At 38.5% G+C, this 57,671-nt stretch carries 49 protein-coding genes and 1 tRNA gene (1 of these 50 only partly in view); 22 read left to right on the forward strand and 28 right to left on the reverse strand.

Going from position 1 to position 57,671, the window contains the following annotated elements:
- Positions 1-2 precede the first annotated feature (2 nt).
- Entirely contained in the window at positions 3-3,047 is a 3,045-nt protein-coding gene (locus ESV24_RS04400; RefSeq protein WP_160110594.1) for a M4 family metallopeptidase, read from the reverse strand.
- Between the two features lie 143 nt (positions 3,048-3,190).
- Between ESV24_RS04400 and ESV24_RS04405 the strand changes: the two genes are divergently transcribed.
- Positions 3,191-4,879, forward strand: coding sequence for an ABC transporter ATP-binding protein (locus ESV24_RS04405; protein WP_111815445.1), 1,689 nt, complete (start codon positions 3,191-3,193; stop codon positions 4,877-4,879).
- A 382-nt stretch (positions 4,880-5,261) separates the two neighbouring features.
- Here ESV24_RS04405 and ESV24_RS04410 read toward each other — a convergent pair whose 3' ends face one another.
- The 6 genes from ESV24_RS04410 to trhO form a co-directional block, all read right to left on the reverse strand.
- A complete protein-coding gene (locus tag ESV24_RS04410; protein ID WP_111815446.1) occupies positions 5,262-5,918 on the reverse strand; it encodes a CoA transferase subunit B in 657 nt (218 codons plus the stop codon).
- Complete coding sequence (locus ESV24_RS04415; protein WP_111815447.1) at positions 5,918-6,619, reverse strand: CoA transferase subunit A; 702 nt, start codon at positions 6,617-6,619, stop codon at positions 5,918-5,920. The genes ESV24_RS04410 and ESV24_RS04415 overlap by 1 nt, the downstream gene beginning before the upstream one ends.
- Positions 6,620-6,718: 99 nt before the next feature.
- Positions 6,719-9,031: a penicillin-binding protein 1A gene (locus ESV24_RS04420; protein ID WP_111815448.1), complete on the reverse strand. Its 2,313-nt coding sequence runs from the start codon at positions 9,029-9,031 to the stop codon at positions 6,719-6,721.
- An 8-nt stretch (positions 9,032-9,039) separates the two neighbouring features.
- Positions 9,040-9,525 (reverse strand): gliding motility lipoprotein GldH, encoded by a 486-nt coding sequence (locus tag ESV24_RS04425; RefSeq protein WP_111815517.1) that lies wholly within the window; start codon positions 9,523-9,525, stop codon positions 9,040-9,042.
- Entirely contained in the window at positions 9,518-10,780 is a 1,263-nt protein-coding gene (locus ESV24_RS04430; RefSeq protein ID WP_111815449.1) for a PSP1 domain-containing protein, read from the reverse strand. The genes ESV24_RS04425 and ESV24_RS04430 overlap by 8 nt, the downstream gene beginning before the upstream one ends.
- A 202-nt stretch (positions 10,781-10,982) precedes the next feature.
- A complete protein-coding gene (gene trhO, locus ESV24_RS04435) occupies positions 10,983-12,014 on the reverse strand; it encodes an oxygen-dependent tRNA uridine(34) hydroxylase TrhO (RefSeq protein ID WP_111815450.1) in 1,032 nt (343 codons plus the stop codon).
- 130 nt (positions 12,015-12,144) lie between these two features.
- Here trhO and ESV24_RS15255 point away from each other — a divergent pair, with 130 nt between their 5' ends.
- The 6 genes from ESV24_RS15255 (at position 12,145) to ESV24_RS04460 (ending at position 19,587) form a co-directional block, all read left to right on the forward strand.
- On the forward strand, positions 12,145-12,291 hold the full coding sequence (locus ESV24_RS15255; RefSeq protein ID WP_170227862.1) for a hypothetical protein: 147 nt from the start codon (positions 12,145-12,147) through the stop codon (positions 12,289-12,291).
- Between the two features lie 8 nt (positions 12,292-12,299).
- Positions 12,300-15,116 (forward strand): S8 family serine peptidase, encoded by a 2,817-nt coding sequence (locus ESV24_RS04440; protein ID WP_146951069.1) that lies wholly within the window; start codon positions 12,300-12,302, stop codon positions 15,114-15,116.
- Between the two features lie 18 nt (positions 15,117-15,134).
- The gene (locus tag ESV24_RS04445) at positions 15,135-15,854 is read left to right on the forward strand and encodes a T9SS type A sorting domain-containing protein (RefSeq protein WP_111815452.1); all 720 of its coding nucleotides are present in this window, start codon (positions 15,135-15,137) and stop codon (positions 15,852-15,854) included.
- A 411-nt stretch (positions 15,855-16,265) separates the two neighbouring features.
- Positions 16,266-17,273 (forward strand): recombinase RecA, encoded by a 1,008-nt coding sequence (gene recA / locus ESV24_RS04450; protein WP_111815454.1) that lies wholly within the window; start codon positions 16,266-16,268, stop codon positions 17,271-17,273.
- Positions 17,274-17,400: 127 nt separating this feature from the next.
- A complete protein-coding gene (locus tag ESV24_RS04455; RefSeq protein WP_111815455.1) occupies positions 17,401-17,940 on the forward strand; it encodes an RNA polymerase sigma factor in 540 nt (179 codons plus the stop codon).
- A gap of 90 nt (positions 17,941-18,030) precedes the next feature.
- On the forward strand, positions 18,031-19,587 hold the full coding sequence (locus tag ESV24_RS04460) for an outer membrane beta-barrel protein (protein ID WP_111815456.1): 1,557 nt from the start codon (positions 18,031-18,033) through the stop codon (positions 19,585-19,587).
- A gap of 89 nt (positions 19,588-19,676) precedes the next feature.
- Here the strand turns inward: ESV24_RS04460 and ESV24_RS04465 are convergent, their stop codons facing one another.
- Positions 19,677-20,417, reverse strand: coding sequence for a lysophospholipid acyltransferase family protein (locus ESV24_RS04465; RefSeq protein ID WP_111815457.1), 741 nt, complete (start codon positions 20,415-20,417; stop codon positions 19,677-19,679).
- Between the two features lie 74 nt (positions 20,418-20,491).
- Here ESV24_RS04465 and trpS point away from each other — a divergent pair, with 74 nt between their 5' ends.
- Positions 20,492-21,469, forward strand: coding sequence for a tryptophan--tRNA ligase (gene trpS, locus ESV24_RS04470; protein WP_111815458.1), 978 nt, complete (start codon positions 20,492-20,494; stop codon positions 21,467-21,469).
- On the opposite strand, the gene dprA is transcribed toward trpS, so the two are convergent.
- Positions 21,457-22,560, reverse strand: coding sequence for a DNA-processing protein DprA (gene dprA, locus ESV24_RS04475; RefSeq protein WP_111815459.1), 1,104 nt, complete (start codon positions 22,558-22,560; stop codon positions 21,457-21,459). The two genes, trpS and dprA, sit on opposite strands and share 13 nt — an antisense overlap.
- 111 nt (positions 22,561-22,671) lie before the next feature.
- On the opposite strand from dprA, the gene ESV24_RS04480 reads away from it, so the two are divergent.
- From ESV24_RS04480 to ESV24_RS04490, 3 genes are all read left to right on the forward strand, one after another.
- The gene (locus tag ESV24_RS04480) at positions 22,672-23,610 is read left to right on the forward strand and encodes an HU domain-containing protein (RefSeq protein ID WP_111815518.1); all 939 of its coding nucleotides are present in this window, start codon (positions 22,672-22,674) and stop codon (positions 23,608-23,610) included.
- A 106-nt stretch (positions 23,611-23,716) separates the two neighbouring features.
- Positions 23,717-24,226, forward strand: a complete 510-nt coding sequence (locus ESV24_RS04485) for an acyl-CoA thioesterase (RefSeq protein ID WP_111815460.1) — start codon at positions 23,717-23,719, stop codon at positions 24,224-24,226.
- Between the two features lie 195 nt (positions 24,227-24,421).
- Positions 24,422-28,018, forward strand: coding sequence for a S8 family serine peptidase (locus tag ESV24_RS04490; protein ID WP_111815461.1), 3,597 nt, complete (start codon positions 24,422-24,424; stop codon positions 28,016-28,018).
- A 49-nt stretch (positions 28,019-28,067) separates the two neighbouring features.
- On the opposite strand, the gene ESV24_RS04495 is transcribed toward ESV24_RS04490, so the two are convergent.
- From ESV24_RS04495 to ESV24_RS04560, 14 genes are all read right to left on the reverse strand, one after another.
- The gene (locus ESV24_RS04495) at positions 28,068-29,369 is read right to left on the reverse strand and encodes a murein hydrolase activator EnvC family protein (protein WP_111815462.1); all 1,302 of its coding nucleotides are present in this window, start codon (positions 29,367-29,369) and stop codon (positions 28,068-28,070) included.
- Complete coding sequence (gene lolB1, locus ESV24_RS04500; RefSeq protein WP_111815463.1) at positions 29,370-30,134, reverse strand: lipoprotein insertase outer membrane protein LolB1; 765 nt, start codon at positions 30,132-30,134, stop codon at positions 29,370-29,372. It abuts the gene before it with no gap.
- Positions 30,135-30,138: 4 nt separating this feature from the next.
- The gene (locus ESV24_RS04505; RefSeq protein ID WP_146743145.1) at positions 30,139-31,515 is read right to left on the reverse strand and encodes a tetratricopeptide repeat protein; all 1,377 of its coding nucleotides are present in this window, start codon (positions 31,513-31,515) and stop codon (positions 30,139-30,141) included.
- A 31-nt stretch (positions 31,516-31,546) separates the two neighbouring features.
- On the reverse strand, positions 31,547-32,563 hold the full coding sequence (locus ESV24_RS04510) for a sugar phosphate nucleotidyltransferase (RefSeq protein WP_111815465.1): 1,017 nt from the start codon (positions 32,561-32,563) through the stop codon (positions 31,547-31,549).
- Between the two features lie 64 nt (positions 32,564-32,627).
- Entirely contained in the window at positions 32,628-33,074 is a 447-nt protein-coding gene (gene dut / locus ESV24_RS04515; RefSeq protein WP_111815519.1) for a dUTP diphosphatase, read from the reverse strand.
- Between the two features lie 63 nt (positions 33,075-33,137).
- Entirely contained in the window at positions 33,138-34,592 is a 1,455-nt protein-coding gene (locus ESV24_RS04520; RefSeq protein WP_111815466.1) for a lipopolysaccharide biosynthesis protein, read from the reverse strand.
- Between the two features lie 115 nt (positions 34,593-34,707).
- On the reverse strand, positions 34,708-35,103 hold the full coding sequence (locus ESV24_RS04525) for an acyl-CoA thioesterase (RefSeq protein WP_111815467.1): 396 nt from the start codon (positions 35,101-35,103) through the stop codon (positions 34,708-34,710).
- Positions 35,100-36,452, reverse strand: a complete 1,353-nt coding sequence (gene mgtE, locus ESV24_RS04530; protein ID WP_111815468.1) for a magnesium transporter — start codon at positions 36,450-36,452, stop codon at positions 35,100-35,102. The genes ESV24_RS04525 and mgtE overlap by 4 nt, the downstream gene beginning before the upstream one ends.
- Positions 36,442-37,224, reverse strand: a complete 783-nt coding sequence (gene rsmA, locus ESV24_RS04535; RefSeq protein ID WP_111815520.1) for a 16S rRNA (adenine(1518)-N(6)/adenine(1519)-N(6))-dimethyltransferase RsmA — start codon at positions 37,222-37,224, stop codon at positions 36,442-36,444. Before rsmA ends, mgtE begins: the two co-directional genes overlap by 11 nt.
- Positions 37,224-37,532, reverse strand: a complete 309-nt coding sequence (locus ESV24_RS04540) for a DUF4286 family protein (protein ID WP_111815521.1) — start codon at positions 37,530-37,532, stop codon at positions 37,224-37,226. Before ESV24_RS04540 ends, rsmA begins: the two co-directional genes overlap by 1 nt.
- 118 nt (positions 37,533-37,650) lie before the next feature.
- Positions 37,651-39,465, reverse strand: coding sequence for a tetratricopeptide repeat protein (locus ESV24_RS04545; RefSeq protein ID WP_235003998.1), 1,815 nt, complete (start codon positions 39,463-39,465; stop codon positions 37,651-37,653).
- 137 nt (positions 39,466-39,602) lie between these two features.
- Positions 39,603-41,321 carry a T9SS type A sorting domain-containing protein gene (locus ESV24_RS04550; RefSeq protein WP_111815470.1) on the reverse strand — a complete coding sequence of 573 codons (1,719 nt, stop codon included), beginning with the start codon at positions 41,319-41,321 and terminating at the stop codon, positions 39,603-39,605.
- A gap of 211 nt (positions 41,322-41,532) precedes the next feature.
- Positions 41,533-42,135 (reverse strand): hypothetical protein, encoded by a 603-nt coding sequence (locus ESV24_RS04555; RefSeq protein ID WP_111815471.1) that lies wholly within the window; start codon positions 42,133-42,135, stop codon positions 41,533-41,535.
- 103 nt (positions 42,136-42,238) lie between these two features.
- On the reverse strand, positions 42,239-42,802 hold the full coding sequence (locus ESV24_RS04560; protein WP_111815472.1) for a DUF3109 family protein: 564 nt from the start codon (positions 42,800-42,802) through the stop codon (positions 42,239-42,241).
- Positions 42,803-42,919: 117 nt separating this feature from the next.
- Here ESV24_RS04560 and ESV24_RS04565 point away from each other — a divergent pair, with 117 nt between their 5' ends.
- The gene (locus ESV24_RS04565; RefSeq protein ID WP_111815473.1) at positions 42,920-43,501 is read left to right on the forward strand and encodes a MarC family protein; all 582 of its coding nucleotides are present in this window, start codon (positions 42,920-42,922) and stop codon (positions 43,499-43,501) included.
- A 6-nt stretch (positions 43,502-43,507) separates the two neighbouring features.
- Positions 43,508-43,705, forward strand: a complete 198-nt coding sequence (locus ESV24_RS04570; RefSeq protein ID WP_111815474.1) for a hypothetical protein — start codon at positions 43,508-43,510, stop codon at positions 43,703-43,705.
- Between the two features lie 5 nt (positions 43,706-43,710).
- On the opposite strand, the gene ESV24_RS04575 is transcribed toward ESV24_RS04570, so the two are convergent.
- The 4 genes from ESV24_RS04575 to ESV24_RS04590 form a co-directional block, all read right to left on the reverse strand.
- A complete protein-coding gene (locus ESV24_RS04575) occupies positions 43,711-45,312 on the reverse strand; it encodes a S41 family peptidase (protein WP_111815475.1) in 1,602 nt (533 codons plus the stop codon).
- The gene (locus tag ESV24_RS04580; RefSeq protein ID WP_111815476.1) at positions 45,312-45,746 is read right to left on the reverse strand and encodes a deoxycytidylate deaminase; all 435 of its coding nucleotides are present in this window, start codon (positions 45,744-45,746) and stop codon (positions 45,312-45,314) included. The genes ESV24_RS04575 and ESV24_RS04580 overlap by 1 nt, the downstream gene beginning before the upstream one ends.
- A 242-nt stretch (positions 45,747-45,988) precedes the next feature.
- Positions 45,989-46,567, reverse strand: coding sequence for a HupE/UreJ family protein (locus tag ESV24_RS04585; RefSeq protein WP_111815477.1), 579 nt, complete (start codon positions 46,565-46,567; stop codon positions 45,989-45,991).
- 134 nt (positions 46,568-46,701) lie between these two features.
- Positions 46,702-46,783 (reverse strand) — tRNA-Leu (locus ESV24_RS04590).
- Positions 46,784-46,968: 185 nt separating this feature from the next.
- Here ESV24_RS04590 and ESV24_RS04595 point away from each other — a divergent pair.
- The 5 genes from ESV24_RS04595 to ESV24_RS04615 all read left to right on the forward strand — a co-directional run bounded on the left by ESV24_RS04595 (position 46,969) and on the right by ESV24_RS04615 (position 51,717).
- On the forward strand, positions 46,969-47,907 hold the full coding sequence (locus ESV24_RS04595) for a ribose-phosphate pyrophosphokinase (RefSeq protein WP_111815478.1): 939 nt from the start codon (positions 46,969-46,971) through the stop codon (positions 47,905-47,907).
- 189 nt (positions 47,908-48,096) lie between these two features.
- Positions 48,097-48,747 (forward strand): 50S ribosomal protein L25/general stress protein Ctc, encoded by a 651-nt coding sequence (locus tag ESV24_RS04600; protein WP_111815479.1) that lies wholly within the window; start codon positions 48,097-48,099, stop codon positions 48,745-48,747.
- 81 nt (positions 48,748-48,828) lie between these two features.
- The gene (gene pth, locus ESV24_RS04605; RefSeq protein WP_111815480.1) at positions 48,829-49,464 is read left to right on the forward strand and encodes an aminoacyl-tRNA hydrolase; all 636 of its coding nucleotides are present in this window, start codon (positions 48,829-48,831) and stop codon (positions 49,462-49,464) included.
- Between the two features lie 2 nt (positions 49,465-49,466).
- Positions 49,467-50,399 carry a bifunctional riboflavin kinase/FAD synthetase gene (locus ESV24_RS04610; RefSeq protein WP_111815481.1) on the forward strand — a complete coding sequence of 311 codons (933 nt, stop codon included), beginning with the start codon at positions 49,467-49,469 and terminating at the stop codon, positions 50,397-50,399.
- Positions 50,392-51,717, forward strand: a complete 1,326-nt coding sequence (locus ESV24_RS04615; RefSeq protein ID WP_111815482.1) for an HTTM domain-containing protein — start codon at positions 50,392-50,394, stop codon at positions 51,715-51,717. The genes ESV24_RS04610 and ESV24_RS04615 overlap by 8 nt, the downstream gene beginning before the upstream one ends.
- Positions 51,718-51,809: 92 nt before the next feature.
- On the opposite strand, the gene ESV24_RS04620 is transcribed toward ESV24_RS04615, so the two are convergent.
- Entirely contained in the window at positions 51,810-52,151 is a 342-nt protein-coding gene (locus ESV24_RS04620) for a 3D domain-containing protein (RefSeq protein ID WP_235003999.1), read from the reverse strand.
- Positions 52,152-52,459: 308 nt separating this feature from the next.
- On the opposite strand from ESV24_RS04620, the gene serS reads away from it, so the two are divergent.
- The 4 genes from serS to ESV24_RS04640 all read left to right on the forward strand — a co-directional run.
- Entirely contained in the window at positions 52,460-53,731 is a 1,272-nt protein-coding gene (gene serS / locus ESV24_RS04625) for a serine--tRNA ligase (protein ID WP_111815484.1), read from the forward strand.
- A 358-nt stretch (positions 53,732-54,089) separates the two neighbouring features.
- Positions 54,090-55,067, forward strand: coding sequence for a ribonucleotide-diphosphate reductase subunit beta (locus ESV24_RS04630; protein ID WP_111815485.1), 978 nt, complete (start codon positions 54,090-54,092; stop codon positions 55,065-55,067).
- A gap of 118 nt (positions 55,068-55,185) precedes the next feature.
- Positions 55,186-55,569, forward strand: coding sequence for a four helix bundle protein (locus ESV24_RS04635; RefSeq protein WP_111815486.1), 384 nt, complete (start codon positions 55,186-55,188; stop codon positions 55,567-55,569).
- Positions 55,570-55,734: 165 nt separating this feature from the next.
- Positions 55,735-57,671, forward strand: the 5' portion of a protein-coding gene (locus ESV24_RS04640) for a ribonucleoside-diphosphate reductase subunit alpha (RefSeq protein WP_111815487.1). 484 nt of this gene lie beyond the right edge of the window; the window shows 1,937 of its 2,421 coding nt (coding positions 1-1,937); the start codon lies at positions 55,735-55,737; the stop codon falls past the right edge of the window.

The raw sequence follows: 57,671 nt of genomic DNA on the forward strand, positions 1-57,671 counted from the left end.
AACTACTCTTTAACAAATCTTTTTATTAATCTTTCGGTTTCGGTATTTACCTCAATCATGTAAACACCACTTTGCAATGATGAAACATCCAGGGTTTCTGTAAACAAACCTTTACCAACAACCTGTCCCATCAAATTATAGATTGCGAAATCCTTTCCTGTTGCATCTACCAAAGAAATATTCAAGGTGTGCTTAGCCGGGTTAGGATAAAGGGTCATTTCAGAAGTAGTAAGGCTATTGCCTTCTGTAAATCCTTGGGCGATACCAGTACTTCCAACGATTACCGTATAATCTTCTACTTCTCCATAACTGAAAGTTTCGCAAGCGTTTTGCGCTGCATTGTATTTCATAGAAACACGCATTCTGGTAGGGCCGGCAAGGGCGGAAGTGGGTACGTTAAAAGTTGCACTCAACGTTGCACTGCTTGAAGAAGATCCGCTTACCATCAACTCGTCGGAGTCAAACGTGCCATTTTGATTATAATCAATCCAAATTTTCCAGTACTCCCTATAACTGCTGCTTGCAAAACCTGCACTAATTTGAATGGTATTTGAACCGTAAGGCAAGTTTGCGGACAAATTGGTATTGTCTTTATAACCACCGTCGTTTCCTGAGGGCTTATTTAGATTATTCAGTTTTACAAGATCAATCCATTCATAACTTGAATTATTTCCTTTAGAAGCACAATACGAAATAGAATTTGACTGTGTAGTAACATTTACCGTATTGCTGTATGGCGAATTGTTGCCGGCGGCATCTTTTGCACGAACTGTAAAACTGTAGGCTGTTGCAGGCGACAGTCCGGTAATGTTTGCAGAAGTTCCGGTAACGGTTCCAATATTAGTACTTCCTTGGAAAATGTCATAACCTGTAACTCCTACGTTGTCTGTGGACGCATTCCACGAAAGGGTAAGCGTAGTTTTCGTTACGTTTGAAGCTACCAAACTAGCTGGTGCCGTTGGAGCCTGTGTGTCTGGTCCTGCACCACCTAAATTGATGGTATAGTCTTCCACTTCACCATAACTAAATGTTTCACAAGAAGTAGGTATTCCGTTGTATTTCATAGAAACTCGCATTCTAGTTTCACCGCCCACTGTTCCTGAAGGTACTGTGAACGTTCCACTATTTGGTGTGTTTGTAGAAGCTGCTTTGGACCAAACTAATTCGCCTGCATCACCAAAATCCTTATCACCATTATAATCAATCCATACGGCGTATCCTTCGTTATATGTAGTACCTGTCCAAGTTGGAGTAACGGTAACTGTATACGTTGAACCTTCATTTAAGGAAGTAGAGATGCTTGTAAAATTTGAATAAAGCTGTGCGCCAGAGGCATTGTTGATTGTATTTAACTGTACACGGCTTATGTATTCGTCATTCACGTTACTTCCCTGTGAAGCGCAATAATCGCTTCCGCCACCGCCACCATTGTATGCGGCTCCTACGCCTACGGCATACCAAGCATTTGTGGTTGCAATTTCCTCAGGACTTCCAGCGCCGTAAAGATCTTTTGCAGCTTGAATGGCACCATTTCTGGCATCGCTATATTGTGAATTTGAGTTTAAATAGACGGTTAGGTTTCTGTAGGCAATTGCAGCTGCTTTATCCATTCCTAATCCCGTAACATTATAACTGTCTCCTTTGTCATTCGTGCCGCTTTTTCCAACACTTAAAACATAGAACCAAAAATTTTGCACTCCAGAATTTGTATGAACACCACCTGAATCGCCAGAGCCTGAATACCAATTTGTACCTAAGTAGGTGTCAGGATCTCCGTAAGCGTTTGGGTTGCTCATGGAACGAAGCGCACCGCCGCTTCCGCCAGCACCAATTTCGTCGCCCATCAACCAATCGTTGGTGCCAGAAGCAAATTTTTCAATGGATTCACCAAAAATATCTGAAAAAGATTCGTTCAAAGCACCAGATTGGTAGCTGTAAACAAGGTTTGCAGAGTATTCAGTTACCCCGTGGGTAATCTCGTGACCGCAAATGTCTAAAGAAACTAAAGGGCCATAATTGGTGCCATCTCCGTCGCCATAAGTCATTCGGGTTCCGTCCCAAAATGCATTTACATAATTGGTAGAATAACTAACATACGATTTTATGATGGCTCCCGCATTGTTATAAGAATTTCTACCGTGTTTTTGGCTGAAATATTTATGTGTACGTTCTGCACCAAAGTGTGCTTGTACACCTGTTGGGTTTGAAGTAAAATTTGTTGAACCGCTTGTAACATCTACTGCGTTGTTATAGTTGGTGCTATTATTCAAATCAAAGGTTTGGATCCCACTGCCATCAGCAGTCTGTCGCAAACGGTATGGTCCAGATGCATTGTCTGCTGTAAAGGAAACGTTGCCATTGTAAAGACTTGTTCCGGTACCGGGTACATTTGCGTGATGGATTTTTTTGTTTTCCATAATGAACTGCCCAGTTTTTGCATCAATATATACATCGGCTCGGTAAAGTGGGGCCGTGGCATAGATGTCAAACTTGTATGCAAGTCTATTATTTTCAGAGATATTTTCGATTGCTGGAAAAATCACTAACTCTCCAGTTGGTTTTTGGTAATTAGCCAAAGTTGCTTCGGCAGTATTTTGCCACATGTATTTTGAAGCGCCTACGTGTGCAATTGCACTATTTAAAGCTTGTGAACCGCTTATAGAAGGCGTTGTGCTAAAATCTTCCGCGATGGGGAAATAAGCAGAATTTAATGACTGTACTGTACCTTTTTGGCTGCTCAGCGTTACCGTTGCAAACTCTACTTTTACACCATTAAAATACTGCTGGGTTTTTTGATGTGTAAATCCTAATGGATCCTGTTCTTGTTTTAGCGTAGTGAAAGAAGTTTGTGGAGATGGATTTAAAACTTCCTTGAAAATTTGAGTAGTGTTTTGAAGCGAATACGATTGTGAGGCATCAAAAACAACTAGACTCGGGGGTTGCTTTACGTTTCTCTTTTCATCTTTCTTACTTTGGGCGGTAGCCACCGCCGAAAAGGCAAAAATTATGAGTGTGAATAGAAAAACAAACTTGTTAATTTTTTTCATAATAATTAAGATTAAGTGAATAAATAGATTTGTTGTTTTGTTAAAAAACATTTAAAAGAACGATAAAAATTGATTAAATGAAATTTTATTCGATGAACTACAGTTAAAGTTATTTTTCGCAAGAATATTCTATCTTTGGAATCATGCAAAATCCTCCATTAATAGCCGTTGAATCGCTTACTGTTTACTTCGGAAATAAGAAAAACAGTATCGAGGTTTTACACGCTATTTCCTTTGATGTGTTTGAAAATGAAATTTTAGGGATTGTGGGTGAATCTGGTTCTGGGAAATCGGTCACCTCTCTTTCCATTATGGGCTTATTGCCGAAAAAGCAGGCGAATTTTACTGGGGAAATTTTATTTGAAGCGAAAGATCTGCTGAAAACTACTGAAAAAGAATTCCGAAAAATACGCGGTAGCGAGATAGCAATGATTTTTCAAGAGCCAATGAGCGCACTGAATCCTTCTTTGAAGTGTGGCTTTCAGGTTGCCGAAATACTTCGACTTCATTTAAAGATGAATACTTCAGAAGCAAAAAAGGAAACCATTTCACTTTTTGAAAAGGTAAAACTTCCACGACCCAATGAAATTTATAATAGCTATCCGCACCAAATAAGCGGTGGCCAGATGCAGCGGGTTATGATCGCGATGGCGATTGCCTGCAAACCGAAATTACTTATTGCTGATGAACCTACCACAGCGCTTGACGTAACTGTTCAAAAGGAGATTATTTCACTTCTGAAAACCATCCAACAAGAAACAAAGATGGCATTACTATTTATTTCGCACGATTTGAGTTTAGTTTCTGAAATTGCTGACCGGGTTTTAGTTATGTATAAAGGAGACATTGTTGAAAATGCCGCTACTTCTGAAATTTTCAAAAACCCAACTGCTGAATATACCAAAGCACTTTTGGCATCGCGGCCTTCACTGGACGTTCGTTTGGCGAAACTCCCCACAATTGCTTCCATAGCCGATAAAAGTTTTAAGCCAAGGGAAGTTAAACCTGTGGAGCGCGCTAAAAAGCACAAACAAATCTATACTCGAAAGCCAATTTTAGAAATTGCTAATTTGGAAAAATATTATTTCAGTAATGTTGGAATATTTGCAAAAGCGGAAGTGGTAAAAGCAGTGGATAATGTGAGTTTTTCAGTTTTTGAAGGCGAAACTCTGGGACTTGTAGGCGAATCTGGTTGTGGTAAATCTACTTTGGGAAGAACGATTCTTCAATTGGAGAAAGCAACTTCCGGAAGTATAAAATACCGCGGAAAAGAACTTACAACACTTTCCAGGAGTGAAATCAGAAATCTTCGAAAGGAGATACAGATTATTTTTCAGGATCCATATTCATCATTGAATCCCCGTTTAATGATAGGTCAGGCATTAATAGAGCCTATGGAAGTTCACGGTTTGGGGAAATCAAAAAAAGAAAGAAAAGAGCGGGTGCTGTCGCTGCTTGAAAGAGTGGGGCTGGACGAAAGTTATTTTTACCGTTATCCACACGAGCTTTCTGGTGGGCAACGGCAGCGAGTTGGGATCGCGAGAACAATTGTTGTAGAACCTAAGTTGGTTATTTGTGACGAGTCGGTTTCTGCATTGGATATTTCAGTACAGGCGCAGGTTTTGAATTTGTTGAATGAATTGAAGAATGATTATGGCTTCACCTACATATTCATATCGCACGACTTGGCTGTGGTAAAATATATGTCTGACCAGCTTTTAGTGATGAATAGGGGAAAAATTGAAGAATTGGGCGATGCTGATGAAATTTATGAAAACCCGCAGACCGAATATTCAAAGAGACTTATTGAGGCAATTCCAAAGGGTATTTAAAAATTGAAAAGAGGCAATAAAAAAAACCCGTTCCAACCTCACGAAGAACGGGTTAATAAATTATCTGTGTTTATGACAGATTTGGGGCATAAACAACCACAAAAAAAGATTAGATCAATAAAAACACTTTCTTAAAAATGAAAAGCACGTTTAGCAACAATTCTTTAGTGCTTTTAAAAGATCTAATTACTTTTTCCATATGAGGTTAAGTTGGTAAGATTTGGGACTGCTAATATCAACACATTTTTCATATAAAACGATAAAAGACACATAAATTCGATGAAATACACTAAATTTTAACATTTAAGCTCTTTTTCGTCATTTTTTAACATAAAAAAACCATGAAAATCATGGTTTTTAAAATATAAAATTGGTTTTTTTCTTAAAACTTCATCTCTATAATCTCACCGTTTACAATTAAATCTCCCTCTGTAGCTTTTATAATTTCTTCAACAGAAACTCCCGGTGCTCGTTCAAGGAGGTGAAATTTTCCATCAGTTATTTCGAGAACGGCAAGGTTGGTAACTATTTTTTTTACGCATTTTACACCCGTAAGTGGCAAGCTACATTCCTTTAATAGCTTAGACTCACCCTCACGGTTGGTATGCATCATTGCCACAATAATGTTTTCTGCGGAAGCAACCAAGTCCATAGCGCCGCCCATTCCTTTGACCATTTTTCCGGGGATTTTCCAATTGGCGATGTCTCCGTTTTGAGAAACTTCCATCGCGCCGAGGATTGTGAGATCAACGTGCTGGCCACGTATCATCCCAAAACTCATCGCCGAGTCAAAAAAAGATGCGCCGGGCAGTGCAGTGATTGTTTGCTTTCCAGCATTGATCAAATCTGGATCTTCTTCGCCTTCAAAAGGAAAAGGACCCATGCCGAGAATTCCGTTTTCACTCTGAAATTCAACGCTTATATCATCTCGCACAAAGTTGGCTACCAAAGTTGGTATCCCAATTCCCAAGTTAACGTAGTAGCCATCTTTTACTTCTTTTGCAATCCGTTTTGCTATTTGTTCTTTAGTTAAAGCCATTAGTTTCTTTTTCTAACTGTTAATTGCTCAATACGTTTTTCATATTTTTCACCCTGAAATATTCGTTGAACAAAAATTCCAGGAATATGAATTTGGTTCGGGTCTAGCTCTCCAGCGGGAACTAATTCTTCTACTTCAGCAACCGTGATTTTTCCGGCTCCACACATTACTGGGTTGAAGTTTCTGGCGGTTCCTTTAAAGATGAGGTTTCCAGCTTCGTCGCCTTTCCACGCTTTTATAAAAGAGAAATCTGCTTCAAAAGCTTTTTCCATTACATGCATTTTACCTTTGAAATCGCGGGTTTCCTTTCCTTCTGCCACCTCAGTTCCATACCCGGCTGGTGTGAAAAATGCTGGAATTCCGCTTCTGGCTGCTTCGCAACGTTGCGCCAATGTTCCCTGCGGAATCAGTTCAACCTCCATTTCGCCACTTAACATTTGACGTTCAAATTCTGCATTTTCTCCTACATAGGATGAAATCATTTTTTTTATTTGATGCTTTTTCAGAAGGAGACCAAGACCAAAATCATCAACACCAGCATTATTTGAAATACAAGTGATATCTTGAATATTTCTGCGAACCAATTCTGAAATAATATTTTCCGGGATGCCGCAGAGACCGAAGCCACCGAGCATAAAAGTCATTCCGTCTGCAATACCCTCACAGGCCTCGCGAACGTTTGCAACTGTCTTTTTTATCATTTTTTAAATTTTCTGAAAATTACGAAATTTCAACCTATAAAAAAACCTCACAGGTGTTGAAAAACTTGTGAGGTTTGTATTTACTAATGGAAGTTTTCATCAAAAATCAAACTCATCCGAGATTTCCTCAATATCAGGGTCTCCTTCGCGCCATTTGGAACAATCGGTTTCAATGGACAGATTTTCGGGACGTTTGAAGTTTCCAGTGGAAACACCCAAATCTTCATCTTCATAACAACTTTTCATATACATTCCCCATATAGGCAGTGCCATTGTAGCGCCCTGTCCGTAAGCGGTGGAGCGGAAGTGTGTTGCGCGATCATCACCGCCTACCCAAACGCCTGTAACCAAATTAGGAACCATACCCATAAACCAGCCGTCACTGTTGTTTTGTGTAGTTCCCGTTTTACCGGCTATGGGATTTGTGAAATTATACGGATATCCCGTTACAGCATTTTTATAAACTGCGGAGCCTTCACGACCCGTTCCGCGCAAACGGCTACCCGAACCCGATTGGGTAACGCCCTCCATTAAGCTAACCGTTACGTAGGCAGTTTCATTGCTAATAACGTCTTTTGTTTTGGGCACGTTTTGATAAAGCACCGTTCCATTTTTATCTTCTATTCGTTGAATTAAAATAGGTTCTACATAAACGCCTTCATTTGCAAAGGTGCTATATGCACCCACCATTTCATAAACGGAAACATCTGGTGTTCCTAATGCTATGGAGGGTACGGCGGGCATATTTTCTGTATCAACACCCATTTTCGCAACTAAATCGATAACAGGTTCTGGACCCACCCGGTCAATAAGTCTTGCGGTAATTGTGTTAATAGAATTTGCCAGTGCATATTTAAGCGTGACCATTCCACCATAACTTCCGCCTGCATTTTTTGGAGCCCAAGGTTTTAATAAATGGTGTTTGCCAGCTGGTATAGTGTACATGGTGTTGGGCAAGGTATCGCACGGAGACATGTGCATTTGATCTATTGCCGTGGCATAAACAAAAGGCTTAAAGGTGGAGCCTATTTGGCGTCTTCCTTTTTTCACCATGTCATATTTATAATGTTTGTAGTCAATGCCTCCCACCCAAGCTTTTACTTCACCGGTTTGTGGGGTCATGGACATCATTGCAGCTTGTAAAAATGATTTGTGATAACGGATGGAATCTAAAGGTGTCATCACGGTATCAATATCTCCTTTCCAAGAAAATACCCGCATTGGCACTTTCTTTTTAAAGCTTTTTATTATTTCTTCTTCTTCTTTTCCTTGCTTTTTCATTTCACGCCAACGGTCACTTTTCCGCATTGCGGAATTTAAAATGCCTTCAGTTTCCTCTTCTGTAATATCACGGAAAGGTGCGGTCTTGTTATTCTTGTTTTGTTCGTCAAATGCTACTTGCAATTGTGCCATATGCTTTTTAACAGCCTGTTCAGCGTACTCTTGCATTTTACTATCTATAGTTACAAAAACCTTTAACCCATCCTGATAAATATTGTAATTGCTGCCATCTGGTTTGGGATGTTCCTTTATCCAATCTTCCATAAATTGACGAGCATATTCCCGAAAGTAAGTTGCGCTACCTTCATCGTGACCCTGTGGTGTAAATTTTAAGTTTAACGGAAGTGCTTGCAGCGAATCCATAACTTTTTCTGAAATGTAATCGTACTTTTCCATTTGCGCCAAAACCACGTTCCTGCGCTCGCGGACCATTTCCGGCCTCCGGTTTGGGTTAAAAAGTGAGGAATTTTTAAACATTCCCACCAGCATTGCAGCTTCAGCAGTTGTTAATTGCGAAGGTGGTTTGTCAAAATAAATGTTTGCAGCACTCTCGATGCCTACGGCTTGGTTTAGAAAATCGTACTCGTTAAAGTACATTGTAATAATCTCCTCTTTTGTATAGCGACGTTCCAAACGTGTGGCAATAATCCATTCCTTTACTTTTTGAAGAACTCTTTCCACTTTATTCGCAGCTCTTTGGTCTGTAAAAAATAGTTTTGCCAATTGTTGGCTGATGGTACTTGCGCCCCCTCTTGTGCCCAAGAATGCAATGGCGCGCACTGTTCCTTTGCCGTCAATGCCAGAATGGTCGTAAAAACGCACATCTTCAGTAGCTATTAAAGCATTTACTAAATGATCGGGTAAAGTGTCAAATGGAACGGGCGTTCTGTTTTCTTTATAAAATTTTCCAATAGTTTTTCCATCGGAAGAAACAATTTCGGTAGCTAGATTCTTTTCTGGATTCTCCAAGCTGGTTTCATCTGGGAGACTTCCAAAAACACCCCAAGATGCAAGTAAGAAAAACAAAATAACCACAAGTATGAAACCTGCGAAAATCTTCCAAAACGTTTTGATGTGATTACCCGCATCATTTTGTTTCTTCTTTTTAGGAGCTGCTTTTTTTGTTGCCATATTAAATTTTACTGTTTGAAGGCTTCTTCAATACTGAAACCAACATCTGTAATGCCTTCGAGTTTTGTAACGCCTTCCACATCGCCATTATTGCGCATTGCTTGGGCTATGTCTATGGTATAATTTCCTTCCTCAAAAAACTGTACTTGTTCTTTGTACCACAATTTGTTTTCTTTTACATCGCCAATTCCCTGGCCCATCCAAGAGCCATCAGGATTTGCCATTCTGTATTCAAGCGTGTCGGTAACGGTTTTTCCGTGTGGAAAATTCATGGAGACTACTAAAAATATATTGTTGAATTTGTATTCGTTGGTGTTTCTAATATTTAAAAAAAGATTGTAATTTTTAAGTGAATCCAATTGCGGAAGTTTAAATTCCACCACTTCATCAGCGCCCCAAAATCCATCCATTGCGCGTGTTTCACTAAAAGGCGTGTTGGACTCGCAAGAGACCAGAGAAATAGCAGTCAAAAAAAGCACCAATAACCTATTCATTTCTTTTTGGCTTGGGATTTCTATTTTTACTATTCGGCACATTTCCCGAATTTTTTGACGCATTATTTCTTGGGTTATTTTTGGGAACATTTCCAGCAGTGGCTTCTGCTTTTCCACGATTTTTGTTACGGCTTTTATTTCGGCGTTTTTTTCCTTTTTGTTTCGGTTGGTCAAAGCGCGTTAAACTATCCTGCCCCACCACATTGCTGAAAGGTTCTTTCTCAGGCTTCGGGGTTTCAATTGTAAATTCTTCCAGCGCCATCGGTTTTTTCCCATTTTTGTTGAGTTCTATTATTTCATTGGCTTTTTCGGCTGTAAGTTCGTGCCAATTCATAAACTCTTTTTCGTAAGCGTACCAAAGCAAACCTTTAAAAATATCAATCTTTTGGCAGCTTGCATTTCCTTTTTCAGTTTGAAGCCTTGTTTCGGTATTTGGGAAAGAATCCAACGCTTCCAAATAAGTATCCAATTCATAATTCAAGCAGCATTTCAACTTTCCACATTGCCCAGCAAGTTTTTGCGGATTTAAGGAAAGTTGCTGATAGCGCGCTGCGGAAGTATTCACCGAACGGAAATCCGTCAACCAAGTAGAGCAACAAAGCTCTCGGCCGCAGCTTCCAATTCCGCCCAAACGTGCTGCCTCCTGACGGAAACCAACTTGTTTCATTTCAATTCGGGTGTTGAAAGTACGTGCAAATTCCTTGATTAATTCTCGGAAATCTACGCGCTCTTCGGCGGTGTAATAAAATATAACTTTTGAAGCATCGCCCTGAAATTCTACATCGCTAATCTTCATTTGAAGTCCTAGGCGAATTGCAATTTGTCTCGAACGTTTTTGAACATCGGCTTCTTTATCGCGAACGCCTTGCCAAATATCAATATCTTTTTGAGTGGCTTTTCGGTAAATTTTAGGAAGCGCTTCAACTTTAAGCGGAATTTTCTTCTTCTTCATTTGCACGCGAACAAGTTCGCCAGTTAAAGTTATGATTCCAATATCGTGACCCGGCGAAGCTTCTGTGGCAATAACATCGCCCATGCTTAAAGTAAGATTTTCAGGGTTTTGGAAGAATTCTTTTCTTCCGTTTTTAAAACGCACTTCGGCCGCATTGAAAGGTTCCATGTTAGCGGGAAGTTGCATATTTGAAAGCCAGTCGAACACCGTCAGTTTATTACAGCCATCGGTTCCGCAAGTACCATTGTTCTTGCATCCCTTTGGCTGTCCGTTGGCGCCCGTGGCACAGCTGGTACAGCCCATATTTTTTATATATAAAGCCCTTTTTCCTATTGAAAAGGGACGAAAATTAAACAAATAATTTAATCAGTAAAGATACCAATAAAATTTTCGATTTTAGATTGACGATTTTAGATTTTTGAAACAGGACGATTGGAACCAAGACTAAAAGGAAACAGGACGTTTTGAAGCATGGCATAATCGCATCCGTCATCTGTCTTCCGTCTCACTTTTTGAACTTCAACTTCTCCGATCTTCCTTTCTTAAAAATTTTGTTGCTATTCGGGATGCCCTGGCGGAGTCTTTTTTGTTCCTCTTCGGGTAATTGAATTATTGCCACACATTCTTCAGAACAACAACTTTCCATTGCTATCGCACACTTTTTACACTGAATAAAAAGCAAGTGGCAAGCTTCGTTTGCGCAGTTTGTATGCTCGTCGCAAGCTTCGCCGCATTGGTGGCAATGGCTAATAACGTCTTCGGTAATTCGCTCACCTCGACGATGATCGAAAACGAAATTTTTTCCGATAAATTTATTTTCCAAACCTTGGTTTTCAACTTGGCGTGCGTATTCAATAATCCCGCCTTCCAGTTGAAATACATTTTTAAAACCTTTGTGTTTGTAATAAGCGCTGGCTTTTTCGCAACGAATTCCGCCCGTACAATACATTACCAGTTTTTTGTCTTCTTTATGATCTTTTAAATCGGCTTCAATAATATCCAGTGAATCGCGAAACGTATCAACATCTGGCGTAACAGCGTTTTTAAAATGTCCTATTTCGCTTTCGTAATGGTTTCTCATATCTACCAAAACCACATTCGGGTCTTCAATAAGTTCGTTGAATTTTAAAGCATCCACGTGAATTCCTTTGTTTGTAACATCGAAGGTTTCGTCATTCAAACCATCGGCAACAATTTTATCGCGCACTTTCACTTTTAGTTTTAGAAAGGATTTTAAATCCTGCTCAATGGCAATGTTTAAACGCACATCTTTCAGAAAATAAATTCCGTCCAAAAATTCCTTGAACTCCTTAAAACGTTTTGCCGGAACGGAAAGCTGGGCATTAATACCTTCGTGGGCAACGTATATACGGCCCAGAACATCCTGCTCGTGCCAGGTAACAAAAAGGTGGTTTCTGAAAAGATACGGATTGCCAATTTTGGCATATTGATAAAAAGAAAGGGTAAGCCGTTCCTCGCCGGCCTGTTCCAAAAGTGTTTCCCTTTCCTTTGCACTTAATTTATTGTACAGTTGCATGCTATACTTTTTTTAGGTAAAAAGAATTGATTTTTTGATAGAACAAATATAATAAGTATAGAAAGAATAAATTGGCTGATTATAAAAAGATGTTTTTATCTTGGATTTATTGATGTTTTAACGTAATTTTATGAAATCAACTCACTTTAATCGTTTAAATTATGAAAATTCACGCCCACACGCCCACACGCCCACACGCCCACACGCCCACACGCCCACACGCCCACACGCCCACACGCCCACACGCCCACACGCCCACACGCCCACAGAATCTTAATCTGTTTAATGGTCGCTTTTTCTTCACTTTTTCTTACTGCGCAGAATAGACAGGACTACTATGTCTTAGCAAAGCCAAATTATTCTCTAGAGCCTTTACAAATAACAATTAATCCAGATCAAACATTAACTGTAGATTTAAGCGATAATAATTTGGAAGGTTTTTTAAATAGCATTCCCGTTTATAGTATTCAAAAAGCTTTTCCTACTGCTTATTCTCCATTATTAAAACGAACTTATAGAATAACATTAGAAGATGCTAGCTATTTAAATGATTTTTTTCAACGAAATGAGATAGAACTTGTTGAACTTGTAGAGGAAGAGAATATTGAACTTTTTATCCCAAATGATTTTAATTATATAGACCGAGGAACACCTAACACAGCTTTGGATATAATAAAGGCTCCCTTTGCGTGGAATTTAACACATGGAAGTACGGGTATTTTTGCTGGTGTTTTGGATAATGGTTTTTATCTTAATCATGAAGATTTAATTAATGAAATTGTTATGGTTCTTGGCAATAATCCAGCAGCTCATGGTACAGGGGTATCTAGCGTAATTGGTGGGCAGACAGATAATAATGTCGGGCTTTCAAGTATTGGTTTTAAAACCAAATTAGCTGTTAAAAGTGGTGGAGGACATAATGGAGCATTGCTGCTATCACAACAACCAGGTGTTAGGGTTATAAATATTAGCTTAAAATTCGGATGTACTTTTAGTGTTTTTGCAGCAGAGGTTTTTGAAGAAATATGGAATGGCACTCCATTACACCCCCCAGTTGTAGTTGTAGCTGCCGCAGGAAATGGAGAGGTCGCAAAAGCGGCTAATAATGGGGGATATTGTCCTGACACTAATGGTGGAGCAAATGGTTATGTTTATCCAGCCGCATATGGAAATGTTATCGCAGTATCAGGTGTAAATCATTTGGTTCCACGAGGCACCGAAGATTTTCAATATGGATTTGGTGTGAGTTGGGAGGATTTGGCACAACGAGATATTAGCATTCCTTATTCCACATTGACCTATAATGATAAAGTAGATTTATGTGCGCCAGCGCATCATGTAATGGCTGCAAATAATGATTCTGATGGATATGGGTTTGGCTATGGAACATCTTATGCCTCGCCAATTGTTGTAGGTACAGTTGCTTTGATGTTAAATGTTAATCCAAATTTAACTCCAAATCAAGTAAGAGATATTTTGAAAAATACCACTGATGACATTTATTTTATTCCAGAAAATGGTCCTTATATAAATCTCTATGGAACAGGAAGGCTCAACGCTTATAGAGCAGTCAAAACAGCACAGTGTATGCTGAATCCAACCCCAGGTTTGGACCTTGCAATGCAAAACTCTGATGTGGATGATTTTGTGGAACCGGACACCGTTACCGAAATACTTTGGCAAAGTGATGATATATGGGTTCGTAATGAAAACGATGGTCGCGAAGTACGATTTCATCAAAATCCAAAATATGATCCCTCCAATCCAAATTACGTCTATGTTAGGGTAACTAACAATAGCTGTCAAACCTCTACTGGCAATGATAATCTTAAATTATACTGGGCAAAAGCAAACACCACGCTATACTGGCCCGAAAATTGGGATGGCAGTCTATATATTGAAGATCCCGTTACTGGTGCTGATATATTGATGGGTGATGAAGTGGGAACGCTAAGTATCCCTGTATTGGGTCCTGGCGAAAGTAAAATCCTTGAATTTCAATGGCCCGTTCCCAATCCACAGGATTACATAAATATAAACAATGGCAATCCGTGGCATTTCTGTTTACTGGCACGTATAGAATCTCTGGACGACCCAATGACCTATCCAGAGGGTATAATTATTACGAATAATGTAAAGAACAACAATAATATTGTATGGAAAAACACCACAGTAATCGATGTTATGCCAGACACCCCCTCAGAGATTAGTGCTGTTGTTGCCGTAGGGAATCCCTATGACAACGCACACACCTTCAAGTTAGAATTCAAAAAAGATGATGCTGAAATTGGAAAAGCAATTTATGAAGAAGCCGAAGTAAGTGTAGCACTGGATAACATACTTTATAACGCATGGCAAAGTGGTGGGCAAAGTACAACACACGTTGAAACCACATATATCCCGCAGCGCAAAATAATTTCTGATAATAATGCAGGGCTAAACAATATACTCTTTAACGCTAATGAAATTGGCACCCTAACTGTAAGTTTTAACTTTTTGGCTAAGGAACTTACAAATAAAACCAAATATAGCTTTTATGTAATGCTACGTGATGCAGTAACCAATGAAATTATTGGTGGTGAAACCTTTGTAATCAATAAAAAACCCAGATCAGTTTTTGACGCAGATGCTGGTAGTGACGAAACCATTGACAGAAGTGAAAGTGTAACCATAAGTGCCACTCAAATAAACGAAGCAGCAGTATACAATTGGTATGACCCAGCTGGAAATTTAATTTTCACTGGTCCCGACTTAACGGTATCTCCAAATGTTACCCAAAGATACCGTCTGGAAATTATCACAGATACAGATGGTTATAAAGATTATGACGATGTGGAAGTGACCGTAAACCCTTACAAATTGGAAAGTTTAATCCCAAATCCTGCCACGAGCCAAGTTACTGTAAATTATACAGCAGATGAAGCTTCATCTGCATATTTAATGGTGGTAAGTACAGTTACGGGTATTTCAAACAATTATATCTTGGACGTAAATGAGACGAGTGTTAATTTAAATATTTCAGCATATACTTCTGGAACCTATTCTGTGGCGCTCGTTTGTGATGGACAAATTGTCGATTCTAAAAATCTTGCAAAACAATAAACCTTAAAACCAATAATCATGAAAACAATTCTATATATACTTCTACTCAACATGAGCGCACTAAGTTTTGCCCAAGATCCGTCATTATTTGAAAACACTTGGTATTTGCACAGTGTCATCATTAATGGACAGAGTTATATTCCGCCATCAAATTCTGAAGTACCATTTATACCATTGGATTTTTTTGAAAACAGTAGTGATGATTTTGTGACAAATGTTTGCAATAGTTTTTCTGGCCTACTCATATACGGCAATCAAAGCTTTACGATTCAAGATTATGCTTTGACTTTAGCATTTTGTGATTTGCAAGAAAATACAACATTTGAAGGAATTTATTTAAGCTTTTTCTTCGATCCCACCACTCAAGATCCTTATTCTGAGCCATTTTTATATTCAATAGTAATTAATGGCAACGAAAAAACATTAATACTAGAAAATATCAACGGCGACAAAGCCATCTACGGCGATCAAATTTTATCGAGTGAAAATTTTCAAAATTTATACTTTGCTATACACCCTAACCCGACAAAAAACGAACTATTCTTAACTTCAACAAACACCTCAGGCAATCTAAAAATAAAAATCTTTAATATAGAGGGCAAACTATTAAGCACGCAAACCTTAGAGTTTGAAAAACGAGTTTCTTTAGATGTTTCCCAATTGTCCAGCGGTATTTATTTTTTGGATATTGAAGATGGAAACGGTAATTCAACAATTAAAAAGTTTATAAAAGAATAAATTCGATAATAAAAGATAATGAAGAGGCTGTCTGAAAAGTAAAATCAATCGGTATGTCTGGTCGAGCACTTCGGCTTCGCTCAGGATAAACTAAAGTCGAGACCTAATTATAAGTCAGAAACTTTAAGTTCTCGACTGCGCTCGAACTGACCTACAAAACTACTTTTTAGACAGCCACTTTTATTTTTCGCAACTTTGTCAAATTTAATATAGAGCATCAAACATTGTATTCCAAAAAGTCGTGTTTCAAACCGTCCTGGTTCAAGCCGTCATTTTTGTTAACAAAAATCCTTCCCCCTTTAGATTTAAATTTTGCCTCAAGCACAAAGAAATAGTATCTTAGCATCTTCATCCTCCGAAGCATTTTTCTTGCGAAGGAGGAATAAAATTCCATCATAAAACACACTGAAAATGAGCACCGAAAAAGAAGCAAAACTAAAAGCATTAAAGCTTACTCTCGATAAACTAGACAAGACATACGGCAAGGGAACGGTAATGAAAATGGGCGATCGCGCTGTTGAAGATGTGGAAGTAATCCCAACAGGCTCACTTGGTTTAGATGTAGCCCTCGGCGTTGGCGGTTATCCACGCGGAAGAGTTATTGAAATATACGGTCCAGAATCTTCTGGTAAAACCACATTGACGCTTCACGCCATAGCAGAAGCACAAAAAAAAGGAGGCATTGCAGCTTTTATCGATGCTGAACATGCCTTTGATAGAGGTTATGCTGAAAAACTTGGGATTGATGTTGAAAACCTTATTATTTCGCAGCCAGATAACGGGGAACAAGCTTTGGAAATCACAGATAATCTGATTAGAAGTGGAGCTATAGATATTATTGTTATTGATTCTGTTGCGGCTTTGACTCCAAAAAGCGAAATAGAAGGCGAAATGGGCGATAGTAAAATGGGGCTTCACGCACGTTTAATGAGCCAAGCTTTAAGAAAACTTACTGGGTCCATCAGCAAAACAAAATGTACGGTAATATTTATTAACCAGTTACGTGAAAAAATAGGTGTAATGTTCGGAAATCCGGAAACTACAACGGGTGGAAACGCCTTAAAATTTTACGCTTCCGTGCGATTGGACATTCGCCGCTCTACACAGATTAAAGATACCAACAGCAACGCAATGGGTAATAAAACCCGCGTAAAAGTTGTAAAGAACAAAGTGGCACCACCTTTCAAACAAGTGGAATTCGACATTATGTATGGCGAAGGAATCTCCAAAGTTGGTGAAATTATAGACCTTGGCGTTGATTTTGAAATCATCAAAAAAGCAGGTTCATGGTTCAGCTATGACGAGACCAAACTTGGGCAGGGTCGCGATGCCGTAAAAGCACTTCTTTTGGACAATCCAGAATTAATGGACGAACTGGAAAAGAAAATTAAAGACGCAATAGCGGCAATAAGCAAATAATTTTTCAGCGAACCACGCAACCCTTTTGATACACTGGTATCTACAGAATGTAGGAACCTTGATTATTACGGTTGCCCTCTAAAATAAAGAGGTATTTACAACGGAACAATAACTCACGGTACTACGTTTGACATTAGACGAGCTCATAAAACAATGCAAAAATCAAGATGCAACGGCGCAGGGCGAACTGTACAAACAGTACAACAGAGTCCTTTTTGCTATATGTCTTCGGTATTCTCCCAATTATACAGAGGCTGAAGATAATTTGCAGGATGCTTTTATAACCATTTTTAAAAAAGTGGAGCAGTATCATGGCAAAGGTTCTTTTGAAGGTTGGATGAAACGTGTTACCGTAAACACTGTACTTCAAAAATATAGAAAACAACGCACCTTTGAAATTGTTGATGAAGGGCAGATTGAAGATGAAGCCGAGGTGGAAATTGAAAGCGAGGAAATCCCGTTGGATTTTCTGCTGAAAATTGTACAGGAGCTGCCAGATAGATACAGATTGGTTTTCAGTATGTATGTTATGGATGGCTATCAGCACAAAGAGATAGCTGAAATGTTAGGAATCAGCGATGGCACGTCTAAATCAAACCTGGCACGGGCCAGAATGATTTTGAAAAATAAGATTGAAGACTATAATGCTAAAAATTATAACACTTAAAGCATTGTATGATTGTTTAGATTGAAAATGTAAGCCTCTGCTTTCGGGTAGAGGTTTTACAAAAAAAATTTCCTTATAAAAGGAAAAAGAATGAAAGAAAAGAAAAACATAGACAACATTTTCACCGAAGGTTTCAAAAATTTTGAAGCCACTCCTTCGCCGCGCGTTTGGGAAAATATCCAGGCAGAGCTGAATAAGGATAAAAAAGAACGCAAGGTTATTCCGCTGTGGATTAAACTTGGTGGTGTTGCTGCGTTGATTGCACTGTTGTTGACTGTTGGCAATTCACTTTACAATTCTTCAAATAAAACAGTTGCTCCAGAAATTACCAATGAAAATATAGAACAGACGGAAAAGCAATTTCAAGAAAATGAATCTGGGATTGAAAAGCATGATAATGCATCGCAAGTAGCCTCGGAAGATAAAACGCGTCAAGATGAATTGACTGAGCAGTCCGATGCTTCTAGTACTTCAGAGAAAAAAGACGAAACAAAATCTTCGAATAAAGTTTTCAAAAACAACTCTAAAAAAGACGGGAATACTGTAATTGCATCAAGTAATTCTGAAAGTAATTTATCAAAGATTAACCGGAACTCTAAGTCTGATTTGCCTGAAAAGCAGGCTTCAAAAAATGATTTAAATGAAGTGGTAGTCGCTTCAAAAAATAATTCTGAAAAGGTCAACTCTAACGCAAACAGAGAAAAAACCACCGAAAGCATTATTGAAAAGTACGGCGCTATTTTCGAAAACAAAAAAGAAAGCGTTGCCGCAAACGAAAATCTCCAAAAGAAAAATTCCGAAGAAAGCTTAGTAAAAACTGAGGAAGAGATAGCCAAAGATCCAAAAAATAAAAAATCAATCTTTGATGCAATTGCTGAAAAAGATGAAGAAACAATTTCCGAAAAAAAGACAAAACAAATTCCCGAACATCGCTGGATGGTAGCACCAAACGTAGCTCCAGTTTATTATAGCAGTTTTGGCAATGGTTCTTCAATAGATCCAACATTTGCAGATAATCCGCAAGATGGAGACGTTAATATGAGTTATGGAGTGCAAGTAAGTTATACGGTTAGCAACCGTTTGAGCATACGTACCGGTGTTAATAATGTTGATTTAGGTTATAGTACTTCGGGCATAGAGGTAGGTACAGGCCCAGTAGCTGTTGCGTTGCGATCTGTTGATTATGGAAGTAATAATATTGTTGTAACGGCTGTGGATCAAGGATCTTTTGCCAATGCTGCCCCATCAAACGGTTTTGGAGAAATAATCCCGAAATCTACACAAGGGAATGCCCAGCTTATTCAGAATATCAATTATTACGAAGTACCCGTTGAGCTCAAATATGCTGTAATTAACAGCAGATTTAGCGTAAATGTAATTGGAGGTTTAAGCACGCTGTTTTTGGGTAATAATGAAATTTCAGTGAAGGCTGATAATTTTAGTACCGTGCTGGGAGAGGCAAACAATCTTTCCAGTGTAAGTTTTTCAACTAACGTCGGGCTGGGACTGGACTATAAACTGTCCAAAAAATTTACGTTTAATATTGAGCCAATGTTTAAATACCAGCTCAACCCATATACCGATTCATCTGTAAACTTTAAGCCTTATTATTTGGGTGTTTACAGTGGATTGAGTTTCAGGTTTTAGGTTAGTTTTTAGTTGAATGTGTTTGATATACTTCAAACAAAATGATTGAGAGAAAACCGTTCTGCGCCATAGAACGGTTTTTTTATGCGCTAAACTGTAGGATGGAGTAATTCATTTAAAATAACAGTTCTTGTTTCTTTTTTCAATTCCTTTCTTTTTTCTAAAGTAAGCCCCGCTGTAGGAATTAACTTGTGAACCTTCACACGCATCTTTCCTGGGCTACCAATAAAAAATGAATATGGGAAACGTTTTTTGTTATCGTGAAAAGTCATAGGCGCAATTGGTATTTGATGTTCAATGGAAAGCCGAAATGCTCCGTCTTTAAACTCATCCAATAAAATTGAAAGATCATCCGGTACCCCACCTTCTGGAAAAATGCAAACGCTCAAACCTTCATTCAACCGTATTTCTGCCCTTCTAAAAGCTTCAACGCGGCTTTTTGTATTTCCACGATCTACCAAAATACAAGTGCGTTTGTAAATGGAACCGAACAAAGGAATCTTTGCCAACTCCTTTTTTCCAACAAAAACAAAAGGATTTTTTGTGGAATAGAACATCAACATAATATCTGCCATGGATGTATGGTTTGCGACGAACATATAACTTTCTCCTTTTTTATACTGAACATCACGTTTTATTATGGGATAACATCCTATACCAAAAATTATAAACGCAGACCAAGTACGAGCAACTTTAAAGAAAAATGGATACCAAGAATGTTTTAGAATGCTAATTATTAGAAAAGGAAAAAGTAAGATGGTAGCCAGAGCTATTATCAAATAGAACCAAATGCGGTAAAACGTTGCAAAGATTTGTTTAAAAAGTTTCATCAAGCTTCAAAAGTAATGATTTGAACGATGCAAATAAATCAAAAAAAGTACCTTTGCTGAAATTTTTCAGAACCATGTCCAGAATACTCACAGGAATACAAAGTACAAATACCCCGCACCTAGGAAACCTTTTGGGAGCAATCATTCCCGCTATTGAAATGGCAAACGATCCCAAAAACGAGTCGTTTCTTTTTATTGCGGATATGCACTCACTTACACAGATAAAAAATCCAGTAACGCTTCGGGAAAACACCTATAGCGCTGCTGCAACTTGGTTAGCTTTTGGGTTGGATATAGAACGTGTGGTTTTTTATCGCCAAAGTGACGTGCCGCAGACTACGGAACTTTCTTGGTATTTAAGCTGCTTTTTTCCGTTCCAAAGATTAACATTGGCACATTCCTTTAAAGACAAAGCGGACAGGCTGGAAGATGTGAATGCAGGCCTTTTTACGTATCCAATGCTCATGGCAGCTGATATATTATTGTACGATGCCGAAATTGTACCAGTCGGGAAAGACCAAATGCAGCACATTGAAATAACCCGCGATGTTGCGTCACGTTTTCATTCTCAAATGGGTGAAACCTTTGTAATGCCCGTTGGAAAAGTGCAAGAGGAAACCATGTACGTTCCCGGGACGGACGGAACCAAAATGAGTAAATCCAAAGGGAATTTTATTAATATATTTTTGGATGACAAAAAGCTTAGGAAGCAGGTAATGGGCATTGAAACAGATAGCACGCCGATGGAAGAACCAAAAGATCCTGATACTTGCAATGTTTTTGGTATATATAAATTATTGGCTTCAAAGGAAGAAGTGGTGCAGATGCGAAAAAACTACGAAGCTGGAAACTATGGCTACGGCCATGCCAAACAAGCTTTGTTTGAATTGATAGTCGAAAAATTTTGTGAAGAACGTGCTCGTTATAAATATTTTATGGAAAATCTTCCCGAAATAGATGCAGCATTGGCCACTGGCGCCGAAAAGGCTCGAAAGATTGCGAATGGTGTTTTGAAAAGAGTTCGCGAAAAAATGGGTTATCAAGCTAACTGAAACAATTTACCCGGCAACGGGCGTACCACACCTTTCAATTCCATATTCATCAAGATGCTTGCGGCTTTGTATGCGGGAATATTGCATTCCAAAGCGATAGTATCTAAAAGTTCTTTTTCTTTTTCCTTTAAAAAGCGAAAAACAACTTTTTCCTCTTCATCCAGTTCTACAAAAAGTTGGGTCTGTTTTGGCTTTTGATTTTTGTTCAGTTCCCAGCCCAGCATATATATTATATCTGCAGCACTAGTGAGCAGCTGTGCTTTTTGTTGTTTTATTAAATTATTGCAGCCGCGACTTTGGCTGTCTGTAGCTCTTCCTGGAACTGCAAAAACTTCTCTATCGTATGAATTTGCAATATCTGCAGTTACCAAACTTCCGCCTTTTTCGGCAGATTCTATAACAATGGTTGCTTCGGAAAGACCTGCGATAATTCGATTTCGTTTTAAAAAATTATTTCTATCAAAATTATCGCTGCTCCAAAACTCAGAGATTAATCCGCCATTTTCCTCAATTTCCTGAACATATCTTTTATGGGTTTTTGGATAAATTTGGTTAAGACCGTGAGCCAAACACGCTATATTCTGCAGGTTGTTGTCAATAGCAGCTTTGTGTGCGCAAATATCAACACCATAGGCTAAACCTGAAACAATCACGGGGTTTAGCGGAGCGATCTCTTCAATTAAATTTTGACAAAAAGCATTGCCGTAACTAGTAATTTTTCGGGTGCCAACAATGCTAATTATTTTCTTCCCAACTAAATCTATATTTCCGCGTTGGAAGAAAAGAATAGGGCCGTCTAAACAGTGCTTTAGTTTTTCAGGATAAGTTTTATCTAGAAAATAGCTGTATTCAATATTATTTTCTTCAATAAAGTTTAACTCGGCATCTGCTTCTTCCAGTTGTAGTTTTAGATTTATCTCCCTTAAACGCAGAAGACCGATACCATCAATTTTGGCAAGACTACTTGTTTTCTCTTTAAAAATCGCTTCCGCAGAACCCATTTTCCGTAGTAATTTTTTTGCTGAAATATCACCCAGATTTGGAATTCGCTGCAATGCAAGCGTATAACGCAGTTCATTTTTTGAAAGCATAATTTTGAAATTAAAACCGGGGAGCAACTTTAAAAATACAATTTTTTAAGTTGTTAATAAATTACCAACACAAAAATTGGATTGCCTCTAAAAAAGGCTAATTTTGTTTATATGCAACTTACAACCTACATATCTGACCTGCTTTACCGATACGAATGTGTTATTATTCCTGGTTTTGGCGCGTTTCTTACGCGTTATAAATCTGCGCACATTGATGACGCTTCAAATACTTTTAATCCGCCTTCCAAAATTGTTTCGTTCAACAAACAATTACAAGCCAATGATGGATTGTTCGCCAACTACGTAGCTTCGGCAGAAAAATGTAGCTATGAAACGGCTCTACAAAAAATAAGAAATTTTACTGCTGAAATTTCGAAGGAGCTTTCAGATGGGAAAACCATTTCGTTAAAAAATATAGGGGAATTTGCATTAAACGAAGAAAAGTTACTTCAGTTTGAACCCTTGCACCAACAGAATTTTAGTACTTCGGCATTTGGGCTTTCTTCGTTTGTTTCACCAAAAATAAGTCGCGAAGTTTATAAAGAAACCGTAACAGCGTTGGAGGAAAAAGCTCCAATACATTTTACCCCAGAGAGAAGAGCTGCAAAACCATACCTTAAATATGCTGCAATTGCGGTTATTGCTCTTTCAGCAGTAGGTTTTGGAAGCTTAAAATTGTACGAAAGTCAAGTCCAAAAATTTAATTTCGCCGAAAGGCAAAAGGCTAATTCGCTTGTCGAAAATCAAATTCAGGAGGCTACTTTTGTTATTGAAAGTCCACTGCCCGTACTCAGTTTGCAGGTTCCAAAACACACGGGAATGTACCATATTGTTGCAGGGGCTTACCGTATGGAAGAAAATGCATCCAGAAAAGTTGAGCAACTGCGCGAAAAAGGCTACTCTCCTCTAAAAATGGACGCTAATCGTTACGGACTTCACCAAGTTCTCTACGCAAGTTTTGACGATAGCGTGGAGGCGCAACAAAAGCTTTACGAAATTCAAAGAAATGAAAATGCTGACGCTTGGCTTTTGGTTCAAGAGATTCAGTAATCAGTGGTCAATACATATGGTTCAGTAGTCAGTGGGTTGTTTAAATACAACTAACTTTTGCTTACTCTTTCTTCTTTTCTTAGGTATCTTTGCAAAAAAAACATAGATGCAATCAAAAACGCCAATACAGTCACTCACTATATATACAGACATGGTTTTGCCGAGCGAGACCAACCCAATAGGAAATATGTTTGGGGGCGAGCTTTTGGCAAGAATGGACAGGGCAGCGAGTATTGCAGCGCGCCGCCACAGCCGCAGGATTGTGGTTACTGCTTCTGTGAACCACGTAGCTTTCAACAAAATGATTCCTTTGGGAAGCGTAGTGACAGTTGAGGCGAAAGTATCCAGAGCGTTTAACAGTTCTATGGAAGTCTACATGGATGTTTTTATTGAAGACCGCGAGAGCGGTGAAAGAAGTCTTTCCAATGAAGCTATATACACTTTTGTTGCGGTGGACGAAATGGGAAGTCCAGTTCGTGTTCCAGAGCTTGTTCCCGAAACCGATCTAGAAAAAAAGCGTTTTGAGGCGGCGCTTCGACGAAAACAATTGAGTCTTGTTCTTGCCGGAAAAATGAAGCCTTCTGATGCTACAGAATTAAAGGCTTTATTTCAATAAAATCCACAAATTTTTATAAACTGTTGATTTAGTTGGTCTTTGTCGACACTATTTTGTGTTAAAATGTAATATTTTCGCAAAATCATGATTGCTTTAAAGGCGGTATTAAATATATTTGGAATCCTTTCTTGAAAAATTTAAGATATTTTTTAATTGAGGATTTTTTAAAATCTATTTACAAACCTATTCAAAATCATGAAAAAAACTACATTTCTTTCTTTTCGAAGTATTTGTTTTTTGGCGCTGACATTTTTGTTTACGATGTCTTATGCCCAAAATTCAAATGACATTAACTTTCAGGGTGAAACCATTGTAATGCCTGAAAACATTGCTTCTTTTCAGTGGAGCGAATTTCCGGAATCTGCTAGACTGACTAATGGATATGTGGGTTGGGTTCAATTTTATGAAACCCCAAACCAACAGGTTCAGGATATGTTCAAACAAAATAATTTGGAGCTGTTGGAATATATTCCGCACAAAACATATCTCTTTTATTTTCCGACAAATACATCTGTGAGCTTTTTGAGAAACCAAGGTGTACGCAGTATAATACCCGTTCCGGGAAGTGCAAAACTTTCACAGGACCTTAAAAATCCACCTTTTGAAAATTGGGCTATGCAGGGAAATAATATTTTGGTAACACTGCAATTCCATGAAAATGTTTCTTCAGAGTATGTAATTCAACAATTGGCTGAAAAGCAAATTGCTGTTAAACAACAATATAAAGGATCTAATAATATAGACCTTTCCATTCCTAACAACTGCTTGGAAGATCTTTCCAATCTTCCTTTCGTGAAGTGGGTTGAACTTATTGTAGCACCCTCTGTTCCTGACGATACTCGCGGCAGAAGTTTGCACCGTGCAAGTAATTTGGATACTCAAACCTCGGCAGGCAGAAATTACACAGGACTAAATATTGGAGTAATGTGCCGTGATGATGGTATTGTAGGGCCACATATTGATTTTCAGGGAAGAATAGACAACTCAGCAGCAAGCGGAAGCGGACAGTCCCACGGCGATGGTGTTTCGGGTATTATGTCTGGAGCTGGAAACTTGAATCCATCAAACAGAGGAATGGCTGCTGGTTCTTTACTGTATGTTGTAAACTATCAGCCTTCTTTCTTAGATTCTCCTACAGTTTCTTTAATAAACAGTGGAGATGTTGTTATAACCAATTCCTCATACAGTAATGGTTGCAATGCTGGCTATACTACTATTACACAAACGGTAGATACACAGGCACAATCTCTTCCTAATTTACAGCATACCTTTTCTGCAGGAAACTCAAACGGAAGTAATTGTGGTTATGGAGCTGGAAATCAATGGGGAAATATTACCGGAGGCCATAAGCAAGGTAAAAACGTAATTGCAACTGCAAATGTATTTTTTGATGGTTCTTTGGTAAATTCCAGTAGCCGAGGCCCAGCTCATGACGGAAGAATAAAGCCTGATATTGCCGCCAATGGCCAAAACCAAATTTCAACAAATGAAAATAATAATTATCAGTCTTTTGGAGGAACTTCTGGTGCTTCTCCAGGAATTGCTGGTGTTTCTGCACAGCTTTATCAAGCCTATTCAGAAACACATGGTAATGTTTTACCTCCCGCAGCGCTTATAAAAGCTACCTTACTTAATACTGCAAGCGAAGCTGGCAACATAGGTCCAGACTTTAAGTTTGGATGGGGAATTGTAAATGGTCTTCGGGCTGCAAAACTTATTGAAGAGGATCGCTTTCTATCTAGTAATGTTTCGCAAGGAGCCTCAAACAACCATACTATCAACGTACCATCCGGAACCAAACAAGTTCGCTTTATGGTTTATTGGAGTGATGCTCCGGCAACACCAGGCGCTAATCCTGCATTGGTTAATGATCTGGATCTTGTTGTAACAGATCCTTCCAGTAATAATTACCTGCCTTGGGTACTAGATGAGACCCCAAATCCAGCTACTCTTAATAATCCTGCCACAAATGGGCCTGACCATTTAAATAATATGGAACAAGTACTCATCAATAATCCAGCAGCTGGAAACTATACAATTAACATTGATGGATTTAATGTACCTATGGGACCACAGGAATATTTTGTGGTTTATGAAATTATTTCAGATAACGTAACTGTTACCTATCCAAACGCGGGTGAAAGCTTTGTTCCCGGCGAAACAGAATCCTTACATTGGGATGCGGTGAACACTTCATCAAACTTTGTTTTGGAGTATTCAACGAACAACGGCGGTACTTGGAATGCTATAGCTACTGTAGCCAACACTGTAACTAACTACGCTTGGAGTATTCCAAATTCTGTAACTGGAGATGCTTTAATACGCGTTTCCAATGGTGCTTCACAAGATGTTAGCGATTCAACATTCTCTATTGCGCCTTTGGTAAACAACGTTCAGGTTACGCAAGTTTGTCCTGATGAGGCTACGTTCTCTTGGAGTGCAGTTACTGGCGCAGAATCTTATGACTTGTATCTGCTAGGAGAAAAATATATGGAAGTAGTCGGAACCTCTAGCACTATGACCATAACTGTACCTATTACAAATGTAGCCGATCCAATATGGGCAGCGGCAGTTGCGAAAAATGCCACTGATGGATGGGAAAGCAGAAGAAGTATTGCTACATTTTATCCAGGAGGTTTATTGAATTGCTCATTAACCAACGACGTTTCTATAGAAAGCAATAATGAACCAAGTGATTTCAACTTGATTTGTAATCCCGGACCTGCAATTGTTTCGGTAATAATTATGAATTCTGGAGTTGATCCTCAGAGTAATTTTGATGTTTCATATCAACTGGACAGTGATCCAGAGGTTACTGAAACTTTTTCGGGAACGCTTACGTCTGGCCAACAAGTGATTTTTGATTTTAACCAGCCATTGATTATTTCATCTTCAGGCACATATACGCTAGATGTTTCGGTTGATTTGCCGGGTGACGAAAATCAAAATAACAATACAGACTCATTAACCTTTTATGCTGCCACAGATGCTACACCATTGGATTTTGAAGAACCTTTTGATGTAAATGGAATGCCTCCTGCTGGTTGGAATATCTTAAACCCTGATGCCGATGATACTTGGGTAGAAAGAAACAATATAACCGGTAGTGATGGTTCATCAACAGTAACTGCTTACATAGACAACTTTGGTTACAATGCTCCCGGCGAAGAAGACATAGTTGAAACCGAATATTTCGATCTTACCACAGTCAATTCTGCACAGCTAGATTTCGATTTGGCAAAGGCTCAATTTTCTACTGGTTTCTCTGATGCTTTTAGAGTAGATGTATCCATTGATTGTGGAGCTACCTTTACCCAAATTTATTATAAAGATGGTTTAGATCTTTCCACGCTGCCAGGATATGAAAGTGGAAACTGGGTACCAACAGCTGCTTCAGATTGGCGCACAGAAACTATTGATTTGACTCCATATACGGGAGAAAATGTACAGTTCCGTTTCGTGAATATAAACGGTTTTGGAAATAGTACTTTTATAGACAATATAAATGTTAGCGGCGTATTGAGTATTGCTAAAGAAAATTTGGCCAATGTTAGAATGTATCCAAACCCTGCCACGAACGAAGTATTTATCAATCTGAAAAATATTGTTCAGGGGGATATTTCTATTACACTGTTCAATAGCTTGGGCCAACGTTTACAAACTATTTCAGAAGCACAAATGGCTGGAAAAACGCAAGGCGTGCTCAACGTTTCCGGATATGCGAGTGGTGTTTATTTTGTTACTATAAAAGCTGGAGAAAATATTGCCACAAAAAAATTAGTAGTACAATAATCTATTCTGAATTGATATTAAAAAAGGGAGCCAAAATGGCTCCCTTTTTTTACATTCTGTAAATCCAGTCTGCAGGATTTATCTTGTCGTTGTTCCTATAAATATAGAACTTTAAAACTGTTCTTCCTTCGGTAGGGCTTTTTGCAACTGTGCCTATAACTTGTTTAGTAGAAATTTTATCACCTTTCTTTACTGAAACCGTAGCTAGGTTACTATAAACGCTTAAATAATCTCCGTGTTGAATAATAACAACCTTGTTGGCGCCTTTTATCATTTGAATGGACAAAACCTGCCCTTCAAAAATAGAACGTACTGCTGCATTGTCCTCGGCAGCTATTTCAACACCGCTACTGCTGGTAGTTACATTTGGAAATTGTGGGTGCTGATGCGTTCCAAAACTTTTTACAACCATGCCTTTTTCAACGGGCCATGGCAGTTTTCCTTTGTTATTGGTGAAGCTTGCCGCAAGCGCTTTGTCTTCAGCTGTAAGCGCAAATTCCTCGGTTGAGGTTGGTTTGGTTACAACGTTCTTGGTTGTTGTTACCGTATTCGTCGTATTATTTTTCGCGTTTGCTTTCGCTTCTGCAAGTGCTTTTTCCCGTGCTATTCTATTGGCTTCTTCAATCGCTGCCTTTATAAGGGCGTCTATCTGTCGGTCTATCTCGTCGGCCTGTTTTTGTTTTGTCCTAATTTGTGATGCAAACTTGCTTTCATCCTTTTTCAATGTGGCTACCAATGCTTGTTGATCTTTTCGCTCATCCGTTAATTGTGCCTTGGCTATCTCATTTTCTGCGATTAATTTTTGTTTCGTTTTTTTCTGATCAATTAAAGCAGTGTTTAAATTTTGGAGTTCTTCTGTTTTTGCCTTAATGCCTTCGCCCTGTTTTTTTCTGAACTTGGCATACTGCTTCATATATTGAACACGTTTGTAGGCCTGCAGGAAATTCTGTGAAGAAAGCAAGAACATAATCCTGCTCTGTTGACTTTTGCTTTTGTAAGATTTCTGGATCATCGCAGCATAGTCGTCCTTCATCACTGTAAGTTCTTTGCGAAGGGAACTTATTTTTTCAATATTATCATTGATGTTGCGCGTGAGCAAATTGGCTTGCTGATTGGTAACTCTAATTAAATTTTCAGAAGCAGTAATGCGCTGGTTTAGATCTTGTACCTGTGAAAGAACAGATTTTTCCTCTTTTTTTGTTTTGAAAAGAAGGGAATTTATCTGTTTTATTTCTGCAAGAATAGCCTGCCTTTTTTCTTCCAGTTCCTTTTGTTTATCCACTTGCGCAGAAACAGTTGAAAACGTAACCAAACAGATCAACAAAAAAAGATATGTGTGCAAATTCTTCATTTAATTAAGTTGGATTTTTTCGTAATCTGTTGGAACATCAAACGGAAAACTTACGTCTGCATTCAAATCAATTTTTTTATAATTCATTTCAATTTTTGTTTTCAAACCTTTTTCTGAAGTGTCTATCAAAATAGTTGATGGAAAAAACTGGTCTCCAACAGTTTGATAATCGCCATAACGGATGCTGAGCAGACGTTCATCGTTAGGTTGTGAAAGGGTTTCAGAAGCAATTTTAAAATTTTTAGGATTTAAAAATACGGAATGTATAAAATTTTGCATTTGCTGTTTCGGCTGAATTTTAAAACTATTCTGAAAAACCGTCGCAGTATATTCCGAAGGGTTTAGCGTAAAAATAGATTGTCCCAAAAGTAGATTTTGAGCCTGTTGAAAATTAATAGGCGTTCCTATCCATTCGCCAAGCAATGCGAAATCGCCTTCAAAATAGGTCTTTCCAATAGTTTCGTAATAGCTCACACTTGTTGGGGTTATCAAGACTTTGGCAATCGTAATTCCCAAAACGGAAGCTTTTATCCAAATGTTTTTATCTTTTTCCATCCGCAGGCTTACAGTAATACTTTGTAATTTTTCATCGGTTTCATAAACCAATTGTACACGGCCAGCAAGGGTTTTAAAGTTTGGAGCAGCAGCTTTGTGGGCGGCAATTACTTCTTTGGCAGAAGCATTTTCAATATCTGTAATTTTCTTGGCGCCACCGCAGGAAGCGAGCATCAATAAAAATAAAAGGTAATGCAGTTTCAGTTTCATATAATTAATTGGGCATTTTGGTGGCCGCGGCCTTGTCACTATACGTTTTGGACTTTTTTGTATCGCCTTTTGCACTATAGGCAATACTTAGTTGTTCGTAAAAATCGCTTTCCATTTTTGGATCTTCCAAAATAAAATCCAGACCAATTTCCAGACTTTCAATTGCAGCATCACTTTTTTGGATTCCGTTGTTTGCAACGCCATTCAATAAATATAAGAGCGCTTGGGCCGGAAAAATCTCGAGACCTTCTGAACTCAGTTTTGCAGCGGCTTCATATTTTTTTAAGTCTATTTGAAATAGTAGTGTATTTCTCAAAAGATTATAATTGTCAGAATCTTGGGCAATGCCTTTTTCGTAGGCATTAAGTGCATCTTCTTTTCGGTTTTTAGCCGCGTAATAATCGCCCAATTTTTCATAAACGCGACCGTTTTCAACTGAAAATTGACTGACAATTTCTGCCAATTCAGTTTCATACTGCGGGTTTTCATTTACAAACTGTATAAAATCGCCGAGCACTTTGTATTTCGTTTCTTTGTCGATTTCTTCCGAAGCAAACACAGTTTTCATAGATTTTATCGCTTCCAAAGAATTGCCCTCATCCAAATAAAATTTATAAAGGGCTAAATGCACCAATTGTGATTTTGGACTGCTCTTTAAAAGGTTTTTTGCCGCATCAAAGGCTTTTTCTTTATTTCCCTGATCACTGTAAAGGAAGATGAGGTTTAAATACTCCTTTTCGTTTTTTGGATTATTGTCTATTTTTTGTTCTAAATTTTCAATGGCACCTTCGGTATTGCCGGTGGTGCGATAAATTTGGACGCGCAAAGCATTTCTTATATCGCTTTCACCCCAAACTTGGTCAAGTTCGTCTAATTGTTGCAAAGCTTTGTCATATTGCTTGGTGAGTATGTAGAGATTCGCCAAATCTTCTTTGTAATCTTCATCAAACGGAATCAACTTTTCAACCAATGGAATGGATTTTTCGTAATCTTTTTGCTGATAGTAAAGTTCATAAAACTGTTCCAAAACATCCAGCCTATTGCCTTGGCTTTTCAATACTTTATTGAAGTCTGCCTCCGCTTCAGCATATTGTTTTAAGTAGGTATGGTTTTTACCCATTTCAAAATATACAACGGCTTTATTTTCCTCGCTTTTTGCAGCTTTCTCGGCTTTGTTTAACGCGGTCAGGGCCAACTCATAGTTTTCAATGGCTTTTTGTTTCAGTGCTTCAAAAAAGTTTTCCTGAAAAGCATCAGTTACATCACCCAATTGGTCCATTGGGTTTTGGATGGAATCGTTTTTTATTTCTTGGGCACAGAGTTGCTTCGGAAGAATTATTCCGAAGAAAATTAAAAATATATATCTCAGTTTTAACTTCAAATTATAAGATTCCAACCTGTAAAGGAATTAGTTATTTCAATTCAGAATAATCGCCAATACTCACATTGGTAAACTTCCCATCAAAAGTAGCATAATTGCCAATCATTGCGTTGTCCAAATTTGCGTTCTTTATTTTTGAATTGGTTTGAATGATGCTGTTTTTTACCGTACTGTCTTCAATTACCGTGCCTTCGCCAATAGAAGCGTAAGGGCCCACGGTGCTGTTTTTTAAAAACACTCCTTTGCCAATAAAACAAGGTCTAATGATTTTTGAATTTTCATTTGTAATGTTTTCGTTTATCAATGGCCTATTGGCTTCTGAAAGAAAACCCAACATTTTCTTATTGGTTGCCACCGTAACCTCTTTGTTTCCACAGTCCATCCATTCATCAACTGTTCCGGTTTTGAAAATTTTTCCAGCAGCCATCATTCTTTTGATACCGTCATTAATTTGGTATTCGCCACCGTTAATGATGTTGTTGTCCAAAACGTATTGCAATTCCTTTTTAAGCTGCGCCACATCCTTAAAATAGTAAATACCTATAACGGCTTGGTCGCTAACATATTCTTTTGGTTTTTCAACCAATTCAATTATTTCGTTTTTTTCGTTGAGGTTCACAACGCCATACGCTTCTGGATTTTTCACTTTTTTGGTCCAAATTACGGCGTCTGCTTTTTTATCCAAATCGAAATCGGCACGAATTAAAGTATCTGCGTAAGCAATTACAGCTGGCCCTGAAAGCGAATCCTTGGCGCACATAATGGCGTGACCGGTTCCTTTTGGATCCAGTTGGCGGTAAATGGTTGGTTTTGCACCCAAATTGGTTGCAAGTGCTTTTAAACTTTCAACTACATCATCGCCAAAAAAAGCTGGATCACCGAGTATAAAAGCAATTTCATCAATTTCTTCATTTAGAACTCCAACGATATCTTCAACCAGACGATGGACAATTGGTTTTCCCGCCACTGGGATCAATGGTTTTGGAACGGTAAGTGTATGTGGGCGAAGGCGGCTTCCGCGGCCTGCCATTGGTACAATAATTTTCATATTTTAGATTCTTTAATCACTATTTTTTATTAAAACCATTCTGCAACAAATGTGGAATATCGATTTATTTTGTGCCGGTTGAGCCAAATCCGCCGGCTCCGCGAGAAGTGTCAGTTAGTTCTTCCACTTCCTCCCAAACGGCACGTTCGTGTTTTGCGATTACCAATTGCGCAATGCGTTCACCGTGCTCAATGGTAAAATCTTCATTGGAAAGGTTTACCAAAATTACTCCAATCTCGCCACGATAATCTGCATCGATGGTTCCGGGAGAATTCAAAACTGTGATTCCCTTTTTTGCGGCCAAACCACTCCGTGGGCGAACTTGTGCTTCGTAACCGATGGGCAATTCAATAAAAAGTCCAGTTTTTACAATGGCGCGTTGCAACGGCTTTAAGGTTGAAGGCCCGTCAACACTGGCGCGAAGATCCATTCCAGCGGAAGCGATTGTTTCGTAAGAAGGTAAAGGATGATTTGATTTGTTGATTATTTTAATGCTCGCGAAGGCGGGCATCTCTTCATTTGATTTCATATTTATATTTTAAAAGAGGTCTCGACTGCGCTCGACCTGACATTATTATTTTCTGATGATTTTTAAAAATTCATTCTTTTCAGAATAGAACATAATTGAGGCAAATACTAATAACAACGCGGTTCCTATCCATATATTTCCGTTGAAAACATAAAATGAAATTGCTGAAAACCCAATTGCTAAAATTAAATAACCGCCTATTTTTTTTAATTCGTACGGTACGTTATAATATTTGCGACCGTAAAGGTACGAAAGCACCATCATACTGCCATAAGCTGCAAGTGTGGCAATGGCAGAACCCATATATCCAATTATAGGAATTAAGATAAAGTTAAGCGCCAAAGTTACACCGGCCGCAAATACGGAAATATAAGCCCCATATTTTGTGCGGTCAGTCACTTTGTACCACACGGAAAGATTGTGGTAAATACCCAAGAAAAGATTCGCCAAAAGTATGATCGGAACAATTTTTAAGGCTTCCCAATACTGACTGTTTGGGATTAAAATACGTTTGAAGATATCGATATAAACAACAACTACTAATAGAATTAAACACCCAAAAAGTGTAAAGTATTTAGTAATTGTGGCATATGTGTTTTTTGCATTTGCGTGACCCGAATGATTAAAAAAGAAAGGTTCAAGCCCCAAACGGAAAGCCATCACGAAAAGGGTCATAAACATTCCCAGTTTGTAGCAAGCGGAATAAAGTCCAACTTGCACTTCGGCAATATTTTCGGGCAGTAAATATTTCAGTAAAATTCTGTCAAAAGCTTCGTTGATGCTGAAGGCGATTCCGGCAATAAGTACCGGAAAAGCATATTTTATCATTTGTTTCCAGATGGTTTTGCTAAAACCGAAACCTATTTTCACATAAAGCGGAAGCAAAATCAAGAGCGTAACCGCGCTCGCAATCAAATTTGCGATAAACACATACGCTACTTTATTTTCGGGAAACCAAAGGGAATTCCAATAACTGCTGTTCTCGGCAAGTTTCGGAAGCAATAAAAGGAAAAATAAATTGAATGCTAGGTTTATTATTACATTGAAAATTTTTATCACAGCATATTTCATTGGCTTTTCGTTTACTCGAAACCAAACGAAGGGCAACACTACCAATGCATCCAAGGCTAAGATCAACAAACCGTACGTAACGTATTCAGGTTTAAATTCTGAAACTTCCGCAATGGAGTTTGTGAACAGCATCGTCACTAGTAAAAAAATTAATGTAGAGACCGTGATCGAGGTTAGGGTAGTAGACTGCACAATTTTTTGCTGCGATGCATCCTTGGTCACGAATCTGAAAAACGCTGTTTCCATCCCATAGCTCAGCAAAACGTTTCCTAAAATAAGGTAAGCCATCAACGTGGCATAGATACCATATTCTTCTGGGAGCATGACAGTGGTATAGAGTGGCACCAGTATTACCGCCATAACTCGCGGTAAAACCGTTGCTAGCCCATAAATAAATGTTTGTTTGAAAAGTTTTTTGAAAACGCTCAATTGTGTTGGTATTAAGACCTACAAGGAGATTGCTTCGTACCACGCAATAACACCTTACAGGATAGCAAAAGTATTGAAAATAATGGTTTAGAAGGAAGATTGTTTTCCTTCATATTCAAAGGAAAAGATTAGATATTTCTTCAGTAATCTTGGTAGGTCGGAATGTTTTTGCGTCTAGAAAACACCAAAGCGTTTTTGCTTCCACAATTATTTTTCCATCTGCCGGGCGAATTATTTTGTAATGCCTTTCGCTTTTTACACCTTCGTAATTATCAATCCACGTTTGCGTTTCAAGTTCTTCACCTAGAAAAGAAGGGTTTTTATAGGAAATAAAATGGTTTAGAACTACCCAAACATTTTGCGCGCGCTGTTTTTCTGAAGTTTTTGAAATCCAATGTGCTTCTGCTGTATCAAGGCACCATTGCAGATAGGTTACGTTATTTACGTGATTTAACCCATCGATGGCCGATTCTGGTACGATAAAACGATGTTTGAATATTTCAGATTTCAAAAGCCTAGAATTAATTTTGCAATAAGAAAATAGGTGAGAATACCGAATATATCATTGCTTGTAGTTATAAATGGGCCCGTGGCCACAGCAGGATCAATACCTCTTTTATCCAAAACAATAGGTACAAAAGTACCAATCAAAGCGGCTAGAATAATTACAGATATGATTGCAATGCCGATACTGATTGATTCCAAAAAAGTAGTAAAAAAGAGAAAATGGCTAATAACCAAAACTACTAGAGCGATGGCAATACCGTTAACAAGCGCAAGTAGCGATTCTTTTAATAATCTTGTTATAATATTTCCTTTTAAGGTATTGTTTGCCAAACCCTGCACCACAATGGCACTGGACTGTACGCCAACGTTTCCTGCAGTTGCTTGAATAAGCGGCACAAAAATTATGATTTTTGGAAAAGTGGTCATCATTGATTGGAAGCCAGTTATGATGCTAGCGGCTCCCAAACCGCCCAACATCCCTATCATCAGCCAAGGCAGGCGTGCTTTTGTGAGCTTAAAAATACTATCATCTGCCTCAACATCTTGGCTAATACCAGCCGCCATTTGGTAATCTTTTTCGGCTTCCTCTTTTATGAAATCTACAATGTCATCAATGGTGATTCTTCCCACTAGAATTCCTTCGTCATCAACTACTGGTATGGCTTCCAAATCGTATTTCTGCATAATTCGGGCAACATCCTCGGCTTCTGTATTTACGTTTACATAATCCACCTTTGGAATATAAATTTCGCTGATGTGCGTGCGTTCAGAGGCTGTGAGCAAATCTTTTAAAGAAAGTCTTCCTTTTAACTTTCCGTGTTTGTCGGTAACATAAATGGAATGAACTCGAGTAACGTTTTCTGCCTGACGCCGCATTTCGCGAACACACCCGGCGACGGTCCAGGTTTCTTTAACGCGAACTAATTCTTTTGCCATTAACCCACCGGCAGTGTCTTCGTCATAGCGCAACAGATCCACAATGTCTGCGGCGTGTTCGTCATCCTCAATGTGGTCTATTACTTGTTTTTGAATGTGGTCATCAAGCTCGGCGATAATATCGGCCGCATCATCAGTGTCCATTTCATCCAGCTCGTCGGCAATTTCAGAAGGGGAAAGATTGTCGAGAATGCGTTCCCTAAAATCGTCATCCAGTTCCATCAGAGCTTCACTGGTAATTTCGCTGTCAAGAAGTTTAACTAAATAAGTAGCCTCCTCGTGGTTCAGCTCTTGAAGAAGTTCGGCAACATCGGCAAAGTGAAAACCATGCAAGAGCCCTTTCAGCGCATCGCCATCATTGTTGGAGATATACTGTTCAATCTGCTCTATAAACTCTTCAGTCAGTTCAAATTGCATCGGTTTCCAGTTTTTGTGTGAGAGCTATAAATTGCGAAACGGAAAGTTGTTCCGGACGTTGGCCAAAGATAGTATCTTCTTTTATTTTATCGGAAAGATTAAAGGATTTTAAACTATTGCGAAGCGTTTTTCTACGTTGCTGAAAAGCGGTTTTTACAACCTTGTAAAGCATTTTTTCATCGCAAGCAATAGTAAAGTTTTCCTTGCGCCTAAGTCGAAGTACGCCACTGTCCACTTTTGGCGGCGGATTAAAAACCGAAGGAGGCACGGTAAATAGATATTCCGCATCATAAAACGCTTGCGTCAAAACCGATAGAATACCATAAGCTTTGCTGCCCTCTTTCTCACAAATACGTTGCGCCACTTCTTTTTGGAACATTCCCGTAAACTCTGGTATTCGTTCTTTCCATTCCAGCATTTTAAAAACAATTTGGGTTGAAATATTATACGGGAAGTTGCCCGTAATGGCAAATTGCTCGTCACCAAATAGTTTCGAAATATCGTACTTCAAAAAATCTGCTTCAACGATTTTCAGGTTTTTATTTGGATAGTTTTCTTCTAAATAAGAAATGGAATCTTTGTCCAGGTCCATCGCGATAACTTCAACGTCTTTTTCAATTAAATACTTAGTTAGCACGCCCATTCCGGGGCCAATTTCAAGGATGTTTTTATAGTCTTCCAATGAGAGTGTATTCCCGATCTTTTCGGCAATGGTTTCGTCTTTTAAAAAATGTTGGCCTAAGTGTTTTTTGGCGCGTACTTCTTTTCCCATCATTGTTCGCTTATAATTTCAAGTTCCGTGCGGAATGCTACAAATTTCCCCTCAAAAGGTTTGCTTTGCGCCCTCAGTTCGGCAGCGTTTTCAGTATAATATTTTTGAAGCGTTTCCTTGCTGTCTGTAGTATATTGGACAGAATACGTAATACCGCCCATTTCTTCTTTAACAATAACTCGCGTCAACAATGCTTTGCTGAATTTTCCCGTGGCGAGCATAGCGGGAATATGTTCTTTTTTCATCCAGTCAAGCCAGCGATCGTGAATGGTTTCTTCTATGTTTATGGTAACATTGTAGATGTACATAATTTCTGAAATTCCAATATTCAAAATCCAAATAACAAATAAATCTCAAAAATGAAAACATTAAATTCCAAACTGCTATAACCCTTCTGGAATTTGGGATTTGTATTTTGGTGTTTTTTTAATTAATTGCGTCTCCGCGAAGCGACCTATATTTCTTGCGTGCATCCACAAAATAAATGCTGTCCGCAAAATTGAAAATAATTGCTTCGTACTGTGTTTTTGCTTTATCGGGTAGGTCTAATTTTTCTTCGTAAATTTTTGCCAAGCGGTAATGAGCATCATCTGCTAAAATATCATCATTGTAAAACTCTATGATTTTTAAGTAGTTGTTTTCGGCTTTGCTGTAAACGCCTATTTTTTCATAAATCTCGCCTTGTTTCAATAGCGCTTCGTCTTCAATCTTTTCACCTTTATTGTTGGTTAAAATATCCTCCAATGCGTCAATGGCTTCTGTGTTTCTATCTTGAAAAGCCAAAAGATCGGCTCGCGCATATTTTTTTAGAGCTGTTTGTGTAGAATCTTCCAAAGAGTTGTCGCGAATAAGTAAGCTGAGCTGCATAGCATCATTTGCCATTAATTGAGAAGTGGATTTTTTTAGAACATCCAGTTGCACTTGCGCCCATTCAAAATCGCCTTTAAAATAGCTTGTTCTCGCCACTTTAAATCGTGCTTCCTGTGCCAAAACATCACTTTGTACTATTTTCTGAATTTGTGAATAGTAAATTAAAGCTTCGTTGAATTTTTCATCAAAAACCAAAATATCCGCAAGTTCCATTTTTACACGTGCTTCTTGATACGCAGTTAAATCTTCCTTTACCAGTGTTTTTAGGTTTTCAATAGCCAGCTCTTTTTTGTTATTCTGAAATGCCAAAAAGTGGTTGTAATCTATCTGAAGTAAATAGGTTTCTCGGTTTCGGCCAAACTCGTCCAAAAGTTTTTCAAACCTTTTCTCGACTTCGGGGTATTCTTTGGTGGTGGCGGTTTTTACTTCCATCTTCATCAAAATTTGATTACCCTGAAGTTTATTTTGTGGGGTGAATGAGTTTTCAATAATATAATTTACAACTTCCCTTCCTATGTCGTAATCTTCATCAGAAATAGCAATATAGGCAAGTTCTGTAATGCCACCCAGGTCTGCGCCAATGCGTTTGTAGATTGCTTTTTCCTGTATAAATGCTTTTTTATACTCTTTTTGTTGAATAAATAACCAACTCAACAATTCATTATATAATACGTCTGGGTTTTGCTGTGAACGTTGAAGCAGCGTTTTTTTAAGCTGAAGGTTTGCTTCATTATTGGGGTCTTCGGTAGTGTAAAGGCTGAAATAACGCTGGGCGGCACCTTTAAATGAATTGTTTTTCTCCACAAGACCCAAATAGCTGTCAAACATTTTTTCCAACTTACCTTGTTCGCCATAAATCTGGGCGAGCTGCATATTGAAATCTAATTTATCACTCAAAGCCATTGCCTTCTCATATACAACCACGGCCTCATCGAGAAGGCTGTATTCTTCAAAAGTTCTACCTATATTATAGGAATAGTTGGGGTTTACCTCTATAGTTTCTATTGCCTTATTATAACTTACCGCAGCAAGTTCTTGATTGTTTTGAAGCGAATAATTGTACCCCAATTCTACATATAGCTGTGGAAAATTTCTGCCGTTGCCTAATTTATCTTTTATAAGGCGCTCTGCTTCTGCGAAATTTTCAAGCTGTTGGTTACTTTGCACTGTGCCCATAAAATAGTCGAGCCTGTATGGATTTTCTTTGTTTAGCTTTTCATAAATACGAAGCGATTTTTCAAATTGCCCTTGTTCAAAATAATTTTTTGCCAAAGCATCGCTCTGCGAAAAGCTAGCTGTGGCCGAAAAAATAAATAAAATAACAAAAATATTCCGCATGCCGTAAATATAAACAAATGCCGCGATAGCCATAGGATTCTTAACAGTTTTATAAATACCAAAGCAGCAACTGCTGGCATCGTTAAGGTTTGCGAATCTTTGGGTTTTTTCAACAAAAAAGGGGCCGCGATTAAGCGAGCCCCCTCATTTCAACATTAAACAATCTCCTCTTATTGTTTAATGAATTTATAAGTGGCCGATTGGCCGTTTATGGCTAATTTCAAAACATAAACTCCTTGATAGAGTGACGCTACGTTTAGTGTTGCATCGTTCTGGTTTGGTGAGTTTTCTAAAACTTTTTGACCTAATATAGAGTATATTGAAACATTATCAATGTTGCTTTTGGCGGATAGGTTCAAGATTTCGCCAGCGGGATTTGGATAGAATTTGAAGTCTTCAAAGCTGTTATCGGCTATTCCAGCAGTAGCATTTTGAGCATCAAAATAAAGCCCGAATCCGAAGGTGCCACCGGCACTGGTTCCTGCAAAGGCCATACACGGATTGTTATCCGGTGTTTCAGCCACGGCTGAAGGAAATCCATCAAAAACATCGCGACCGCTATCGCCAACCCCTTCATAGGGTCCGAAAGCACTGCCGTCATATCGGTGGGAGCGGTTTACATCATCGTCAGAATTATCAATAAGGTCGCGTACATAAGATGTTTCCATAATTTCACTACCATTTATTTTTTGCATCCACGAATCTATATGCATAATATTATATCCAGATGAAGTTGTTATATACGCTAATGGCGCATATGCAGCTCCGCTTTCACGGCGGTATGCTTGCCCATCGAAGGGGTCAGAACTTCCATCTGCGCGTGAAGAGGCAATAATCAATACCTCATCACTGGCAAGACCTTTTCGAGCTGCCCTTATAGTTGGATTAAGAGATTCAATGAGCCCACCATCTGTTAAGGTTTCATTGCTTCCCCAAGATGCGGGATCATTGTAGTCGCTATTTACATTGGCGCGGATACTTCTGGAGATGAAACCTATAAAGGTAGTATAGCAGCCTCCAAGATATCCATACGCGAATTCCACCTGTTCTCCCACTATACCAATTGCTGTTTCGTCAGCCCAGTCAAATCCGTAGTTGCCAGCGGTGCTTCGAGCAGAATAAATAGCATGGTCTGATTTCTCATATGTGGCAAAACTTCTTTGTGTTCCTACACCGGGATAATTGGTGTCCACCCCAAAATCTACCACGTCGGTTGCGATAACTTGTGCGTCAAAAACACCACTAGTTGTATTCCACCGCCAAGCCTGAAGATTTTTACTTTCGGTTACCAAATATGCTACAAGATATTCATTGTCATAAGTAATGAGTTGCATTTTGCGCATTGGTGCTGTTACTCCTACTTTTTTCCATTCATCAAAAGAGAGACCGCCATCCTGTGAACGGTACACGAAAATAGAATCAAAGGTTCCTCCAAATTCAATAATGTTTTCATAAACACCGATATAAATATTATCTGACACCCTATCTGTATCCATATCTACTGCATCTATAAAATCATTTCGCAATAGCTGGTCGTTGCCCCATTCTGGAATGATCCCTTCACCATCACGTTCCAAAATTTTATTAGGCACAAATATTCCGTTAATCGGAAGATTCTCTACAGTCTCGGGAAACCTGTTGGTTACGATGGGCTTATAAAGTGCGGCCACATTGGGATCAATGTCTTGCCAAACGTTTTTAATGGCAAGTCGGTTGGCATTTATCTCAGCTGCCGTGCCGTTCTCGTCAAGAGCTTTAGCCTGTTGGTACAACGCTTCAAGTTCTGGGGTTCTTTGGGGAACAACTGTTGCGTCCCCGGTTAAATCTGTTTGTGCAATCCCTGTGATGATACAAAGTGAGCACATAAAAAAAGTAATTACATTTTTCATGATTACATTGTTTTTAATTAATACTTGTTTATTTCACTTTATAATCGAGGAGTTTACTAATGAGTGATTTATAATCTTACAGCAAATCTAAGGTGACATCCTTTGAAGCTTTATAAGTATTGTACCAAAAACTATAACAGATGTAACATCCATGAAAAAAAGCCGAAAACACAGTGGTTTTCGGCTTAAAAATTTTTGAAAGTGGGTGGTTTTAGCCCAATTTATCTAAATTAATTTCATCAATAGCATCCCAGGTTTCGTCCAGATCCATATTATTCCCGGTTGCTTCCAGGTAGAACCGGTTGTTCTCCATAAATTGTATTTTACTTCTGTTATTTCCTGAGCGATATTCCTCAATAGCTTTTTTTCCATTTTTGGTAACAGTTCTTTTAGAGCCATTTTCATCCACTTCCTCAAAGTTCTGAGACATTACCATTCTCATACCAGCGGTTGCCGCTGCACCCATTTGCCCGGCGCCATCTATTACATTTATGGAAAATTTCTTTGACTTGTCTTCATTGGCATATTCGGCTTCTATGGACGAAATACCCATCATTCCCGCCTGTCCTGCTTTGAAGCTAATGCGCTTCATGCCCTCAACTTCTTCGGGAAGCCAGGACTTAAATTCTTCATTGGTAAGGGGTGTAATTGCTTGCAGTTTCTCTATATCTTCCTGCATGTTGTTCATTTCCTGCACCGCGTTCGTACTGTTTGAAACGGCGTCTTTGGTTTCCTTAATTTTTTTGCTCACAGGATTATCTTTACAGCTTATAAATGCCGAAAAAACAAAAAGGGCCAAAACATACTTTTTCATAATTGAAAATTTTAGTTAGTAAATAAATCTATTGAATCTAAGGACTAATATAATCAATATCAGTAAAATATGTTGTTTTTGAAAAGGAAGATTATGTGATGCGTTACATTTCCGAAGCCACTTTTTCAAGCTGGGCGTACCAGTTTTCGCCAAATTTTCGGATTAGGGCGGTTTTTACAAACTTATATACTGGTACCTTTAATTGTTTTCCCAAAGAACAAGCATCATCACAAATAGGCCAGCGATGATAATTTACCGCTGCAAACTCACTGTAATCCTGCACGCGAACAGGATATAGATGACAAGAAATAGGCTTTATGAAATCTATAGCTCCAGCATTAAATGCATCTTCAATGCCGCAACTGGCAATTCCAGATTTGGTAAAGGTTACGTATGCACATTCTTTGCCATCAACCAAAGGAGTCTCAAGTTCATCAAGATCGGTTTTAATGTGTGTGCCTTGATGTTCAATAGCGGCAATACCTTCGGGACGAAGAAAAGGTTTTACTTTTGGATAGATTTCTTTTAGAATTGCTACTTCTTCCTCAGTTACGGGCGCACCAGCTTCGCCTTCAATACAGCAGGCTCCCTTACAAGCGTTGAGGTTGCACACAAAATCCTTTTCGATAATGTCTTCAGAAATTATTGTTTTGCCAAGTTGAAACATGCCGCAAATATAGGTTGTTTGCTTATTCTATAAAGCGGAAATTATACTTTTATTAACGCGTGTTTAGTCTATTTCATCAAATTTAATTACCTAATTTTGCGCCCTTAAAAAAAAGTAATGGTTTTAAATTTTAAGGAAATAGTAACGGCCACGATGGTGCTTTTTGCGGTTATTGATATTATCGGGAACATTCCTATTATTATTGGACTTCGCGAGAAAGCTGGTCATATTAATTCTATGAAAGCTTCTATAATTGCAGCAATTGTGATGATAGTTTTTCTTTTTTTAGGTGAAAGTATCTTGAAGCTAATTGGCGTTAATGTCAACGAATTTGCTGTGGCTGGAGCTTTGATACTTTTCTTTATTGCTTTGGAAATGATTCTAGGCGTAACCCTCTTTAAAGAAGAAGATACCAGCCCAGATATGGCTTCTATTTTTCCCTTGGCATTTCCACTTTTGGCTGGTCCTGGAAGTTTGACAACGTTGCTTTCCCTCCGCGCGGAATATGCCATTGAGAATATTATAGTGGCAATATTGATAAATATTGTGATTATTTTTGCGGTTTTGAAAACCTCCGGCAAGTTGCAGAAGTTTCTAGGAAAGAACGGAATTGCCGTGATTCAAAAAATATTTGGTGTAATTTTGCTTGCCATTGCGGTGAAGCTTTTCACCTCAAATATTCAAGAATTATTTAACTAATTTACAATGAAGATTTTTATTTACATATTGATCGCCCTAGCCACAGGATTGATAATTTTCAACAGCACCAAACTGGATTTTGATCAGTTGTTTATAGGCGATAGTGCCGTTGCAGCCATAAGCATTTTAGCTGGATTGTGTGCAATTTTACTCTTGGGCATATTGCTGGTTTCAAAAAGTATTGCTGCTAAAGTAAAGAAATAGCAATTCTATTTATTGTCTAAATGATTATTGGCTTCCAGCTCTAAAACCTTTAGTAGCATAGGGTCATTTTCATTTAGAATAATTTCATATTCATTTGGGCCAAAAAGCTGTTGGGCAATGTTTGCTTTCAACGTTCTTTTCAACTCTTCGGTGTATTTTGAGAGGTCTATCTGGGCTTCGTTGAACTTTGCGTATTCAATAAATTCTTTGGAGAGATTGTCTTCAACTTTGAAGTTTTTTCTGAAGTCATCAAATTTCATCCCTTTAAAAATTGTTCTGTTTTTTTCTAGGTATTCAAAAATGAAATAACTCATGAACCCACTTCGGGAAACATATTGAAGCGTTTCATTTTCTACGCTTGTATCCTTCGGCACAAAAACATCTGGAATAATACCACCCCCACCGTAAACTACTCTTCCTTTGGGCGTTTTATATCTTAGTGAATCTGCTACCTTAATACTATCTGCGTGAATCAATTCGCCATTGCGGTAACGTTTTTCGTAATCGCTGTAATACGTATCATTTCCCTTTCCGTATGGACGCTGAATGGAGCGGCCGGTAGGAGTGTAGTAACGGGCAATTGTTAATCGTACCGCACTGCCATCACCAAGTGACATTTCTCGCTGTACAAGTCCTTTTCCGAATGAACGGCGGCCAATAATGGTTCCTTTGTCATTATCCTGTAAAGCACCAGCTACAATTTCACTAGCGGAGGCTGAGTTTTCATTAATTAAAACATAGAGTTTTCCGTGCTCAAAATCTCCCCGCCGTGTGGCGTAGGTTTTGTTGATTTCGCCACTTTTGTTTTTTGTAATAAGCACTAGCTTATCGTTTTCCAAAAATTCATCAACCACACGTTCTGCGGTGGAAATATAACCGCCGGGATTGTTGCGAAGATCTAAAACTAATTTTTTAATACCTTGATCTTTCAGCTTATCCAGCGCAGTTTCAAATTCTTTGAATGTAGTTTCTGAAAAACGGTTTAGTTTAATATAACCCAAATCATCGGCCAGTTTATACGAAGCATCAACGCTTACCAGCGGCACTTGCTTTCTTCGAACTTTTATTTCCAGCACTTTCTTTTCGCTGGGCCGATAAACGTCCAGAGCTACTTTGCTATTTACTTCGCCTTTCAAATAATTGGAGATGCTGTCGCGCTGCACCAATTCGCCAAAAAGTTTTTTGCCGTCGGCATAAATAATTCTATCGCCGCCCTTTATTCCAGCTTTTTCCGCGGGACCGCCCTCAATAGAACGAATAACGGCAATGGTGTCTTTATATATGTAAAAACTTACGCCAATGCCGGTAAAGGCACCGCGCATATCATCAGCGTTGTGCTGGTATTCGCTCTTTGGAATATAAACTGAATGTGGGTCTAGATTTTCAAGAATTCCGTTTACGGTAACATCTACAATGCTGTCCGTATTTACGTTATCCACATATTCATAATCTATATAATCTATGAGCCTGTTGAGCTTGTCCTTCTTGGAGTTAGTGGCGAAGATTTTTTCGGTATTATCGTTGAAATTGAGCTTTGACCCAATAAAAACACCTGCGGCCAACGCCATTCCAATCCACAGTGGCAAGTATTTTTTTTGATTTCCCATTATTCTAAATTCAAATCTGAAATGTGCTGTATGCTTACTCCCGCTTTTTCCAAAAAGACGATGCCGGAGTTATCTTTATATTCGTTAAGGTAAACCATTCTTGTTATTCCTGCTTGGTGAATAAGCTTACTGCATTCTTTGCAGGGCGACATTGTGATGTAAAGTGTTGCTCCCTGACAGGCTTGCGTGCTTGAGGCTACTTTCAATATTGCATTAGCTTCGGCATGAAGTACGTACCATTTGGTGTAACCTTCATCATCTTCACATATATTCTCAAAACCTGTGGGAGTTCCATTATAACCATCGCTGATTATCATTTTATCTTTTACAATAAGTGCGCCAACCTGTCTTCGTTTACAATAAGAGAGTTTGCTCCACTCTTGGGCCATTCTGAGATACGCAATATCATATTTGCGTTGTTTGCTGTCTTTCATCTTTATAGAATAATCGAGAAATAGGTAGCTGGAATGCCTAATTTGATAATCTCTATTGGATTGCAAATAGTTAGTGGGCATTTCATACTTTTAAATAGACAACGAAATTACTGGGAAGTTACGCCACTGCCAAAAAAAAAGATGTTAAGTTATTGCCAAAGCGAAATAGGGTAGTCGATGGGTTTATAATGTGAAACCATTAGATTTTTTTCAAACACTAATATCTAAGGAATACAAACTCTTTAAAAGATCCAGTTATTGATGAGCATTGGTATTATCATTCCTATAACTAATGAAGAAACAACCAGCACCCAATCGCGTTTGTTGAAACGGAAAATGGTTTGAAATATGAAGGCAATAATTAAGATTATGATAACTATAATAATTTGTGCGGTTTCAATACCTAAGGCAAATTCCAACAATGGCAGAAACTCTCTGCCACTGTCTAACTTCGTAAAAAAAGAAGCGAAGCCCAAACCGTGTATTAATCCAAAGAAAATAGTAACGATGTAAAAAATACCCATTTTCTCAACTTTTTTCTCCTTTCCGGCTGTAAAAAGGTTGAACAGTGCGGTGACCAAAATGGTAACGGGAATCAAAAACTCAATAAGTTTTCCCGAAACACTCACCACATTATAACTGGCCAAAAGCAGTGAAAGTGTATGGCCAATGGTAAACATTGTAACCAAAAGCAATAATTTTTTCCAAGAAGAAAAAGTGTAGGCGGCACAAAGCACAATCAAGAATAGAATGTGGTCGTAGGCATTCCAATCTAAAACATGGTGGAGCCCGAGATTAAAATACAACCAGAAGTCAGACATTGGGGTTAGCGGTTTTTCAGGGTTTGCCCAAATATAGGCATTGTGGGGTAAATTCCTAACTAAAAATTATGGAGTTTTTCTAATGATTCAAATAGGCAAAAAAACCTCAACATCACTGTTAAGGTTTTCTTTTGTACTCGAGGCGGGAATCGAACCCGCACGTCCTAAAACACTGGATTTTGAATCCAGCGCGTCTACCAATTCCGCCACTCGAGCTTATTAGTTTCCCCATTCTACAGCGCATCTACCTCCCGATAGCTATCGGGACGCCACTCGCTCAAATGGGAGGCAAAAATAAACAAATATTTATAATTTACTGAAAATTTTATGCGGCTATTTTTTTAAATATCGCTAACTATTAATTTTTACCTTTGTAGCCTGTTCAATCAAAACCTAAAAAAATGTCAACCCTTGCACCGGACCCTAAGATTTTTGCCTGTAAACAAAGTGAAGCGCTTGCTCAGGATATAGCAGATGCCTTCGGGATACCTTTGGGAAAAGTTATTACTTCTCACTATAGCGATGGCGAATTTCAACCTTCCTTTGAAGAATCAGTTCGTGGAAGCCGCGTATTTTTAATCGGCTCTACCTTTCCGAATAGCGATCATTTAATGGAGCTACTGTTAATGATTGATGCAGCAAAACGTGCTTCGGCCCGACACATTACGGCCGTACTACCTTATTTTGGTTGGGCGCGTCAAGACAGAAAAGACAAGCCCCGTGTGCCTATTGCAGCAAAACTGGTTGCAAAAATGCTTGAAACGGCAGGAGCAACGAGAATTATAACAATGGATTTGCACGCAGATCAAATTCAAGGATTTTTTGAAAAACCCGTGGACCATCTTTTTGCCTCTACAATTTTTCTTCCGTATCTAAGAAGTTTGAAACTTGATAATCTTACCATCGCTTCGCCAGATATGGGTGGTTCAAAACGAGCGTACGCCTATTCAAAGTTTTTAAATAGCGATGTTGTAATCTGCTACAAACAGCGTGAAAAAGCCAATATAATTTCACATATGGAACTTATAGGCGACGTAAAAGGCAAAAACGTAGTGTTGGTTGATGATATGGTTGATACCGCCGGAACCCTTACCACAGCTGCAGATTTAATGATGGAACGAGGAGCACTTAGCGTCCGTGCAGTATGTACGCACCCGCTTCTTTCCGGAAACGCTTATGAGCGAATAGAAAAATCACAAATGCTGGAGCTTATTGTTTCAGATTCTATCCCAACAAAACCGAGCAATAAAATTAGAGTAATAAGTTGTGCTAAACTTTTTGCAGACGTTATGTTGAGCGTAAATGCAAATAAATCCATCAGCGGCAAGTTTTTGATGTAGCTTCGATACAATTTCGATGAAAAATCGGAATCACTCAGCTACCTTTTTAAACCAAACCAAGAATATTGATTCCACCTTGTGTCGAAAAATCGTAAATCGTAAATCGTAAATTCAAAATAAACACTATCTTTGCGCTCCCTAAAAAACAGCTTTTTAGGGAGTTTTTAATTAATAAACAATTCAAACAAAATGAAATCTATTACAATTAAAGGATCACAAAGAGAAAGCGTGGGCAAAAAGGCAACGAAAGCCCTACGTAATGCTGGAATGGTTCCTTGCGTAGTTTACGGAGGGGATGAGCCAATCAGCTTTACAGCAGAAGAAATTGCATTTAAAGACTTGGTTTACACTCCAGACGTACACACGGTTGTAATTAACCTGGGAGGCACAAAGGTGAAAGCCATCCTTCAGGATATACAATTTCACCCAGTGACTGACCGTATTCTTCACGTCGATTTTTACCAAATTTTTGATGACAAAGAAGTTTCAATGGAAATTCCTGTACGCACAACCGGAAATGCACGCGGTGTTCGTAACGGTGGTACTCTACGTATTGTTACGCGTAAACTTCGAGTGAAAGCTTTGCCAGAAAATCTCCCAGATTTTATTGAGGCAGACATTACCGAAATGAAAATTGGTGCCAAAATGTATACCAAGTCGATTGAAACCGACAATTTCAAAATTATGCACCCAGAGAACACCGTTATCTGTCAAGTTAGAACTTCACGTACCGCAATTGTGGACGAAGTTGAGGAAGAAGAAACTGAAACAGCTGAGGGTGCAGAAGGAGAAGAAGTTCCAGCTACAGAAACTGATGATGTTGCTGCAGTAAAGGAATAAATTTCTTTTTAAGAAGATAACCAAAAAGCATCCTGTTAATTCGGGGTGCTTTTTTTATTTTTACCAAAGATAGACAGCTGTATGTTTTCATTTTTCAAAAACCTTTTTTCGGCAAAGACTGCCGATATTATTTCAGAAGAAACAGATCCAATGAAGAAATTTCTTATCGTCGGCCTCGGAAATATTGGTCCAAAATATGCAAATACCAGGCACAATATCGGCTTTAAGGCAGTCGATTTTTATGCTGAAAAAAATTTACTTACTTGGGAAACGGCCAAGCTGGGCGATGTTACCTCGCATAAAGTAAAAGGGAGGACTTTTATTTTCCTAAAACCAAGTACATATATGAATTTAAGCGGAAAGGCAGTAAATTACTGGCTCGATAAAGAAAAAATTCCACTGGAAAATATGCTTGTAATCACGGACGATTTAAATTTGGCTTTCGGTACAATCCGTATAAAAACGAAAGGAAGTGATGGCGGCCACAATGGCTTGAAGGATATTCAGAATACACTGCAAACTACAAATTACAACCGTTTCCGGTTTGGGATAAGTGATGCTTTTTCAAAAGGACGACAAGTAGATTATGTGTTAGGCGAATGGGACGTCGAAGAAGAAAAACAATTACCAGAACGTTTGGAATTGGGGTGCAACATTATAGAATCTTTTGCATTGGCAGGAATAAATATTACTATGAATACATATAACGGAAAATAATTTTGAAGAAATATTCCTCGGCTTCCGCATATAAAAATGACCACCAGAGCGTGGTTACCATCGGTACTTTTGATGGTGTTCATATTGGCCATAAAGCTATATTAAAGCGTCTCGTGGAAACTGCCAAAAAGGAAGATTTGGATTCAGTAGTGCTTACCTTTTTTCCGCATCCACGAATGGTGCTTCAGCAAAATGTAGATATAAAACTTTTAACCACCATTGATGAACGCACCCAATTGCTAGAAAATACAGGTCTCGGCCACTTAATAATTCATCCATTTACGCACGCCTTTTCACGTTTAACGGCCTTGGAATATGTGCGCGATATTTTGGTGAATAGCCTAAAGGCGAAAAAAATAATTATCGGCTATGACCATCGTTTTGGAAGAAATAGAAATGCTAATATTGAAGATTTAAAGGAATTCGGTAAAACCTATAATTTTGAAGTCGAGGAAATTTCAGCAAAGGAATTGGACGATGTAGCAGTAAGTTCCACAAAAATTCGGAAAGCATTGGACGCCGGCGATATTGAAACAGCAAACAACTATTTGGGATATAATTTTATGATTTCGGGCGAGGTGGTTCGGGGAAAAGCTATTGGAAGAACTATCAACTATCCCACGGCAAATTTAAACTTGAAAGAAACTTACAAGCTCGTTCCAAAAAACGGTGTTTACATTGTGCAATCAATAATTGAAGGTGAAAAATTCTTTGGAATAACGAGCGTCGGTACCAATCCAACCGTTGGAGGTACCAAAAAAACAATCGAAACCCATTTTCTCGATTTCAACAAAGATCTTTACGAAAAAAAAATTGGGATAGAATTTCTGAACTACATTCGAGAGGAAGAAACTTTCAGTTCTTTGGAAGTCCTTCGTCAGGAAATTTTAAAAGATGAAATGTTCGCAAAGCAATATTTAAAGGAGCGTGAATAAATTTCTTTTCAAACAAATAGACAATATTGGGCTGGTTCTTTTTAGAGCTGTTTTCGGTCTTTTAATCGCTACGGAAGCCTTTGGCGCAATAGCTACAGGTTGGGTTCGGCGTACTTTAGTTGATCCACCATTCACTTTCAACTTTATTGGTTTCGATTTTTTACAACAGCTGCAAGGGCCTACAATGTATTATTATTTTGTAATAATGGGCATCTTCGGGGTTTTTGTAATGTTGGGTTTCAAATACCGTTTTAGCATGATTGCCTATGCAATTATGTGGACCTGCGTTTATTTAATGCAAAAAAGCAGCTATAATAATCATTATTATTTAATGATGTTGCTTTGCTGGATTATGGCTTTTCTACCTGCCAATCGCTGGTTTTCGCTGGATGCAAAGATAAATCCTGAAACTAAATCGGCATCAATGCCGCGGTGGGTAATTTTAATTTTGATTCTCCAAGTTTGGATAGTATATACCTACGCTTCTGTTGCAAAGATGTATCCCGACTGGTTAGATGCTTCTATGGCTGCTTTGTTAATGAGCGGTAAAAGTGATTATTGGCTCATCGGTAATCTGTTACAACAGGATTGGGTGCATTGGGCCATTGCCTACATTGGTATCTTTTTCGATTTGCTGATTGTGCCATTAATGCTTTGGAAACGCACTCGTATGCTGGGTTTTTTCATTTCAATATTCTTTCACCTTTTTAATTCGTTTATTTTTCACATTGGAATTTTTCCATATATGTCCATCGCTTTTGCATTATTTTTCTTTTCTCCGGAAATTCTCCAAAAACGTTTTCTTCCGAAGAAAAAATTGTATACGGGCAATGAAGTAATTGTTCCGAAACACAAAACTTTGATTGTTGGTGTATTTTCAGTCTACTTTCTATTTCAGCTTGGTCTCCCGCTGCGTCATTGGTTTTTTAAAGATGATGTACTTTGGACAGAAGAAGGCCACCGCCTAAGTTGGCGAATGATGCTTCGTTCTAAAAGCGGAAGCCTTACCGTTTGGGTAAAAGATAAAGCTAAGGACGAAAAGCAGAATTATGATTACAGCGAGCTATTGGGAAGTAAACAGCAGGGCTCAGTTGCAACAAAACCTGATATTATGTGGCAACTGGCCCAAAAAATAAAAGCTGTTGAAGCAGAAAAGGGGCACGACGTTTCCGTTTATATGGAAGCCACTGTCCGCGTCAACGATGGCGAATACCATCCTTTTACAAATCCAAATGTAGATTTGGCTGCTGAAGAATGGCACCCCTTCAAACATAGCGCTTGGATACTACCTTCCCCAAAGGATAACAATGAAAAGTAAGAAGAATATTCTTAGAAGTCTTTTATAATTCTTTCGTGCCCAAAATCCGGATATTACAAATAATTTTGGGGAGTATTGCCCTTTCTGTGGGCTTACTGCGAAAATTTATCATTTGGCTGGTTTTTTTTATTGAAGCGGATTTCCACTTGACGTTTACCATATTCTTTGGCGGCTTGTTCGTCGAGTCCCATAAAAATATCTATCTTTTTCGTCCATCGGCGGTTCATCTTATCCTTTACGATAAAAGTACCATTAAAACCCTCAATCTCGATTTCCTCATTGTGGTCCAGGCCCATTGCTATAAGGTCCCTAGATACGGCTACGGCCTTTACCCCATCTTCAAGTAAGTCACCCCAAGCCGCCCGACGGCTACCCTTTTTTGTTTGGTGCTCCACTGCATTGTATGCTGTAGCAGTTACATTAAGTGAAACCATTTTTTTTTCGGTTTCTCCCTGTTGCTGGCAACCCATCCAAATTATAGTCGTGCATATCATTAATATGTATTTAAGTGGCTCCATATCAATAATATACAAAAAAAAGAGGAGTTTTAAAAGCGAATGAGTATTATTCTAAGGCCAAACGAATCCAAAGTAAAAATATAGCCATTCAAAAATTAGATTTCTAAAAACTAGATTCCAGAATTCAGTTATTCAAAATCAAAATATGCATTTTAAACCCGAACCAGAATCTAAAAACCTATACGCTCTTTTTTGTACCTTAGCCGCTTCAAAAATATAAGTACATGCTACAAGTAAACGACATTCGCGAAAACAAGGAAAAATATATTCAAGCTCTTGCCAAACGTGGCATTGACGCAACTACTACTTTTGAAGAAGTTCTAAATATTGACGAAGAGCGACGCAGTTCTCAAGCGCAGTTGGATGAGGTTTTGGCACAAAGTAATAGCTATTCCAAAGAAATAGGAAAACTTTTCCAAACTGGTGAAACACAGAGAGCGAATGAGCTTAAGGAAAAAACTGTTGAGTTGAAAGAATCTTCAAAACAACTGAACGAACAAATGTTAACTGCCGCTGAAAAGCTACAGCAATTGCTATATACGCTTCCAAACATCCCAAATGATTTGGTGCCGGCCGGAACCGATGAAAACGATAACGAGGAGGTTTACAAAGAAGGTGAAATTCCAAAACTTATTGAAGGAGCATTACCACATTGGGAACTCGCCAAAAAATACGATATAATAGATTTTGAACTCGGCGTTAAAATCACCGGAGCTGGTTTTCCTGTTTATAAAGGAAAAGGAGCACGCTTACAACGAGCTTTAATTTCTTATTTTTTAGATAAAAACACAAAAGCTGGATATACAGAATATCAAGTTCCTCATTTGGTAAACGAAGCTTCGGGTTACGGAACTGGACAATTGCCAGACAAAGAAGGGCAGATGTACCACGTAGGCATAGACGATCTTTATTTGATTCCAACTGCTGAGGTTCCCGTTACAAATATGTTTCGAGGCAACTTATTGAACCACGTAGATTTGCCAGTTACTTGTACTGGTTACACTCCATGTTTTCGAAGAGAAGCCGGAAGTTACGGCGCGCACGTTCGCGGTTTAAACCGTTTGCATCAGTTTGATAAAGTTGAGATAGTTCGCATTGAGCATCCCGATAATTCCTATGTAGCTTTGGATGGAATGGTAGAGCACGTAAAAGATATTCTACGTGAGTTAAAATTGCCTTACAGAATTCTTCGTCTTTGTGGAGGCGATCTTGGCTTTACTGCAGCGTTGACGTATGATTTTGAAGTATTTTCAACAGCGCAGGATCGTTGGTTGGAAATTTCTTCCGTATCCAATTTTGAAACGTTTCAGGCGAACAGATTAAAGCTTCGTTTTAAGGATACCGATGGGAAAAATAAACTTGTGCACACCCTAAACGGAAGTGCTTTGGCATTGCCAAGAGTATTGGCGGGAATTCTTGAAAATTACCAAACTGCAGACGGAATTAAAATACCAGAAGTCTTAGTTCCGTATTGCGGGTTTGATTTTATAGATTAATTTTTCGCCACGAATACACGAATATTTTAAAAAAATTATTCGTGTATTCGTGGTTCTATTTCTTCACAAAGGATAGTATTTTCAGTACTTTCTAAAACAGTTCAGATCTTTAAAAAATTATTTATAGTTTTCATTTTTTGTAAACTTTTTGTCTTCGCTAAGCTACTAGAAATTTTATAAGAAGTTTTAAATCAATAGATTACGATTTTCATTTTCGAAAAATTTGTAAACAATTGATAATCACATGTTGAAAACTTTGTTAAAAACCTAAGGCTATTCCCACCTCAATTTCCTTTTTATTTCTTCATATTTGTTAGTCCCGAGTATCGGCAAATTTTAATCTAAAACCAAAGGACTTATGAGTGCAATTGAACCAATTTTACAGGAAAACAAAAACAGATTCGTAATATTCCCGATACAGCATCACGACATTTGGGAGTGGTACAAAAAAAGCGAAGCCAGTTTTTGGACAGCCGAAGAAATTGATTTGCACCAAGACCTTACCGATTGGGCTTCAAAACTGAACGACGATGAGCGTTATTTCATAAAGCATATTCTTGCCTTTTTTGCAGCTTCAGATGGAATTGTAAATGAAAATCTTGCTGAAAATTTTGTTAACGAGGTTCAGTACAGCGAAGCAAAATTCTTCTACGGTTTCCAGATTATGATGGAGAATATTCACAGCGAAACCTATTCATTATTGATAGATACGTACGTAAAAGACGATAAAGAAAAAGACCAACTATTCAATGCCATAGATAATTTTCCTGCAATTAAAAAGAAAGCAGATTGGGCATTGAAGTGGATTGAAAGTGATTCATTCGCCGAGCGCTTAATAGCCTTCGCAGCTGTTGAAGGTATTTTCTTTTCCGGTGCGTTCTGCTCTATTTTTTGGTTGAAAAAACGCGGCTTGATGCCCGGGCTTACTTTTTCAAACGAGTTGATTTCCCGTGATGAAGGCGTACACTGCGATTTTGCTGTGCATCTTCACAACCATCATTTGGTGAACAAAGTTTCCAAGGAACGCATTCGTGAAATATTGGTGGACGCGTTGAATATTGAGCGAGAATTCATTACCGAATCACTTCCTGCAAGTTTGATTGGGATGAATTCAAAATTGATGACACAGTATCTCGAATTTGTAACAGACAGACTTTTGGTAGAATTAGAGTGCGAAAAGGAATACAACGTTACCAACCCATTTGATTTTATGGATATGATTTCGCTTCAGGGAAAAACTAATTTCTTCGAAAAGCGCGTTGGCGAGTACCAAAAAGCAGGCGTTACAAACAAAGACAAAGAATCAAACAAAATAAGTTTCGACGCAGAATTTTAAGCTAAGTGGATGCTAAGTGGATGCTATGGTTTCTAAGTGGATGCTATGGTTTCTTCGTAACAAACAATAGCGACCATAGAATCAACAGCATCAATAGTATCAATAGTCTCATTTCAAAATGAGTTATAAGAATTTACAGATTTGGCAATTATCCAGATTGCTTGTAATTGACATTCATACTATGTCGCTAAATCTGCCTTCATTCGAAAAATTTGAAGTTGGAAGCCAAATTAGGAGATCTGTCAAATCGGTGAAATCTAATATTGTTGAGGGATATGGAAGAAGGAGATACAAGCAGGATTATATTCGGTTTATGGTTTTTGTACTTTCTTCAAATGATGAAACGATCGATCATTTGGAAACATTATTTGAGACAAAATCCTTGAATAACGAAGAATTATACAACGATTTACATAAAAGAAGCCAACAATTGGGAATCAAAATAAATAATTTTTTGAATAGTTTAGAGAAAAATCATAATAAGTTCGATGATTTGAAATGATGTTATTGTTGCTATGGATTCTAAGTTGATACTTTGGTAAAAATTCATACCTAACAATAGAAGTAATAGTATTCAAGTATCGATAGAAACAATAGAACCCATAGAATCCATAGAGGCAATAGTATCCATAGCATCAAAATTGTTAATTAACTAAAATACCCACCCATGAATGTAGTAAAAAGAGACGGTCGCAGAGAACCCATAATGTTTGACAAGATAACTGCACGTGTGCGTAAGTTGTGCTATGGATTAAATGAATTGGTAGATCCAGTAAAAGTAGCAATGCGCGTAATTGAAGGACTTTATGACGGTGTTACCACCAGTGAATTGGACAACTTAGCTGCTGAAATTGCAGCTACGATGACTACTTCGCATCCGGATTATGCACGCTTGGCAGCTCGAATTTCTGTTTCTAACCTTCATAAGAATACGAAGAAAACATTTTCTGAAGTAATGACGGATCTTTACGAATATGTAAATCCGCGTAACGGTAAAAAATCTCCTTTGTTAAGTGACGAAGTTTATGAAGTTATAAAGGAAAATGCCGAAGAACTTGATTCCACAATAATTTACAACCGTGATTTTGGGTACGATTATTTCGGTTTTAAAACCTTGGAACGTTCGTATTTGCTGAAACTGAATGGAAAAATTGCAGAGCGTCCGCAACATATGTTAATGCGTGTTTCCGTAGGGATTCATATGAATGATTTGGCAGCAGTTAAGGAAACGTATGAGTTGATGTCGAAAAAATATTTCACACACGCAACACCAACACTTTTCAACAGCGGAACACCGAAACCACAGATGTCTTCCTGCTTTTTGCTTGCAATGAAAGACGATAGCATCGATGGAATTTATGATACATTAAAGCAGACTGCTAAAATCTCGCAGTCGGCTGGCGGCATTGGTTTGTCTATTCACAACGTTCGCGCAACGGGATCTTATATTTCTGGCACTAACGGAACTTCAAACGGCATAGTGCCGATGCTCCGTGTATTTAACGATACCGCACGTTACGTAGACCAAGGCGGCGGAAAACGTAAAGGTTCATTTGCAATTTATGTGGAGCCTTGGCATGCGGATATTTTCGACTTTTTAGATTTAAAGAAGAACCACGGAAAAGAGGAAATGCGGGCCCGCGACCTTTTTTACGCAATGTGGATTCCAGATTTATTTATGGAACGCGTACAGGCTGATGCGGAGTGGACGCTGATGTGCCCCAGCGAATGTCCGGATCTCTACAAGTGCCACAGTGAAGAATTTGAAGCACTTTACCACAAATATGAGTCTGAGAATAAAGGACGAAAAACCATTAGAGCTCGCGAACTTTGGGAGAAAATTTTAGAATCGCAGATTGAGACTGGAACGCCTTACATGCTTTACAAAGATGCAGCCAACCGCAAAAGCAATCAAAAGAATTTGGGAACAATCCGTTCTTCGAACTTGTGTACTGAAATTATGGAGTACACTTCTCCAGACGAGGTTGCGGTTTGTAATTTAGCTTCCATCGCCTTGCCGATGTTTATAAAAAATGGCGAATTTGACCACAAAGAACTTTTTAGGGTAACCAAACGGGTTACAAAAAACTTAAACCGCGTAATCGATAGAAATTACTATCCGGTAATTGAAGCCCAGAACTCAAATTTCCGCCACCGTCCCGTTGGTTTGGGAATTCAAGGTTTGGCAGATGCTTTTATTATGCTTCGTTTGCCCTTTACCTGTGACGAGGCCAAAAAGCTGAATCAAGAAATTTTCGAAACTCTTTATTTTGCAGCCGTTACCGCTTCCATGGAAGAGGCTAAAGCAGATGGTGTTTATGAAAGCTATAAAGGTTCGCCTATTTCCGAAGGATTATTTCAACATAATTTATGGGGAATAAAAGATGAGGAATTAAGCGGCCGATGGGATTGGGGAAAATTACGGAAAGAAGTAAAGAAACACGGTGTTCGAAATTCACTTTTGGTTGCGCCAATGCCAACTGCTTCCACTTCGCAGATTCTTGGTAACAATGAAGCGTTTGAGCCCTACACCTCAAACATTTACACACGTCGTGTACTTTCGGGAGAATTCATTGTGGTGAATCAACATCTTTTGGAAGATTT

The sequence above is a fragment of the Aequorivita lipolytica genome, assembly GCF_007997135.1.
GTDB classification, from domain to species: Bacteria; Bacteroidota; Bacteroidia; order Flavobacteriales; family Flavobacteriaceae; genus Aequorivita; species Aequorivita lipolytica.

What these genes read in the sequence shown, in the direction of transcription:
- ESV24_RS04555 (WP_111815471.1), bottom strand. Translation starts at nt 42,135, where the DNA reads ATGAAAAAGTATGTTTTGGCCCTTTTTGTTTTTTCGGCATTTATAAGC.
- dprA (WP_111815459.1), bottom strand. Translation starts at nt 22,560, where the DNA reads ATGCTTTCAAAAAATGAACTGCGTTATACGCTTGCATTGCAGCGAATT.
- recA (WP_111815454.1), top strand. Translation starts at nt 16,266, where the DNA reads ATGAGCACCGAAAAAGAAGCAAAACTAAAAGCATTAAAGCTTACTCTC.
- rsmA (WP_111815520.1), bottom strand. Translation starts at nt 37,224, where the DNA reads ATGGGAAAAGAAGTACGCGCCAAAAAACACTTAGGCCAACATTTTTTA.
- ESV24_RS04630 (WP_111815485.1), top strand. Translation starts at nt 54,090, where the DNA reads ATGAGTGCAATTGAACCAATTTTACAGGAAAACAAAAACAGATTCGTA.
- lolB1 (WP_111815463.1), bottom strand. Translation starts at nt 30,134, where the DNA reads ATGAAACTGAAACTGCATTACCTTTTATTTTTATTGATGCTCGCTTCC.
- ESV24_RS04560 (WP_111815472.1), bottom strand. Translation starts at nt 42,802, where the DNA reads ATGTTTCAACTTGGCAAAACAATAATTTCTGAAGACATTATCGAAAAG.
- trpS (WP_111815458.1), top strand. Translation starts at nt 20,492, where the DNA reads ATGTCCAGAATACTCACAGGAATACAAAGTACAAATACCCCGCACCTA.
- ESV24_RS15255 (WP_170227862.1), top strand. Translation starts at nt 12,145, where the DNA reads ATGAAATCAACTCACTTTAATCGTTTAAATTATGAAAATTCACGCCCA.
- trhO (WP_111815450.1), bottom strand. Translation starts at nt 12,014, where the DNA reads ATGCAACTGTACAATAAATTAAGTGCAAAGGAAAGGGAAACACTTTTG.
- pth (WP_111815480.1), top strand. Translation starts at nt 48,829, where the DNA reads ATGTTTTCATTTTTCAAAAACCTTTTTTCGGCAAAGACTGCCGATATT.
- ESV24_RS04420 (WP_111815448.1), bottom strand. Translation starts at nt 9,031, where the DNA reads ATGGCAACAAAAAAAGCAGCTCCTAAAAAGAAGAAACAAAATGATGCG.
- ESV24_RS04490 (WP_111815461.1), top strand. Translation starts at nt 24,422, where the DNA reads ATGAAAAAAACTACATTTCTTTCTTTTCGAAGTATTTGTTTTTTGGCG.
- ESV24_RS04480 (WP_111815518.1), top strand. Translation starts at nt 22,672, where the DNA reads ATGCAACTTACAACCTACATATCTGACCTGCTTTACCGATACGAATGT.
- ESV24_RS04425 (WP_111815517.1), bottom strand. Translation starts at nt 9,525, where the DNA reads ATGAATAGGTTATTGGTGCTTTTTTTGACTGCTATTTCTCTGGTCTCT.
- ESV24_RS04415 (WP_111815447.1), bottom strand. Translation starts at nt 6,619, where the DNA reads ATGATAAAAAAGACAGTTGCAAACGTTCGCGAGGCCTGTGAGGGTATT.
- ESV24_RS04550 (WP_111815470.1), bottom strand. Translation starts at nt 41,321, where the DNA reads ATGAAAAATGTAATTACTTTTTTTATGTGCTCACTTTGTATCATCACA.
- ESV24_RS04585 (WP_111815477.1), bottom strand. Translation starts at nt 46,567, where the DNA reads ATGTCTGACTTCTGGTTGTATTTTAATCTCGGGCTCCACCATGTTTTA.
- ESV24_RS04440 (WP_146951069.1), top strand. Translation starts at nt 12,300, where the DNA reads ATGGTCGCTTTTTCTTCACTTTTTCTTACTGCGCAGAATAGACAGGAC.
- ESV24_RS04410 (WP_111815446.1), bottom strand. Translation starts at nt 5,918, where the DNA reads ATGGCTTTAACTAAAGAACAAATAGCAAAACGGATTGCAAAAGAAGTA.
- ESV24_RS04600 (WP_111815479.1), top strand. Translation starts at nt 48,097, where the DNA reads ATGAAATCTATTACAATTAAAGGATCACAAAGAGAAAGCGTGGGCAAA.
- ESV24_RS04620 (WP_235003999.1), bottom strand. Translation starts at nt 52,151, where the DNA reads ATGGTTTCACTTAATGTAACTGCTACAGCATACAATGCAGTGGAGCAC.
- ESV24_RS04465 (WP_111815457.1), bottom strand. Translation starts at nt 20,417, where the DNA reads ATGAAACTTTTTAAACAAATCTTTGCAACGTTTTACCGCATTTGGTTC.
- ESV24_RS04565 (WP_111815473.1), top strand. Translation starts at nt 42,920, where the DNA reads ATGGTTTTAAATTTTAAGGAAATAGTAACGGCCACGATGGTGCTTTTT.
- ESV24_RS04575 (WP_111815475.1), bottom strand. Translation starts at nt 45,312, where the DNA reads ATGGGAAATCAAAAAAAATACTTGCCACTGTGGATTGGAATGGCGTTG.
- ESV24_RS04545 (WP_235003998.1), bottom strand. Translation starts at nt 39,465, where the DNA reads ATGGCTATCGCGGCATTTGTTTATATTTACGGCATGCGGAATATTTTT.
- ESV24_RS04495 (WP_111815462.1), bottom strand. Translation starts at nt 29,369, where the DNA reads ATGAAGAATTTGCACACATATCTTTTTTTGTTGATCTGTTTGGTTACG.
- ESV24_RS04445 (WP_111815452.1), top strand. Translation starts at nt 15,135, where the DNA reads ATGAAAACAATTCTATATATACTTCTACTCAACATGAGCGCACTAAGT.
- dut (WP_111815519.1), bottom strand. Translation starts at nt 33,074, where the DNA reads ATGCCCGCCTTCGCGAGCATTAAAATAATCAACAAATCAAATCATCCT.
- ESV24_RS04510 (WP_111815465.1), bottom strand. Translation starts at nt 32,563, where the DNA reads ATGAAAATTATTGTACCAATGGCAGGCCGCGGAAGCCGCCTTCGCCCA.
- ESV24_RS04485 (WP_111815460.1), top strand. Translation starts at nt 23,717, where the DNA reads ATGCAATCAAAAACGCCAATACAGTCACTCACTATATATACAGACATG.
- ESV24_RS04570 (WP_111815474.1), top strand. Translation starts at nt 43,508, where the DNA reads ATGAAGATTTTTATTTACATATTGATCGCCCTAGCCACAGGATTGATA.
- serS (WP_111815484.1), top strand. Translation starts at nt 52,460, where the DNA reads ATGCTACAAGTAAACGACATTCGCGAAAACAAGGAAAAATATATTCAA.
- mgtE (WP_111815468.1), bottom strand. Translation starts at nt 36,452, where the DNA reads ATGCAATTTGAACTGACTGAAGAGTTTATAGAGCAGATTGAACAGTAT.
- ESV24_RS04430 (WP_111815449.1), bottom strand. Translation starts at nt 10,780, where the DNA reads ATGGGCTGTACCAGCTGTGCCACGGGCGCCAACGGACAGCCAAAGGGA.
- ESV24_RS04635 (WP_111815486.1), top strand. Translation starts at nt 55,186, where the DNA reads ATGAGTTATAAGAATTTACAGATTTGGCAATTATCCAGATTGCTTGTA.
- ESV24_RS04400 (WP_160110594.1), bottom strand. Translation starts at nt 3,047, where the DNA reads ATGAAAAAAATTAACAAGTTTGTTTTTCTATTCACACTCATAATTTTT.
- ESV24_RS04540 (WP_111815521.1), bottom strand. Translation starts at nt 37,532, where the DNA reads ATGTACATCTACAATGTTACCATAAACATAGAAGAAACCATTCACGAT.
- ESV24_RS04595 (WP_111815478.1), top strand. Translation starts at nt 46,969, where the DNA reads ATGTCAACCCTTGCACCGGACCCTAAGATTTTTGCCTGTAAACAAAGT.
- ESV24_RS04405 (WP_111815445.1), top strand. Translation starts at nt 3,191, where the DNA reads ATGCAAAATCCTCCATTAATAGCCGTTGAATCGCTTACTGTTTACTTC.
- ESV24_RS04460 (WP_111815456.1), top strand. Translation starts at nt 18,031, where the DNA reads ATGAAAGAAAAGAAAAACATAGACAACATTTTCACCGAAGGTTTCAAA.
- ESV24_RS04580 (WP_111815476.1), bottom strand. Translation starts at nt 45,746, where the DNA reads ATGAAAGACAGCAAACAACGCAAATATGATATTGCGTATCTCAGAATG.